The organism is Streptodolium elevatio, from assembly GCF_053592165.1.
The window spans coordinates 318,559-375,716 of sequence record NZ_JBSFVE010000004.1; the positions used below are offsets into that span (position 1 = coordinate 318,559).

The following is a 57,158-nucleotide window of genomic DNA, read 5'->3' on the forward strand; positions in this document are numbered from 1 at the left end:
TGGCGGACGGACTGGTCTTCGTCGGCAGCACGGACCGGCACCTGTACGTGATGGACGCGGCCACCGGCGGGGCGCCGCGTACCGCGCGCGGCAATTGAGTGCCGTCCCACAAAGCCCGGTAGGCAACTGACCGGTTATCTCCGCGAGTTCATGATCACAGCGCCATCGGCGCAGGTCGCTTCGGCCCCGGTGAACAACTGTTCACCGGGGCCGGAATGCGTCCGGTGATCGTTCGTGTCACGGTCGCATCACAAACCTACCTATCGCTAAGTAACAGTCGTACAGTCTGCGCACCGGAGTCCGGCAGGCCCGTGAACCCAAGGTCGGTGGTGACCCAGGTGCGCTTCCTGTTCCGACGTATCGGCTTCTACGCGGTGACCGCGTGGGCGGCGATCACGATGAACTTCCTCATTCCCCGGCTCATGCCGGGGAGTCCCGAGAACACCGTCCTCTCCCGTTTCCAGGGCTCGGTGTCCCAAGAGCAAATCGACGCCGTGAAAGCCCAGTTGGGGGTGAGCGACGCAAGTCTGCTGTCCCAGTACGGGACCTATTGGAAGGACCTGCTCTCTGGCGATCTCGGCGTCTCCGTCTCGTACTTCCCCGGCGACGTCAGCGAGGTGATCGGCCAGGGGGTGTGGTGGACCGTCATCCTCATCGGCGTCGCGACGCTGATCAGCTTCGTGCTGGGCACCTTCCTCGGCGTCCTCGCCGCCTGGAAGCGCGGCTCGCGGCTGGACGCGCTGCTGCCGCTCACAACGTTCCTGTCCGCTGTCCCGTACTTCTGGATCGCCCTGGTCGCACTCAGCGTCCTCGGCGTCGAGATGGGGATGTTCCCGATCACCGGCGGCTACCGGCCCGAGCTCCAGGTGGGCTGGAGCGCGGAGTTCATCTCCAGCGCGCTCAGCCACTCGGTGCTCCCGGCCTTCACGATCATCGTCAGCTCCGTCGCCGGATGGCTGCTCGGCATGCGCAACATGATGCTGACGACCATCTCGGAAGACTACGTCCTGGTCGCGGAGGCCAAGGGGCTGCGCACCCGGCGCGTGATGCTCGCGTACGCGGCCCGCAACGCCCTCCTGCCGAACATCTCCGGCTTCGCGATGTCGCTCGGCTTCATCGTGAGCGGGTCGATCGTCACCGAGACCGTCTTCTCGTACCCCGGCATCGGGTTCCTGCTCTTCAACGCGGTGCTCAACAACGACTACCCGCTGATGCAGGGGATCTTCCTGATCATCACCCTCATGGTGCTGTTCGCCAACCTCATCGTGGACCTCTGCTACGTGGTCCTCGATCCGCGCATCCGACAGGAGGCCTGACCCATGGCGGCAACGGCCACCCTCGCGACCGCGGAGACGCAGCCGGCCCCCGCACGGGCCCGCCGCGGCATCCCGCTGCTGCGCTCCGGCAAGGCGGTCGCCGGACTGGTCATCTTCGGGACGTTCGTGCTCCTGGCCGTCATCGGCCCGTGGATCGCCCCGCACGACCCGTCGAAGACAGGCGGCCCAATCCTGCAATCCCCGTCCGGGGAACACCTGTTGGGGACCACGCAGTCGGGGCAGGACATCCTGTCGCAAGTGCTGGAGGGCGCGCGTACGTCGATGCTCGTCGGCCTGGTCGCGGCAACCTTCGCGACCGCCCTGGCCATCCTCATCGGTGTCACCGCGGGCTATGTCGGCGGCTGGGTGGACGACACCCTGTCGATGCTGACCAACATCTTCCTGGTCATCCCGGCACTCCCGCTGACCATCGTGCTGACCGGATACCTGGAAGGCGGCGGGTGGTTCCCGATCGCCGTGGTCATCAGCGTCACCGGCTGGGCCTTCGGCGCCCGCCTGCAACGCGCCCAGACCCTTTCGCTGCGCAACCGCGACTACATCAAGGCCGCGAAGGCGATCGGCGAACGCCCGTGGCGCATCGTCACCGTCGAACTGGTGCCGAACCTCGGCGCGATCATCATCTCCGGCTTCCTCTTCACGTTCATCTTCGCCATCCTCACCGAGGCCAGCCTGTCGTTCCTGGGCCTCGGCGACCTCGGCGGCACGTGGAGCTGGGGCACGACGCTCTACTGGGCGCAGAACTCCAGCGCCTTCACCACCGGCGCGTGGTGGTGGTACATCCCGCCCGGGCTGTGCATCGCACTCGTGGGCGCCAGCCTCTCGCTCGTCAACTTCGGTGCGGACGAACTCATGAACCCGCGCCTGTCCCCGGTGGCCAAGCGCGCGCGCAAGCGCCGCCGCCACGCCGCCGGCCCCGTTCTCGGCGCCGCGACCGGTGCGGCGGCCGGGGCCGACGGGCCCGTCCCGCCGGCCCGGGGCGACGCGCCGGTGCCCGCCTCCGCAGGAAAGGAACCGACGCCGTGATCGCGACCGAGATCACCGCCGCATCCGCGGCACCGGCCGACCGCCCGGCTCTCGGGCCCGAACCCCTGCTGGAGATCCGGGGCCTCACCGTCGACTACGGCGAGGGTCCGGGGGCCGTGCACGCGGTCGACAACGTGGACATCACCCTGCACCGGTCGGAAACCCTCGGTCTGGCCGGGGAGTCCGGGTCGGGCAAGTCGACGCTCGCCCATGCGGTCACCAGGCTGTTGCGGCCGCCGGGGGCGATCACCGGCGGCCAGGTTCTCTACCACCGCCGAGCCAAGGAGGGCGCCGCGGCCGGTGGACACGTGTCGGCTCCGGTCGACGTACTCGCCATGAACCGCGCCGAACTCCGGGCGTTCCGCTGGGAGGAGATCGCGATCGTCTTCCAGAGCGCGATGAACGCGCTCAATCCGGTGCACAATGTGGTCGCCCAGATCAGCGACACTCTGCGCGCCCACCGGCCGGGCATCACGATAACCGAATGCCGGGAGCGGGCGGCGCAGTTGCTGACGACCGTGGGGGTGCCGGCGGCACGGATGCGGGCCTACCCGCACGAACTCTCGGGCGGCATGCGGCAGCGCGTGATGATCGCGATGGCGCTGGCCCTTGACCCCGACGTGCTGGTGCTCGACGAGCCGACCACCGCGCTGGACGTCGTGGTGCAGCGCGATGTCCTCGCGGAACTCGTGCGGCTGCGCGAGGAGTTCGGGTTCGCCGTGCTGTTCATCACGCACGACCTGTCGCTGCTGCTCGAAGTGGCCGACCGGGTCGCGATCATGTACGCGGGGCGCCTCGTCGAGTCGGCGCCCGCCTACGAGATCTACCACGACCCCCAACACCCCTACACCAAGGGGCTCGTGGGGTCCTTCCCGCCGCTGCGCGGGCCACGCCGCGAACTGACGGGTATCGGGGGCTCGCCCCCGGACCTGCGCTCGCTGCCGCCCGGTTGCGCGTTCTCGCCACGCTGCGGCCACGCGTTCGACCGCTGCACGCGGGACGTTCCGCTGCTGCGGGTTCCCCCGGACGATCCCGAGCGCCTGGTCGCGTGCCACCTGGACGATCCGAACGGGAGCGCCGATGACAACCCCTGAGCGGAACACCCCGCAACTGGACGGACAGCCGGGCACCGCATCCGGAACAGGCCCCTCCCCGAACGGGCCGGTCCTGGAGGCCCGCGACATCTCCCGCCACTACCCGGTCCGGCACACCGGGCGCGACGGGCTCATCGGCCCGCGCCGCGTGGTGCACGCGGTCGACGACGTGTCGATCGCGCTGCACCGGGGGCGGATCACCGCGGTGGTCGGCGAGTCGGGCTCGGGCAAGTCGTCGATCGCCCGGGTGCTGGCACGCCTCGAGGCGCCCACGAAGGGCGAGTTGCGGCTCGACGGCCGGCCGGTGGGCAAGCCGCGGGGCCGGGCGTTCCGGGACTACCTCGGCCAGGTCCAGATGATCTTCCAGGACCCGTTCGCGTCCCTGAACCCGATCCACACGGTCGAGCACCACATCGCCCGGCCGCTCCGACTGCACGGCCCGCGGCGCACCAAGGCGGAACTGCACGACGAGGTGCTGGCACTGCTGGAACGTGTCAGCTTGACCCCCGCGGAACAGTTCGCCCGCAAACGCCCGCACGAACTGTCCGGCGGGCAGCGGCAGCGCGTCTCGATCGCCCGCGCGCTCGCGGTACGCCCCGAGGTGATCCTCGCCGACGAACCGGTGTCGATGCTCGACGTGTCGATCCGCCTCGGCGTGCTCAACCTGCTGCAGGGGCTCGGCCACGACGACGGGCTCGCGCTGCTCTACATCACCCACGACATCGCGTCGGCCCGGTACTTCGCCGACAGCGTCCAGGTGATGTACGCCGGGCGCCTGGTCGAGGGCGGCCCCGCCGAGGCGGTCACCCAGGAGCCGGCGCACCCGTACACCCGCCTGCTCATCGACTCGGCACCCGATCCGGACCGCCGGGACTCGTTGGCCGGCGCACGGGGCGAACGCCTCGGCGAGGCACCCGACCTCGCCGATCCACCCACCGGATGCCGCTTCCACCCGCGCTGCCCGCTGGCGATGCCGGTGTGCGCGGAGAAGGAGCCGCCCAAGTTCCCCGCGAAAGCCACCGGTTCCGCGGCCGCGGCCGGGACGGGGTCCGCGCCCGGGGCGGGGGCCGCGGGGGGCGCAGGGGGGACGGGGGCCGTCGGCGGTACGGGGGCCGTCGGCGGCGAGGAGCACTGGGCCGCGTGCTGGCTGCACGCCCCGGAGCAGGAACGGCACGACCAGCAGGACCAGCACCCGATGACGACCGGACGGCGGTGAGTGCTCGTGCTCAGATTCGGCAGGCCAGGCAGGCTCGGCGGAGCAGGCAGGACAGGCGGTTTCGCGGGGTTCGGCGGCATACGCCGCTCCCGGGCCGTGGTCCGGACCCTCGTGGGCGTGACGGCGCTCGCCCTCGCGGCGACCACCGCCGCGTGCAGTGACGAGAGCAGTTCGTCGGGTTCGACGATCCTGAACGTGGCGGGCGCTCCCACGGGTCCGTTGCAGCGCAACTTCAACCCGTTCCTGACGACGGGTCCGATGAACCTCATCGGCGGCGTCTCGATGATCAACGAGCCGCTGTTCATCCCGAGCGCCGTCGAAGTCGGCAAGACGACGCCCTGGCTGGCCAAGTCGTGGAAGTACTCGGCCGACGGCAAGGAGCTGACGCTCGACCTGCAGAGCGGCGTCAAGTGGAGCGACGGGCGGCCGTTCAGCGCCGAGGACGTCGTCTTCACCTTCAACATGCTGCAGAAGAACCCGGCGATGAACGTGTACGGCCTCGCCCTCGGCCCGGCGCGCGCCGAAGGCCCCGACAAGGTCGTCCTCACCTTCCCGGTGCCCGGCTTCACCCAGGAGGCGTTCATCGGTGCGACGTACATCGTGCCGAAGCACATCTGGGAGGCGGTGCCCGACCCGGCCGCCTTCACCAACGAGAACCCGGTGGGCACCGGGCCGTTCATGCTCGACACGTGGTCGCCGCAGGGCTATCTGCTGAAGAAGAACCCGGGTTACTGGCAGGCCGGGAAACCCAAGATCGACGGTCTGCGGTACGTCGTCTACAACTCCAACGTGAGTGCGAACCTCGCCTTGGCGCAAGGCGAGTTGGACTGGGCGGCGAACTTCGTCAACAACATCGAGAAGGAATACGTCGCCAACGACCCGGCCAACAACAAGTACTGGTTCCCGCCGGTCGCGCCGACGTTCCTGGGGATGAACCTGACGAAGCCGCAATACCAGAACACCGACGTGCGCAGGGCGATCAGCCTCGCCCTCGACCGCGAGAAGCTCGTCGAGGTCGCCGAGCAGAACCAGCAGCCGGCCAACACGACTCCGACCGGCCTCGTATTCCCGCAGCACGAGAGGTTCGTCGCCGCAAAGTACAAAGGCGTGACGCTCAAGCAGGACATCCCCGCGGCCAAGGCGCTGATGGAGAAGGCCGGTTACCGCATCGGCGGCGACGGATACGCCGTCGGCCCGGACGGCAAGCGGTTCACGATGACCCTGCTCACCTCGTCGGGGTTCACCGACATCATCACGATGTACCAGGTGATGACGGACCAGCTGAAGCAGATCGGCATCGAGGTCAAGGTCGAGACCAAGGCGACCAGCGAGTTCATCGCGAACCAGTTCGTGGGGAACTTCGACGCCTCCACCGTCGGTCCGCTGACCGGGGCGTTCACGCCGTTCCACGCCTACGAGCGCACGCTCGCCGGCTACCTGACGCAGGACATCGGCAAGCCGGCGTTCGCGAACCAGGTCCGGTGGAAGGACGCCAGGACCGACCAGCTCCTGCAGCAGTACGCCGCGACGCAGGACCCGGCCGCCCAGCAGGCCGCCCTGGACGGCATCCAGGACATCATGGTCGAACAGGTCCCGGTTATCCCGCTGTTCAACTTCGTCGCGTGGGCCGAGTACAACACCCGCAAGGTAATCGGCTGGCCCGACGCCGGGAACCCGTACGCCACGGCCACGCCCATCGGCCCCGGCTCGGTCCTCGTGGCCACCTCGCTGGAGCCGAAGGCCAAGTAGGGACCTGCACGGCGGCGCGCAGGGGCCGCCGCCGCGCACCGGAACGGCCGGCCGGGACCTTGAAGGGTCCCGACCGGCCGTTCGCCGTCTGTGCGGGCCGCGAGCGGCGTGCCCGGGCTACCTCAGCGGGCGCCCAGCGGCACGTAGTCGCGGATCGGCGTACCGGTGTAGACCTGGCGCGGGCGGCCGATCTTCGACGCCGGGTCGGCGATCATCTCGCGCCAGTGCGCGATCCAGCCCGGCAGGCGGCCGAGCGCGAACAGCACCGTGAACATCGACGTCGGGAAGCCCATCGCGCGGTAGATGAGGCCGGTGTAGAAGTCGACGTTCGGGTACAGCTTGCGGGACACGAAGTAGTCGTCCGACAGCGCGACTTCCTCGAGACGCATGGCGATGTCGAGGAGTTCGTCGCGCTTGCCGAGGCGGCTGAGCACGTCGTCGGCCGCCTTCTTGATGATGCGGGCACGCGGGTCGTGGTTCTTGTAGACCCGGTGGCCGAAGCCCATCAGACGGACGCCGTCCTCACGGTCCTTGACCTTGCGGACGAACGCGTCGACGTCGCCGCCGTTGGCCTTGATGCCGTCGAGCATCTCCAGCACGGACTGGTTGGCGCCGCCGTGCAGCGGACCCCACAGCGCGCTGATGCCCGCGGAAACCGACGCGAACAGGTTGGCGTGGCTGGAGCCGACCATGCGCACCGTGGACGTCGAGCAGTTCTGCTCGTGGTCGGCGTGCAGGATGAGCAGCTTGTCCAGCGCCGCGACGACGACCGGGTCCGCCTTGTACTCCTCGGACGGCACCGCAAAGGCGAGGCGCAGGAAGTTCTGCACGTAGTCGAGGGAGTTGTCCGGGTACAGGAGCGCCTGGCCGACCGACTTCTTGTACGCGTACGCCGCGATGGTCGGCAGCTTGGCGAGCAGCCTTATGGTCGAGATGTGGACCTGGCGCTCGTCGAACGGGTCGTGGCTGTCCTGGTAGAACGTCGACAGCGCGCTGACCACCGACGAGAGCATCGCCATCGGGTGGGCGTCGCGCGGGAATCCGTCGTAGAAGCGCTTGACGTCCTCGTGCAGCAGCGTGTGCTTGGTGACCTCGTCGCGGAATTCGTCGAGCTCCGACGGGGTGGGCAGCTCGCCGTAGATCAGCAGGTACGAGGTCTCCAGGAAGCTGCCCTGCTCGGCCAACTGCTCGATCGGGTAGCCGCGGTACCGCAGGATGCCTTCTTCGCCGTCGATGAAGGTGATCGCGGATTTACACGCGGCGGTGTTGACGAATCCGCCGTCGTACGTCACCAGACCGGTTTCGGCACGCAGCTTTCCGATGTCGATGGCGTTGTCGCCGATGGTCCCTGGGACCACCGGGTAGGTGTGTTCGTTCCCCTGATAGCGCAGTACTACCGAGTCCTCGCTCATGGCTGGTCCCCTACTTCTCGGCTCAGGCTCCGACACCCGTCCGGATCGTGTCCGGTCGGCCCCGGCTTTCGTGACATGTGTGCACCAGTACGAATAGCAGGCGCACAATGCCGCGCCGCAACCGGCTCCCAACTCGCGGATCAAACCGTGAGCCACATCACGTGACGGATCGTCACATGAGAATCATGCCCGGGTGGGCACCCGCATATCCCCTCGGAGCCGGGTCTACCTGCGCGGACCGCACGGTGGCGGTCCGACTCCCGCCCACGGTACGGGGTCGCCACAGGCCGGACCACTTGGGCCGAACGGGTTCCGCGGTGCACACGCAGTGTGACCGCGCGTGCCATCTCACGCCGCACGCAGGGGCGTTGTGAGATCGGGGGCCGGGGCGGGAACCGGCCGGGAGCACGTCGGAGGCATGGCGGCGGGCCGGGCCCGGGTCGGTGTGGGACGGGTCACGCCCGTCCCACAGGTCCACCGGGATCACTTCCGCACCGGCTCCAGCACGCCGGAGGTCAGGCCTTCCAGGAGCCCCGCGCCCAGGCGCGCACCGAAGTCCCCCACGCGGCTCAGTGCGGTGTTGAAGCGGTGCAGGGCGCGGAAGGTGGCCCCGTAGCTCCGCTGGACGTCCAGGGGCAGCAGGGGCACCTCGAAACGGCGCACGTCCAGGCGCACGATGCTGGAGCCGTACGTCGCCTGCCGCGTGTTCGCCGGGGCGGCCAGGAATCCGGCCAGGAACCACGCGTCGAGGACACCGGGGTCCGGGCGCAGCAGGTGCAGGTTGGGGCCGAGCAGCGCGCCCGCGTCGGCTGCCTCGGCCACGCGTACCGCGGTGCCCTCGGCGGTGAACACGGCGGGGATCACGACGTCGCCCGGCTCGATCCGGGTGCGCCGGTCGGATCCTGCGTCGCCGGGCGGCCACGAGCCGCTCGGGGCGGTCCCGGCGGTGACGTCGGCGGCGGTCAGGACGCGGTCGGCCGGGGCTCCGCCAGCGCCCGTGGCGGCGAATTCGGACTCGCCGCGGCCGGTGCGCACCGGCCCGCGGAACAGCGCCACACCGCCGCCGCGCGTCAGGTCGGCGATGGCGACGCGGCGCCAGGCCGGGGCGCCGGATCCCGCGCGGCGGGTGTCCGGGAGGAACTGCGGGACGGATTCGAGCGCGTCGGCGAGCGCGCCGCGCATGTCGGCGACGACGTCGGCGCTTTCCGTGCCGGCCGGGAGCGGCAGGTTGTGGGCCGGGGTGAGGTCGACGGCGTCGTCGAGGAGGTCGATGACGGGCACGGCCTTGCGTACGCCCGGGATTTCGGCGAGTGCGGCCGACTCGGCCGCGAAGGACCGCCAGGCGTCGACGGCGAGTTCGGACAGTGCCGTCCAGTCCGGGTCGCGGCGGGAGTCCGGGGCGTGGCCGGCCGCCTCGTTCGCGGCCGCCGAACGGGCCGGGCCCGGCCGCGGCGCGGCGGCGGCGGCCTCGTGCGCGGCGGTGTCTACAAACAGCACGTGCGAGGAGGCCATGCCGGGTCCGGGGCGGACGAGCAGCCAGATCTGCAGGGCCACTCCGGCCGGCGGCGCCGCGCCCGCGGGCAGGCCGACAACCGCGCGCAGGGCTCCGCTGCGCAGGAGTTCCGCCCTGATGCGGCGGCCCGATCCGCGTGAGGCGACGGCCGGCGGCATCAGGACGGCGACCGTGCCGCCGACCCGGGCGTGTGCCAGCGCGTGCTGGACCCAGGCGAGTTCACCCTCGGTCTTGGGCGGCAGGCCGTACTCCCAGCGCGGATCGTAGGCCAGTGCGTCGTGACCCCAGTTGCGTTCGTTGAACGGCGGGTTGCACAGGACGGCGTCGAACCGCACCACCGGCCAGGCGTCGTGCCGAAGCGCGTCGCCGACGGCCACCGAGGGCGCGGCCAAGGCGTCCGGACCGCGAACCGCGGCCGGATCGCCGCGGGTTGCCAGGAAGGCCAGGCGTACGGCGGCGAGCTGGGCCAGGCCCGCGTCCGGGTCCTGGCCGGCGACGGCCTCGGCGCCGTGGCCCGCGCGCCGGGCCGCGAGCAGCAGGTCTCCGGCGCCGCACGAGGGGTCGAGCACGGTACGGGCCGGTCCGAGCGCGGTGGCGAGTGCGGTCATGAGGGCGGCGGGGCCCGGCGGCGTGGCGGCGGCGGGGCGCGCGCCGGAGTCGGTGTAGCGGGCGTACAGCTCCTCGAACACCCGGGCGGAGCCCACCTCTTCAGCGCGGCGCGCGGCGTCGCGGAGCACCGCGGCGCGCGGTCCGCCGCGGGCCGGATCGGACGGCTCTCCGGCGCCGGGCCGCAGCAGGTGCTCGCCGACCTGGGCGAGCACAGCCGCGTGGTCCTCGTCGCCGGCCGCTTCGACCAGAGCACGCCACAACATCTCGTCGGGCGCCACTTCGGCGATCTTGCCCTGCTCGCGCAACCACCCCTCGACCTCGGCAAGGGAGAAGGTGGGGCTCGTCTCGGTGCCGCCGACCGGCTGCGGGAAGTCCGGGAACCTGCGCCGCCAGTTGCTGACCGCGGCACGGCCGACTCCCGCGATCCGGGCGATCTCGGCGGCGGTGACCTGGGGGCCTGGCATTCGCGGCGCCCTTTCGCTGGAGGGTCGTGAACTACACAGCGCGAGCCTACCCTGACGTATCGCCGCCCGGGCAGTTTGCCTGTTGACACTATTCACAGACGTTGTACATAGTGGCTACGTCATCAAGGAGCCAGTATGAAGTCCGTGGCCACACCGGCGTCGCGGGCACCGTCGGAGGAGAAGATCCGCATGTCGCACACCAAGGCCCGCAAGCGCGTCGGCGTCATGGTCGCGGTCGGTGTGGCCGCCCTGCTGGCCACCGCCTGCGAGAGCAAGGACGAGAAGAACGCCGACAAAGCGCCTGCCGCGGCCACCGCCGGCGCGACCGACGGCGCCGCGAAGCCGAGCGGCTCCGCGAAGGACGGCGGCGCCACCTCGGAGAAGCCGACCGACAAGCCGGCGGTCGGCGACAAGGGCAAGTACACCGCCGACCTCAAGGCGTACCTCGCGACCACCAAGCTCGGCGGCCATGTCGTGGAGGTCCGGGCCGACAAGCAGACCGGCTCCGACTACAACATCACCGTGAACACCGACCTCCCGCCGACCCAGGGCGCGACCGACGACGCCGCCGTCAAGGCCATGGCCATGGGCGAGAAGCTGACCAACGAGGCCCACCAGTGGGTCCAGGAGCACAACGACCTGAAGGTCGGCTACATCGAGGTGCTCGACAAGGAGAAGGGCACCGCGGGCAACGAGAACCTGGACAACAAGCCCAAGGACAAGGCCGCCAACGACGCGTACGCGCAGAAGGTCGCCGCGGGCGTCAAGGGCACGACGTACGGCTCCGCGGTCACCGCGGTCTTCGTCTACGCGGGCCCGTACGGCGGCGACGGCAAGGTCGTCATCAACTCCACGCTCCCGGCCGCCTCCGACGACGTGGACGCGGACCTCGCACGGATGGACAAGGCGCAGAAGCTGGCCACCGAAGCCAAGCAGTGGATCCAGGACAACGCGGGCGTCAAGGTCGACTACATCGAGGTCCTGGACAGCGAAAAGGGCGTCGCCGGCAACGAGATGCTCTGACCCGGCACTTCACGACGCGAGTCGGGGGGCCGAGTCGGGGGGCGGGTGCGCTGGGGGCGAGCCCGGGGCTGAGCCGGGGGGGCTGAGCCGGGATGGGTGCACTGGGGGGCTGAGCCAGGGTGGGTGCGCCGAGGGGGGCGAGCCCGGGGCTGAGCTGGGGGGCGAGCCCGGGATGGGTGCGCTTGGGGGAAACCCCGGGGCTGAGCTGAGGGGGGCTGAGCCCGAGATGGGGGCGCTGGGGGGGCTGAGCCGGGGTGGGTAAGCCTGGGGGGAAATGTGCCGCAGGCCGGCGTGGCGCGGGGTCGGGCGGCGTCACGCGCCGCTGGACTGCGGCGGCCCGTCCGGCAGATGGTCGCCGGGCCGCCCCGCACGCAGCAACTGCCGCCAGCGGACCGGGTCGTGGTCGGCGGCGGCGGTGGCCTCCACGAACTCCTCGACGGCCTTGGCGAATCCGGCGGGATCGTCGTGGTGCGGGAAGTGCCCGGAGTCGGGGAAGACCCGGAGCAGGCTGCCGGGCATGGCGGCGTGCGCGATGCGGGCGTGGGCGACGGGGATGACCGGGTCGAGCGCGCCCCACAGAATCAGCGTGGGCAGTCCCGCCGCCAGGTAGCTCCGGTCGAGCATCGTGATGACCTGGCCGCGGGCGTCGACCCCGGCCCGCAGCGTACGCAGGAATGCCTGGCGGGCGGTGGTGTCGGCCAGCGACTGGTACCGCCCGAGGACATAGTCGAAGTCCGCCCCGAGGCCCAGCCTGGTCCAGCCCGACAGGCGCCCGTCGCCCCACCGTCCGATCCCGCGCAGCAGCGGCACCAGCGCGCGGACCAGTCCGCGGACCGGCCCCGCGGTGGCGAGCGGCAGCGTCACCTCGGCCCCCGGCCCCGCCGCGAGGCGCAGCAGCGGGTGCACGTCGCGGCCGATGCCCGCGGTGCCGACCAGCACGAGGCGTTCGCAGCGCTCGGGGAACTGGTACGCGAACTGCATCGCCACCCCGCCGCCGAGCGAATGCCCCACGACCGTCACCCGCTCGATGTCCAGCACGCCGAGCAGGTCCCGCATGCCGCACGCGTACGCCGCCACCGCGTAGTCCGCCCGCGGATGCGCCGAACTCCCGTGCCCCAGCAGGTCCGGGGCGATCACGGTGTGCCGCCGGGCGAGTTCCGCGACGACGGGCAGCCAGGTCTCGGAGCTGTCGCCGATGCCGTGCACGAGCAGCAGCGGCGGCCCTTCGCCGGCGATGCGGTAGGCCCGCCGGTAGCCGTGCACCTCGCGGTACCGGAGCGGGATTTCGGCGCTGTCTCGCAGCGACGCGTCGGTGAGGGGGCCGATCAGCGTCTCCCCCACGGCAGGAACGGCTTGGCTCATGCGCGGCACCCCGCTTTCGCGCCCCTGTCCGGCAGGCCGAAGTCGCGGCCCGCAACCGGTGGTTCCGAAGGGGCCTGTGGGTCCAGTACCCCCGACCATGGTCCGACCGGCCGGTTTCGTGGACGCTTCCGACGTGTAAGGGCCGGGTGACGTCCCGTCATATCAGAGGCTGCGCCCCGGGATCGGCCGTCGGGCCGCCACCACGCGCTGCCGCTGACGGCCGCTACCGGGGGAGTTCGGCCACCAAAGCAGCTCGACTACGAACGGAACTCGGCTACCAGGGAAGTTCGGCGAGCGCGGGCGCGGCGTCGTCGCGCAGCACGGTCCCCTCGATCAGCCCGTAGGGCCGGTCCGCCGCGTGGTAGACCTCACCGGGGTTGTCCTGCCCGTACGGCGAGAGGTCGACCAGGAAGTGGTGCTTGTTCGGCAGCGCGAACCGTGCCTCGACAAGGCCGTTCTGCTCCGCGAGCACCGCCTCGCCCATCGCGTACAGGGTCTGCTGGAGCGCGAGGCTGTGCGTGTCGGCGAACACCCGCAGGAGCGTGGCCCGGGCCCGCGCGAACGACGCGCCCCAGTCGGCGGCCACGCCCGCGTGCCGCCAGCGCGCCTGGACCGAGGTCGCCAGAATGCGGTCGTCGGTCGGCCGGAGCGTGGTGTACCGGTCGGTGAGGAACCCGTGGAACTCCGAGCCGGTCGACTTCAGCACGGTGACGTCCTCCAGGCCCGACACGACCTGCGTGCCGTCGGGGCCGCACACCACCCCCGCGTACCGCGTGCCCGCCCCGCGTGACCACGCGTGCGGATGCGGCCCGTTCGCGGCGGTGATGCGCTCCCATGGGTAGGCATGGACGCGTACGCGTGCCGTGTGCACCGGCGCGTACGCGGCAACCAGGTGCCGGGCCAGCCGGAGCGCGAACTCCTCGATCTCGCCGACCGGCCACTCCCGTGCGAAGGAGTAGACGATGCCGCGCATGGTGTCCGTCGGCAGGACGTTCGCGTTGTCGCCGACCAGATGCGTCGCGGCGAGATCTCCCGACAGTGCGATCGACACGTTGAGATCGGTGATCTCGTGGCGTACGGCGTCCTCGCGGACGACGCGGACGAGCCGCACCTCCGCCTTGCCGTACCGGTTCGGCCCCAGCACGATTCCCATGCGGCCCGCCTCCTCGCGTTTCTCCGGATCATCCCCCGCCGCGCACTCCGGCCATGCCGACCCGCCCGTGCGTCGCGGCGGAAGCCCCGGATCGGTGCAACGCCCGCCCACCGGAGCCGGGAGCGCCCGGTCCGGAGCATCCCGGACGCTCCGTCACATCCCGGGCGCCGACCCGCGTCACAGCCTGGGAACAGCTGGTGCCTCCTGTGCGGCACCCTCTGCCGCGGCTTCCGGCCGACGGTAGGCTGCCGCTCATTCACCGGACCCCACCTGCGCGTTCGCGGGCATTGCGCGACGCGTGGCGCGGCAGGCAGGGGCCATGGAAGGTCGGTCGGCGGAGTACGGAGGGCGGGCAATGGAAGCGCTGAAGCCGGGCGACCCGGGGGTGGTGGGCCGGTACCGCCTGTCCGCGCGACTCGCGCAGGGACGGCTCGGAGCCGTCTTCCTCGGCAAGGCCAAGGACGGCGGCACGGTCGCGGTTCGCCTGGTGCGGCCCGACCTTGCGTCGGACCCGAAGTTCGTGGCGCGGTTCCACCGGACCGTCGCCGCCGTGCGCGAGGTCGACGGCCTGCACCTGGCCCATGTGCTGGACGCGGACGCCGAGGCGAAGTGGCTGGTCACCGAGTACGCCCCCGGGCTGCCGTTGGACGCCGCACTCCGCGAACACGGGGCGCTGCCGGAGGAGTCCGTACGCTCGCTGGGCACCGCGCTCGCCCGGGCCCTCGTCGCGGTGCACGAGGCCAAGGTGGTGCACCAGGGCCTCGGGACGGGCACCGTGACGCTCACCCAGGACGGCCCGCAGATCACCGACCTCGGACTGCCCGCCCTCCTCGGGGCGGACGCCGTCGGCGTGTTCCCGGCGCCGGAGCAGGCGACCGGCGGGTCCGTGTCGGCCGCGACCGACGTGTTCGCGCTGGCCGGGCTGTTGTGCCAGGCGGCGGGCGTGCACCCGTACGGCAAGGGCACTTCGGCGGAGTTGGCGCAGAAGGTGCTGCGTACGAACCCCGACCTCACGGGACTGCCCGAGGACCTGGCCGAGGTGCTGGCCCGCTGCCTCGCACGCCGTCCGGACGCCCGGCCGGCGGCGGCCGAACTGGTCGAACTCCTCGACGGCGCGGACGCCTCCGGCATCGCCTGGCTGCCCGAGGCACTGCGTGACGCGGTGACCACCGCCGCGCACAAGCCGCCGCCCAAGGCGGCGTCGAAGGCCCCCGCCAAGGCACCGGCGAAGGCGAAGGCCAAGAGCGGCGCGGCAAGCCCCCCGACCAAGGCGGCCGAAGCGGACGAGGCGCACGAGGCACCCGCCGCGGGCGGAGCGGCGGCTTCCGCCGGCGTTCCCCAGCAGGCCGCGGCCCCGGCCGCGCCCACGGTCCAGGTCCGCAAGCGCGAGGCGGGCAAGCCCGACGCGGCGACCTCCCCCGAAGCCGTGGATGCCGCCGAAGCCGCGAAGACCACCGTCGAGGCACCGCGCCGCGCCGCCGTGGCACAGGCCGCGGCCGCCTCGGCCGCCTCGGCCGACGATGCGGACACAGCCGAGGGCTCCGAGGCGGCGACCGTCGAGGTGCCCAAGCCGGCGGGCGGTGCGGCGCCCACGGTCCTCGCGGCACGTCGGCCGTCCACCCCCGCACAGCCGACCGACGCGGACACCGACCCGGACGGCGACACAACCGTGGAGGTGGACCGGGGAGCCGCCGCCGCGGGAGTCGCCGCACGCGCGGCCGCGGAGTCCGCGGTCGAAACCGTGCTCGCCGGCCAACCGCTCGACCGGCCGCGCCTGGTCAAGCCCCGGACCTCGGAACCCGGTACACCGGACGCCAGGCCGGCGGCGGCCTCCGCGGCACCCCCCGCGGCGCCCGCCGTTCCCACGCAGCGCGCTGACGCGGGTCCCCGGTGGAGCCCGGCGGAGGCTCCCGCGAGCGCGGCGTCCGCGGCCGCCGCGCCGACCGAACTGGCGCCGCGCCCGCCGGTGGCCGCCGCGTTCCCGCAGGCGGCCCCGGTCCAGGCCGCGCAGGTTCCGGCAGCCCGGGCCCACGCGCAGGCCCCGGAAATCCAGGCTCCGGCAGCTCAGGCCCCGGCGACCGCACAGCCGAAACGCCAGGCGAGCAACGCCGTCTGGTACGCCGTCATCGTGCTCGTCGGCCTGACCTCCGTCGGGCTCGCGGTCTACCGGCTGCTCGACAGCGAGTGGCGCGACCTGCAGAACCCCCTCATGGGACTCGTTCTGCCCGGCGTCTCCCTGGTGTTCGGCCTCGCCGGAATCGTCGTGCTGGCGCTGGCGGTGGCCCAGCGGCGGAAGACGCAGCAATCGACCTGACCGGGACGACGAGCCGGCGCGGTGTGCCTACGGGCTACATGACGTGGTCCCGTCGGCCCGCCCGCCGGTCGACGGCCGTATCGGTCACGGCCGTATCGGTCACGGCCGTATCGGTCACGGCCGTATCGGTCACGGCAGTTCGCCGGTCGGTGCCCTCACGGGCCTCGAAGAGCGCGTCGCCGTACTCACCGATCCACTGGGCCATCGCCACCAGGGGCCCGTCCACCAGCGATTCCCCCAGCACCGTCAGGCGGTACTCGACGCGGGGCGGGGCCTCGGCGTACGCCTGACGCGCAATCAGACCGGTGCCCAGCAAGCGGGTCAACGACTCCGTGAGCACCTTGTCGCTGATGCCGCCGATGGCGGAGCGCAGTTCGCCGCGTCGCCTCGGCCCCGAGCGGAGCGCCGCCAGGACCACCGGATCCCACGTGTGGGCGAACAGCTCGGTGGCGGCACGCAGACGGCAGTCGGCGACAAAGCCGTGCGCCGCGGAGTCACTTGTCACGCCCCCATGGTCCCCCACGCGTTACGTACCGTTCGGTGCGGAACGAGTTGCCTACCGTGAGTGCGCCCGACAACACTCACGAGTTTGGAGCGACCATGCGCATCGGGATATTGGGGACCGGAACACTCGCCACGGCGCTGGGCGAGGGCTGGGCCGGCGCCGGGCACGAGGTGGTGATCGGCGGGCGATCGGCCGCCAAGGCGGAGAAGGCCGCCGACCGGCTGGGACGCACGGCGCGCGCCGCCGCACCGCGCGACGTCGTCGCGGGGGCGGACGCGGTGCTGCTCGCCGTCTCCTGGGACGGCGCCGAGGAGATGCTGCGGACCGCGGGCGCCGGCGACGGTTCGCTGCGCGGCACCGCGCTCGTGGACCCCACGAACGCGGTGCGCCACGGCGTCGGCGTGCTGCTCACCGAACCCGGGGAGGCCATGGCACACCGGATCGCGCGGGCGGCTCCCGGGGCGCACGTCGTCAAGGCGTTCCACCTCTTCCCCGCCGCGCAGTGGACGCGGGCACGTGGTGTCGGCGAACCCCCGGCGACGGTGCCGATGTGCGGCGACGACCCGGAGGCGCTGCGCGTGGTCGGCGAACTCGTACGCGCGGTCGGCGGCTCACCGGCGGTCCTCGGCCCACTGGACCGGGTCCGTCAACTCGAAGAGGTCGCGGGCTTCACCATCGGGCTGGCGTTTGCGGGCGTGGACCCCAACAGCGCGATCCCGCGCCTCGGGTAGCGCGCGGGGTCGGCGCGGATCGGCTCAGGTCGGCTCAGGTCGATGCGGGGTCAGCGCATCACCACCGCGCTCTGCATCTCGCTCTGCACGAACGTCGTCAGCGCGACGCCGTGCAGCCCGCCCAGTCCCCCGCACACGACGGGGACGAACTGGTCGGGCCGCTCGGCCAGCGCGACCCGGCCCTTGTCGTCCACGCGGTCCTTGGCGGCCAGGATTTCGGCGTTCGCGGGGCGGAAGGCGTCGATCGGCTGCCAGGCGTGCTCCCACACGTACGTCTGGAAGTCCTCCGCCTCCGGGAACGCCGCGCCGAGGCGGCGGGCCCACATCGGATTGAGCAGCAGCACGATCTGTCCGCTGCTGCCGGTCAGTTCGAGGAACCAGTTGTTGAGCGGGAAGGCCACGGTCTTGGCGACCGCGTACGCGAGGTCGCGGGGGTCGTCGTTGTTGACGTCGGCGAACGGGAAGACGCCCTTGCCGCCGTGCACGGTGACGACCTCGGCGTCCGGGGACAGTCCGCGGCGGGCGGCCAGCGAAGGCCACGGCGAACGCTCCTCCCACTCGCCGAAGCACAGTCCCGTGCGGGCGGGTTGGCCGAAGACCGTACGCGAGGTCACGCCCGCGCGCTGGCCGCCGATGTTCCGCAGGCACAGGGCCACGGCGCGGCCGATGGTCATGGATCCGCGCCCGGCCGCGCCGCCGAGGCAGCCGGCCCGGTAGTCGATGCGCAGTTCGTCGCGCTCGGGGCCGTTGACGATGAGCATCGGGCAGACGCTCGACGTCGTCGTGGTCAGTGCCACCGCGTTCCACTCGGGGACGAGCATGGCCTCCAGGGCGGCCAGCACGTAGGGGAAGGCATGCGGTTCGACACCGGCCAAGGCGGCGTTGACCGCCACCAGTTCGACCCGGGCCAGGCCGAAGCGCGGTGGGAGCGCGCCGAGCACGTGGTCCCCGGGATACGGCGTCGCGGCGAGCAGCGCCCGCACCCGGTCGTCGGTGGCGGCGAGGACGGGCGCCCCGTCGCCCCAACCCCCGTGCAGGGAGGCCTCGTAGAGGGCGTGCCCGCCGTCGTCGTCCACTTCCAGGACCTCGGCGGTCAGCTCGTACTTCCCGGTGCCGCGCCCCGAGCCCACCCCTTTGTCCCTGCCCTTGCCCTTGGCCTTGGACTTGACCTTCGACTTGTCCTTGGCCCTGTCCTTCGCTCTGCTCGCTCTGCCGGATTCTTTGTCCTTGCCCGCTTTGCGGTCGCCCTTCGCGTTCACCTTGTCGCTCCCAGGAGTTCCACGAACCTCGGGTAGTACTCGGCGGCGATGCCGCGCAGTTCGTCCGTAGGCCGGGCCTCCAGCGGGTACGGCAGGACGAGGATCTTGAGGCTGGGATGGCCCAGGTACGACGCCATGTTCCGGGCGTGGGTCTCGAACTCGCTGCACACCGCGGCCACGGCCGGCCTGCGCAGACGCTCCAGCGCCACGGCGTCGCTCACGCTGTTGGACGTACACGAGCCGCACGTGCCGAGCCCGGACACACCGCAGTCGACGCTCTCGGCCCAGGCCGCGACGTCCTTGCGGGTGCGCTCCCCCTCGTCGCCGACACGGCCTTTCGCCAGCAGCACGGACGGTTCGGCGCCGTCGTCCCGCAGGTAGCGCTGCCACTCGTCGACGATGGTGATCCAGGAGCGCCACGAACCCTCGTGGCGCAGGCCCACGGTCCGGCCGCGCAGCGGTCCGTCGACGGTGAACGACGGCGCGCCCACGTCGGACGGCGGTCGGGCGACCGGCAGGCGTACCCGTAGTTTCGGGCGCGGCGACGGGATGATCCCCATGGTTCCCCCTCCGGAGGATTCGGCAGAGAGGCGTCCGAGACGGGGACGCCTCAGGTGTGCCCGGCCGGGGCTGAGCTGCCCACTCAGGGTTCGGCCGTGTCCGGCTTGCGCCGGGGGTCGTGCAGGACGAGCTCGAACTCCTCTGCGAGGTCGCGGCGCAGGACGTCCGCCACCACCTCGGCGAGCCGGTCCGGCGGCAGGATGCACTCCGCGCAGCCCACGCCGTCCAGTTCCAGGCGCAGTTCGACGAGCGCGGTGCGGGGGTCGGCGCGGACCAGGACGAGGTCGGCGCCGTCCGCGCGCAAGGGCCGGCGAAGCTCCTCGACGGCGGCGGTCACGGTGCCCTGGTCCATCGCTCCTCCGGTGCTGCCGTATCGCCGTACCGCGCGCCGCTCCACACACCGGTTCGTTGGCGTTCCCGTGTCGCGGCGGCGGACTGATCTTGCCCACATGCCATACGTAGCACGGGAATTGACGGCCCGTCGACCTATCGGGACACAGTCCGCGAACTTCCGGTGAATCGGATCGCCGGGGATTCCGCACGGTATTCGGCACGGTACGCCGCGCGGTCGGCCCGCCGCCAGGCCGCTACGCCTCCACCCCGAACTCCGCGAGGACTTCGGCCGTGTGTTCGCCGACGGCGGGCCCCGGTGCGCCGATTCGGCCCGGGGTCGCGGAGAGGCGCGGTGCCGGCGCGGGCATCAGGACGTCCCCCGCCTCCGGGGTCGCGACCGTACGCAGGTTCTCCCGCGCCGCGACGTGCGGGTCGGCGAGCAGTGCCGCCAGGTCGTTGACGGGGGCGACGGGGATGCGCGCGGCGACGAGCGCCGCCACGACGTCGGCCCGGTCGCGGCCGACAACCCACGCGGCCAGCAGCGCGTCGAGTTCGTCGGCCGCCGCGAGCCGGGCCCCGGAGGTGCCGAATCGTTCGTGGTCCTCGGCGCTGTCGCGGCCGATCACCCCGAGGACGCGGGCGACCTGGCGGTCGGTGGTCCCGGAGACGACGACCCAGTGGCCGTCCCGGGTGCGGTAGACGTTCCGCGGCACTCCGCCCGCCACGCGGCTTCCGGTACGCGCGGGGGCCGCGGCGCCGGGGTCCCACCCCGCGATGGTGGGGCCGAGCAGGCCGAGCACCGGCTCGTACATGCTGACGTCGACATGCTGTCCGCCGCCGCCCAGCACCTCCCGGTTGCGGCACGCCAGCAGGACCCCGATGACCCCGGAGAGCGCGGTGAGGCTGTCGCCGAGCGGCAGCGAGGGCAGCGTCGGCGGTCCGTCGGCCGCACCTGTGAGGTGGGTGAGCCCCGCGAACCCCTCCGCGAGCGAGCCGTTGCCGAAGCGGTCCGCGTACGGGCCGTCCGTGCCGTAGCAACTGACGCTCACCACCACGAGATCCGGGTTCTGCGCGTGCAGCGAAGCACGGTCGGCCCCCCAACGCCGCAGCACCGGTTCCGGGTGGTTCGCGACGACGACGTCGACACCCGCGGCCAGTCCGCGCAGGGCCCGGGCACCCTCCGGGGTGTCCAGGTCGAGGACGACCGACCGTTTGTTGCGGTTGACGTACGGCCACAGCATCGACCGCCCGTCGCGCTGCGCGCCGATGCGCCGCAGCGGATCCCCGCCCGGCGGCTCCCACTTGACGACGTCCGCGCCGAAGTCGCCGAGGACCGCCGCGATTTGCGGTGCCGCCAGCAGTGTGGACAGGTCCAGGACCCGCAGTCCAGCGAGTGCCCCCGGGTTCGTTGCCGGCACGCCGCGTCCCTCCGCTCCCTCGCGCCCCGCACTCCGCCGACCGGGTCAGCGCAGGCGGCCGACGCCTCCGTAGTGCAGGATCAGCCGCAGTTCCTCGTCGGTGGGGCCGTCGCCGTCCGGGCGCCACAGCGGCAGGCGGACGATCCCCGGCTCCACCAGGTCGAAGCCCTCGAAGAACGCGGCGATCTCGGCGTGCGTGCGGCCGGTGACGCCCGCGGAGGCGTTCTTGTAGACCTCGACGGCCGCGTCGCCGAGGTCGTCGTCCACGAAGTCGCCGGTGCCGTGCGTCATCAGCATGTACGAGCCCGGCACCATCGCCTCGCGCAGCACCGCGATGATGCGCTCGGGGTCGTCCTCCGGCCCGATGAAGTGCATGATCGCCAGCAGGTTGAGGCACACCGGGCTGTCGAAGTCGATGACGTCGCGCACCTCGGGCGACGCCAGGATTTTCTCCGGCTCGCGCAGGTCGCCCTGGCTGAACGAGGTGCGCCCCCGCCCGTCGGACGACATCAGCGCGCGGGCGTGGGCCAGCACGATGGGGTCGTTGTCGACATACGCGACGCGCGCCTCGGGCAGCACCGCCTGCGCGACCTCGTGGGTGTTTCCCGAGGTCGGGATGCCGGTCCCGATGTCGAGGAACTGCCGTACGCCCGCCCGCGCGACGTGCCGCACCGCCCGGCCCAGGAAGGCCCGGTTGGCGAGCGAGGTCTCGACGATGCCGGGCATGATGCCGATGATGCGGTCGCCCGCGGCGCGGTCGGCGGCGAAGTTCGTCTTGCCGCCGAGGAAGTAGTCGTACATCCGGGCGGTGTGCGGCGTGGACGTGTCGATGCCGGGCGGGGCGTACGTCTCGATCTCGTCGCCGCGCGGCAGACGCCACGCGGCGGCGTCGTCGCGGTCCTCTGGCGTCATCGCGCGTCTCCCGGTCCCGTGCGGTGTGGTGTGCTGCGGTGTGGTGAGCGGCAGTCAGTTCTTGACGGCGACAGCCCCGAACACCGTGGTGTCCTCGAGCTCTTGCGGAGTCTGCTCCGGCGCGTCCGGCCCCGGGCGCCACTGCGACACACGGACCAGGCCCGGTTCGACCGGGGTGAACCCGTCGAGCAGCCCGGCGATCTCCTCGTGGGTGCGGGGCACGACGGGCGCGCTCGCGCGGTCGTAGACCGCCTCCGCGATGCGCTTCAACTCTTCGGTCTTGTACGTGACATGACTGAGGATCAGCACACTGCCGGGGACGAGCGCAGCGCTCAGCCGGGCGACGATGCCCGCCGGGTCCTCGTTGTCCCGTACGAAGTGCAGCACCATCGCGAGCACGAGCGCCACCGGCTGCCCGAAGTCGATGACGTCGCGCACCTCGGGCGAGCCCACGATCTTCTCCGGGTCGCGGAGGTCGGCCTGCACGAACGTGGTGCGGCCGCGCGGGTCACCGGTGATCAGCGCACGGGCGTGAGCCAGCACGATGGGGTCGTTGTCGACGTACGCGACGCGCGCCTCGGGATACACCGACTGGGCGATCTCGTGGATGTTCCCCTCGGCGGGGATCCCGGTGCCGATGTCGAGGAACTGGCCGATGCCGTGCTCGGTGGCGGCGCAACGCACCGCGCGGGCCAGGAAGTCGCGGTTGGCGCGGACCACGTGCCGGGCCTCGGGCGCCACGTCGAGGATGAGTTCGGCGGCCTGACGGTCGGCGGCGAAGTTGTTCTTGCCGCCGAGGAAGTAGTCGTACATACGCGCGGGATGGGCGGTGGAAGTGTCGATGCCCTGGGGAACGTGGGTCTCGACTTCATCCCCTCGTGGCAGGCGCCACGGCTCCGATTCCCGCTGCGTCACGGCTTATCACTCCCGCCCGTACGTCCTGAGCCGCACGTCCCCGAGAGCTTACCGGGTGCCCTGCGGCGATAGTGATCCAACCCTGCGGCGCAACCGGTGCTTCAGGCTGGACTGCCCTGGTCTGTCCGGTAATTCCGCTGCGTTGGAGTGCGGGAAACCCCTCGAATCGGCGCCACGGGTGGATCGTGTGACGCCGCGTGCGGACCATGGGATCCGTCGGGGGGCGCGAACGCGGTGTCGGGGGGGCGGGGTCTTATGCGAACGACCGGGATGCGGCGAGCAGTTCTCGCCTTGTTGGTTCCGCTGGTCGTGGCGGTGGCCGCGTGCTCCCCGGGGGACCGCCGGGTGGCTCCGGTGGTGCTGTCGTCGCCGTCGCTGGTACCGGCCGCGTGGCCCGCGACGGACGCCGACTACCCGGCGGCGTCAGGGGCCGCCGCGTGCGACCCGCGCGAAAGCCTGACCCCGCTCTCGACACTCCCGAAACCCGGGAACATGCCGCCGGGTTCGACGATGGAGCGAATCCGGAGGGACCAGCGGCTGAGGGTCGGGGTCGACCAGAACACGATGTTCTTCGCGTCGATCGACAGGCTGTCCAAGGAGAACGTCGGCTTCGACATCGACATGGCCGAGGCGGTCGGCCTGGCCATCTTCGGCGAGCCGGGCCACGTGGACTACCAGGTGATCACGCAGGCGCAGCGCATCCCCATGCTCCAGCAGGGCAAGGTCGACCTGGTGGTGGACACCATGACGATCACCTGCGACCGCAAGACGCAGGTCTCGTTCAGCGGCAACTACTACGACGACGGACAGCGGATCCTGGTGCCGCGCGACTCGCCCGCGCAGAACATCGCGGGACTGGCCGGGCAGCGGGTGTGCACGGCGCGCGTGACGACGTCGATCGTGACGCTGCGGAACTCGGGCGTGCTGCCGTACGCGGTCGACAACTGGACCGACTGCCTTGTCGCCCTTCAGCGCGGCGAGGTGGACGCGATCTCCACGACGGGTGCCCTGCTGGCCGGCCTCAAGGCGCAGGACGTCGACACCGAGATCCGGGGCCCGCGCTTCACCGACGAGCCACACGGGATGGCCGTACCGCTGGGACAGGACGACTTCGTACGCTTCCTGAACCGGTTGTTGGCCGACATGATCGAGGACGGCCGCTGGCAGGCGATGTACGACCGCTGGCTCGCGGTCCCCCTCGCCGATCCCGCGAACCCCGACCCGGAGCCGCCGGTGACCCGCTACCGGGATTGATCCGTCCCGGCCCTGTCTTGCCGCGTGCGCCGCAGGGCAGCACCTGAGAATGAGCCCCATGGACGATCTCGCGACGCGCACCGCCGCCGGGCCGACGGCGTCGGAGCGCGAAAAGGCACGCGGAGTGCGCCGCATGAAGGCGATCGCGGTCGGTTTCCTGGTCTTCGCCACCATTGTCTTCGCGGCCACGCGCTGGCTGGAGTCGCGCGGCGCCGGGCCCTGGGCGGGGTACGTGCAGGCCGCCGCGGAGGCCGGCATGGTCGGCGCGATGGCCGACTGGTTCGCGGTCACGGCGCTGTTCCGCCGCCCGCTCGGCCTGCCGATCCCGCACACCGCGATCATCCCGACGCGCAAGGACGCGCTGGGCGACAGCCTCGGCGAGTTCGTCGGCGACAACTTCCTGTCCGACACGGTCGTGCGCGGCCGGCTCGCCCAGATGGACGTCTCGCGCCGCTTCGGCGCGTGGCTGGCCGACGAGGGCCACGCCGAACGGGTGACCGAGGAACTGGCCGCGCTGGCCCGCGCGGCGCTCACCATCCTGCGCGACGAGGACGTGCAGACCGTCTTCGGCCAGGCCATCACCCGCCGGGTCTCGGCGCGGCAGGTCGCGCAGCCCGTCGGGGCGCTGCTCGGCCGCGTGGTGGCGGACGGCGGGCACCACGGGCTGGTCGACCTGGTCACCGACAAGGCGTACGCCTGGCTGGTCGACAACCGCGAGGCGGTCCTGCGGGTCGTCGCGGAGGAGTCGCCCGGCTGGTCGCCGCGCTTCCTGGACCGCACGGTGGCCAACAAAGTGCACCGCGAACTGGTGCGCTTCGCGGGGGCGGTACGCGACGACCGCGACCACCCGGCGCGGGCCGCGGTCGACGCGTTCCTCGCCGACACGGCCGAGGACATGCAGCACGATCCGCGCATGATCGCGCAGATCGAGGGCCTGCGGGACCGTACGCTCGCGCACCCGCAGATCCAGGACCTGATCGCGTCGGTGTGGAGTGCGGCGCGCGCGATGCTGGTGGAGGCGACCGAGGACCCGGACAGCGAGCTGCGGGCGCGCAGCGCCAAGGCGGTCCGGGCGTTCGGGACGAAGCTGGCGGAGGACCCGCGCATGCGGGCGAAGGTCGACACGTGGCTGGCGGACGGGGCGGCGTACGTGGTGACGAACTACCAGGCGGAGATCACCGCGCTGATCAGCGACACCGTGCACGCGTGGGACCCGGCCGAGACGTCCGCCAAGATCGAGCTGCACGTCGGCCGGGACCTTCAGTTCATCCGCATCAACGGCACCGTCGTAGGCGCGCTGGTAGGGCTGGTGATCCACACTCTCGCCGAACTGGCGGGATGAACGCGGGCATCGCGTCGGGGGACCTGCTGTTCCTCCCCGACGCGGCGTCCCGGGCTGCGACACGCCGACGCGCGCGTCCCTGGCGAGTCCTATCCGTTCGACAGTTCCTCGGCACGGGCCTTTGCGGCGCGTAGGTCGACCTTGCCGGCCGCGGTGCGCTCGATGGCGTCGACGACGTGGATCTCCTTGGGCGCCTTGTAGCCGGCGATGAGGGTGCGCACGTGCGCGCTGAGGTCGTCGTACGCCGGCGCGGTGCCCTCGCGCGGCACGATCAGCGCCGTGACGCGCTGGCCGAACCGCGGGTCCGGGACGCCGACCACGACCGCGTCGAAAACGTCCGGGTGCGACTTGAGGGCGGACTCGACCTCGTCGGGGAAGACCTTCTCGCCGCCGGTGTTGATGGTGGCGCTGCCGCGGCCGAGCAAGGTGAGCGTGCCGTCGGCCTCGATGAGCGCGAAGTCGCCGGGGAGCACCCACCGGCGGCCCTCGCCGTCGACGAGGAACGTGGCGCGGGTCTTCTCGTCGTCGCCGTGGTAGCCGAGCGGGATGTGGCCGCTGACGGCGAGGCGTCCGACCGTGCCGGAGCCGGGCTCGACGGGCTTGAGGTCGTCGTCCAGGACGGTGGTCGTCTTGGAGGACGCGAATCGGGTCGCGCCGCCGGGGGCGCCGGCCTGCCGGGCCGCGGCGCCGGTCTCCGAGGCGCCGAAGCTGTCGATCACGAACAGTCCGGCGACCTTCTCCAGTTGGTTGCGGACCGGGGCGCTCATCGGGGCGCCGCCGTTGCTGACCGCCATGAGGGAGGAGAGGTCGTACTTGCCCTTGTGCTCCTCGTACCAGTCGGCCAGCGGCCTGGCCATGCCGTCGCCGACGACGGAGAGCGAGAGCACCTTCTCCTTCTCGACCAGTGCCATCACGGCGTCGGGCTCGAAGCGGCGGCCGGTCCACAGCAGGTACGTGTTGCCCATGTAGAAGGTGTTCCACATCGACCACTGCCCGCCGCCGTGCATCATCGGCGCGAGGCCCATCATCACGTGGCCGGTGGAGGCGAGTGCCTCGGCGGCGAGTTCCTCGTGTGTGGTGATCTTGGGCTTGCCGACCCGGCCGGCCTGGAGGGCCGCGAAGAAGATGTCCTCGCTGCGCCACAGTACGCACTTGGGCATGCCGGTGGTGCCGCCGGTGTAGAGGCCGTACAGGTCGTCGCCGCTGCGCTCGCCGAAGCCGCGCTCGGGCGACGCGGCGGCGAGGGCGTCCTCGTAGCCGACCGCGCCGGGGACGGTGTGCTCGGTGCCGGTGCCGTCCTCCAGGAGGACCACGTGCCTGAGCGCCGGGAACTTGGGGACGAGGCGGGCGACGGTGTCGGCGAAGGCGCGCTCGACGACGAGGGCGGCCATGCCGGAGTTGCCGTACAGGTAGTCGAGCTCGGCCTCGACGTACCGGTAGTTGATGTTGATCGGCACCGCCCGCGCCTTGTGCACGCCGACCATGGTCTCGATCCACTCGGCCCGGTTCCACGCGTGCACCCCGACGAAGTCCCCGGGCCGCACGCCGGCGCCGATCAGGTGGTGGGCGACGCGGTTCGCCCGCTCGTCCAGCTGCCGGTAGGTCAGGCGGACGTCGCCGGCGACGAGCGCGGCCCGGCCGGGCACGGCGTCGACCACGGCCTCGAACAGGTCGGCGAGGTTGAACGTCGGGCTGGTGCTCATGGGACTCCCCACGCGAGGACTGAGGACTGGCGCGAACTGACACGTGACTGCAACAGGTTTCAGAAACATACCCTTGACAAGGTCAAAAACATAGCCTGAGGCTGGAGGCCGGCACGGCCGACGAAGGTCCGGGCACACAGGGGAACACAGGAGTTTCGGGATGCGCGTTCACGACAAGATCTTCATCGGCGGCGAGTGGGTGGAGCCCACGGGCACCGACACGTTCGACGTGCACAACGCCTCGACGGAAGAGGTGATCGGCCGCGTTCCGGCCGGCACCGAGGAAGACGTGAACCGCGCGGTGGCCGCGGCTCGCAAGGCCTTCCAGGGCCCCTGGGCCGCCGCGACGCCGGACGAGCGCGGCGACGTCCTCGCCGCCCTGTCGGCCGGCATCATGGGCCGCCTCCAGGAGTTCGCCGAGGTCATCGCGCAGGAGACCGGCTGCCCGATCGACAACTCGGTCGGCGTCCAGGTCTTCAGCTCCACGATGGTGCTGGACTACTACGCCAAGCTGGTCCGCGAGTACCCGTTCGAGGAGCAGCGCCAGGGCGCGATCTTCAAGACGCTGGTACGCCGCGAGCCGGTCGGCGTCGTGGCGGCGATCGTGCCGTGGAACGTCCCGCTGTTCGTCACCGTCCTCAAGCTCGCCCCGGCGCTCGCCGCGGGCTGCACGGTGGTCCTGAAGCCGTCCCCGGAGACCGCGCTCGACGCATACATGCTGGCCGAGGTCGCCCTCGAGGCGGGCGTGCCGGCCGGCGTGCTCAACATCGTCGTCGCCGACCGCGAGGTCAGCGAGAAGCTGGTCGTGCACCCGGACATCGACAAGGTGTCGTTCACCGGCTCCACCGCGGCGGGCCGCCGCATCGGCGCGCTGTGCGGCGAGCGCCTGCGCCCGCTGACCCTGGAGCTCGGCGGCAAGTCGGCGTGCATCCTCATGGAGGACGCCGACCTCGACGTGGCCGTCCCCGGCCTGCTGCCCGGCTCGTTCAACAACAACGGCCAGGCGTGCGTCGCGCAGACGCGCGTGCTCGCACCGCGCTCGCGCTACGACGAGGTCGTCGCCAAGCTGGCCGAGCACGTGGGCGCCATGACGGTCGGCGACGCGCTGGAGAAGGGCCTCGCGATCGGCCCGCTGGTCTCCGAGCGGCAGCGCGACCGGGTGCTGGGCTACATCGAGAAGGGCAAGGCCGAGGGCGCCCGCGTGGTGGTCGGCGGCGGCCGTCCGGAGGGCCTCGACAAGGGCTGGTTCGTGCAGCCGACGGTGTTCGCGGACGTCACGAACGACATGACCATCGCGCAGGAGGAGATCTTCGGCCCGGTGCTCGCGGTCATCGCGTACGACGACATCGACGACGCGGTCGCCATCGCCAACGACTCTCCCTACGGCCTGTCCGGCGGCGTGTGGGGCACCGACGTCGAGGCGGCCACCGAGGTCTCGCGGCGCATGGAGACCGGCACGGTCAGCGTCAACTCGTGGGTGGCGATGGACTTCGGGGCGCCGTTCGGCGGCTACAAGCAGTCCGGCCTCGGCCGCGAGCTGGGCCCGGAGGGCCTGGACGCGCTGGTCGAACTGAAGACGGTCGTCCTGCCGTAACCCGTGCGGGGCGCCCCCGCTACCGAACGGCCCGGAGCCTGGTGGTACTCCGGGCCGTTCGTCGTTTCGGCGGTGACGGGGCTGCCGGGGCACGCCGCTGCCATCATGGCTCGGGTGGACAACGACGACAGCCTTCACGACAGCTTCACCCACCCCCCGACCACCCGAACAGGCCCGCGACGCAGCCGTCTTGCCCTCGCCTCCCTCGCCCTCGCGGCGACGCTGGCGGCGGTCTCCGCCTGCGGCTCGGACGACGAAGGCACCCCCGACAAGGCGTTCCCGACGGGCGGCGGCAAACCGACCGGCCCGACGGTGACGGTGGTGCTCAGCGCCCCCGTCGGCGCGTCCGGCGCCGACCTGGAGCGGGCCCGCGAAATCCTGGACCGGCGCCTGGAGTTGACGGGTGTACCCGGAACCGTGGAACTGCGCGACGGCCGCCTCGTGGTGACCGGCGCGGCCGCCGACCGGGAGGTCCTGACCGGCATCGAACGCCGTGGACGCCTGGAGTTCCGCCCCGTGTACGCCGCCGAACCGGTCGGTGCGGCCGCACCGGCCCCCGCCCCGCCGGGCGCGACCGGGAGCGGCGAGCTACCAGGCGTCTCGGCGGAGTTGCGTGCCACGTACGCCGCTCTCGACTGCTCCCAGCCGACCGCGCCGCCGACCACCCTGCCGTCTGCCGACGCCCCCGCCGCCGCATGCGCGCGGGACACGACCGACGGAACGGTCGAACGCTTCCTGCTCGGCCCGACGGCACTCGACGGCGGCACGGTGCAGAAGGCCACTGCCGAGGAGCCGGACGAGATGCCCGGCCAGTGGCAGATCACCATCTCGTTCAACAGCGCCGGCGCCGACAAGTTCGGCAAGCTGACCACCGACCTGAGCAGCGGCTCCCAACCCACCGACCGCCTCGCGGTGACCCTCGACGGCGTCGTCCTGATCGCCCCCACCGTGGCCCAGCCGCTGAGCGGCGGCACCGCGGTCATCACCGGGAAGTTCACCCGCGCCGACGCCAGGCGCATCGCGGCGTCGCTGCAGACGGGCGCGCTGCCGGTGCCGCTGACCGTGGAGTCGACCACGTAGCAATACGCGAGGGCACGTGACGCGGGTGCGGGCCCGGACGCGGGCACGAATACGGGCGCGGGCGCGGCAGCCAAGACCGCGACCCGTGCCCGTTGCCTTGCCTTGCCCTGTCCTGCCCGGCTCGCAGCCGGGGCCGCGCCCAAAGTTCATATTCCGGTCATATCGCGACGCGCGCGTATCTTCGGACACAGACGCGTGCACATCCCTGATCTATATGAGACGATCATGTCTCATATGAACAACGTCAGTCCTGAACCCGATCCCCGGCGGTGGGCGGTGCTCGCGATCCTCGCGGGCAGCCTGCTGCTGATTGCCATGGACACGACGATCCTCAACGTCGCGTTCCCGTCCCTCGTCGAGGACCTGCAACCGGGGTCGGTGCAGCAGCTGTGGATCATCGACGCGTACGCACTCGCGCTGTCCGGGCTGCTGGTCACCGCGGGCGCGCTCGGCGACCGCTGGGGACGCAAGAAGCTGCTGCTGATCGGCTTCGGGATCTTCGCGGCAGCTTCCCTCGGCGCGGCGTTCGCGACGGAGGCGTGGCACGTCATCGCGGCCCGGGCGATGCTCGGCGTCGGCGGGGCGGCCATCATGCCGTCGACGCTGTCGATCTTGCGGACGGTGTTCCACGACCCGAAGGAGCGGGCCCTCGCGTACGCCATCTGGGCCGCGGTCTTCGGCGGCGGCATGGCGGTCGGCCCGGTGGTCGGCGGCCTGCTGGTGGAACAGCACGGCTGGGAGTCGGCGTTCCTGCTCAACATCCCCGTCGCGCTCGCGGTCATCGGCTTCGGGGCGTGGCTCGTACCGGAGTCGCGCAAGCCGCGTGCCGGACGCTGGGACTGGTGGGGCGTCGCGCAGTCGATCATCGGCATGCTGGCGCTCGCGGGCGGCATCAAGCAGCTCGGCAAGGGCGGCGTGAGCGATCCGGTCGCCTGGACCCTGCTCGCGATTGCGGCAGTCGCCCTGACCGTCTTCATCCGCCGCCAACTGCGCATCGCGCATCCGCTGTTGCAGGTACGGCTGTTCGGCAGCCGATCCTTCAGCATCGCAGCGTCGGCCATCTTCCTCAGCATGATCGCCATGGGCGCGGTGCTGTTCCTCGTGACGCAGTGGTTTCAGTACGCGGAGGGCTTCTCGCCGTTGGAGGCGGGCGTACGGCTGCTTCCGGCACCCGTGGCGCTCATCCTGACGTCGATCGTCACGCCCGTGCTGATGCACCGTTTCGCGATCCGGCACGTGCTGGGCGTGGGGCTGATGATGATGGCCGTGGCGCTGGCGCTGCCCTGGCTGGTGAACCACTCGGGGTCGATCAGCTACCTGGAGATCGCCGTCGCGCTCGCCCTGCTCGGCGCCGGAGCCGGCATCGCGACGACCGTCGCCTCGGTGACCCTCATGGCGGCGACTCCGTCCCGGGACGTCGGCGGAGCGGCGGCCATCGAGGAGACCTGCTACGAACTCGGCGCCGCCATGGGCGTGGCCATCCTCGGCAGTCTCGCGGCCGCCCTGTACCGCACCCACCTGCCCGACCTGGGCGACGACCCGGTCGCCGACTCGGTGCAGGACTCGATCGGCGAAGCGGCCCACGTGGCGGCGGGGATCGGCGGCGCGGAAGGTGCGGCGCTGCTGGAGGAGGCCGCCTCGGCGTTCACGTCGGGCATGACCCCGACCTTCCTGATCGCCGCCGCACTCCCCTTCGCCGCCGCGGTGTTGGCCTGGACGCGCATCCCGAAGGACCTGCGGCCGACCGAGAACGCCGAGCACTGAGGTGGCGGTTGCCGCGGCCTCGGCATCAGGTCCCGTCGACGATGCGCAAGTCGCATCTACGCGTGCCGTCTTCGACGTGCGCGACGATGTCACCTGCCTCGACCGCTGCGGCGAACCCGTCGAACGGCCATGACGTGCCCTCGCCGATCGACACCAAACCGTCCGCATACACGGAGAGTTCCACGAGCTTCTAGCGACCTTTGGTGCGGTGGAGGACGAGGGGGGTCTGCCCCTCCACCCGGTTGCCGTCGGCCAGTCGGTGAGTGGCTTCACGCGCCGAGTTCAGGACGGGCCGCGTGCGCATGATCAGACCGGTTGGCCGGACAGCAGCCCGGACGCAGTCGCGGTCAGGTAGGCAGGAACCGGAAGATCGATGTTCGACCGTCCCAGGGGACCTGCACGCGGCCGTCGCCCAAGGCGTCGAAACAGTTTCCCCCGACGCGCAGGACCGCCTCGTTGCCTGCGGAGTTGCGGAAGAACACGGCCTGGCCGGGCCGGCCGAGCAGGCACACAGGGCCATTCCAACTGGTGCTCAGCGGAAGGCTGTTCACCGTACGCGCGAAGTTCTCACTCGCCGCGGCCGAGAGCGTCCGGCCGGTCGGCTCCGCCCCCGGCCCCGGCAACGGGAATTCGCACACCAGGACCTTGCCGGGACGCTCAGGCAGCATCGCGCCATTCGTCACACCCGGGTTGGATGCCTCCGGTTGGCGTGTCGGACACGCTGTCAGGGCTGTGCCCTGCGGCTCCTCCTCCGGTGCCGGTCCGCGGGTGCCCGGTGCCGGGACGTTCGGTACACCCCTGCTCGGCGCACTCCTGCTCGGTACCCCCAAGTCCGGTGTTGCCGTGTCCGCCTGGTCGCCGCCTCCGCGCCATTCGAACGGGTCGCCCACACCGACGCCGACAGCCGCCCCCAGGGCCAACACCACTGCCCCGGCCGCGACCTGCACCCGGGCCCGCTGCCGTTTGCGCGCCGAACCGGCCACCTGCTCGTACAGGTTGAGAGGCGCGGCAACCTCCGCGACGGCGTGCCGCATGCAGGTACGCAGATCGCCGTCGTCCATGTCGTGTTCCCGCTCGTCGTGTTCCCGGATCATGGGTCCGCCCTCTCCGCCTGCGTCATCGCGTCCTGTCGATCCCGCCGGGCGGCGCGTTCCCGCAACGTGCCCAGCGCCCTGTGCAGTTGGCTCTTGACCGTCCCCACGCTGCACCCCAACGCCTCGGCGCACTCGTCCAGCGTCAGGTCGTCGTAGAAGCGCAGCACGACCACGGCCCGCTGCCTCGGCGGCAGGCGGCGCAGATCGGCGAGCAGCGCCTCGGCGTCGTCCCACCGGGTGAACGCGTCGCCGCCGTCCGGGAGGGCGAGGATCGCGGCGTCCGCCGCCACGTCGGTCGGGTATTCGCCGTGCCACTTGCGTCTTCGCCAGTTCAGGAACGTGCTGGTCATGATCCGGCGCACGTACGCGTCGACGTTCTCGCCCCTGCTGACCCGCGCCCAGCGCGGCCACACACGTACCAACGCGGCCTGCACCAAGTCCTCGGCCAGGTGCCGGTCCCCGGTCAGAAGAACGCCGATACGCACCAAGTGGTCCCTTCGTGCCGCGACGTACTCCCGGAACCCGGGCGGATCCTGCATGAGGTCGGTCCTTCCTCCGTCGACGTGCCGCCACCCCCTGAACAACCCAGGGCCCCGAAAGCGTTGCCACGGGACGGTCGTGGTCCGTGAATCGCGTATCAGTCACGGAATTCCGAAACCGCCCATCCGGTCGGTCGGATTCCGCTACGGTCGCGGCCTGACCTTGGGGGTGGGGAATATGCGCGTAACAGTCGCGCCCGAAAACAGTCGGCGCCACGGAAGAGCGTTCCGGGGGTGGGACGCATGACGTACCCGTCGCAGCAGCCGTGGGGAGCACCACCGCCACCGCCGCCGATGCGGCAGCCGTGGCACACGAAGACCGGGTGGATCGTCGTTCTCCTGATCGTGTTCGCGCCGGTGGGGATATTCCTGCTCTACCGCGCGGGCATATGGCGCGGGACCGCGCGGCACGTCGTCGCCGCGGTGGCGGGCATCTGGTTCCTGATCATCGCTATTGGAAGCGCCGCCGGCGACCCGAAGGACAAGGAGGCTGACAAGCCGACCGAGCCAGCCGCGGTCATCAGCACCACACCGGCGACGCCCGGCAGTTCCGCGCCGCCGTCCACGGAAGCGGCCCCCGTTCCGGCGACCACCGCACCGGAGCCGACGACGGCCGCACCGGAGCCGCCGCCCACGAGCGCACAGCCCGTCACGGTGGCACCGCCGGCACCCGTGGAAACAAAGCCCGCACCGCCGCCCGCGACAAAGCCGGCCCCCGCTCCGACGACACGTGAGCCGACGCCCGAGCCTGAGCCGACTCCGGAGGAAGAGTCCGTCTATTACAAGAACTGCAAGGCGGCGAAGGACGCAGGCGCTGCACCGGTCCGCATCGGACAACCTGGCTACGGCCGCCACTTGGACAGCGACGGAGACGGCGTCGGCTGCGAAAGCTAGTCAGGGCGGTTCACGAATGCGAGTTCGGGCCGGTGCCATCTGTGGCGCCGGCCCGGCTCAACCGTTCGACACGCCGAGCGACGAGGTCAACGCCGACCAGGAGCTCAACGGCAACGCGAGATGACCGCAACCAGTCAACTTGGAGTCGCGGACCAGCATCGCCGAAGCCTCCACGGCAACCTCGACACACTCTCCGCCGTTGCCACCGCTGTGGCTGCTCTTGCGCCACGCGACAACTTGGGTGCCAGCTTGTCCGCTGTTGCTCATAGTTCTCGCCGCACTTTCTCGATCAACGCCAAGGATTGGACGGGGTCGAGCGCCTGCGCCCGGATGCTGCCGTATCGTGCGGCCAGGATACGAACTTGCTCCTGGTCAGTCACCAGTCTGCTGACGTCTTGCACCTCCACATAGGCAACTGGCTGCCTCCCCTTGGGGGTCAGCAGGATGAACGGGCCCTCCATTCCGGCATGGCCCTCGCAAGTCAGCGGCAGCACTTGCAAATGGACGTTCCGCATGGCGCCGATGCGAAGCAGACTCGCGAGCTGATGCTGCTGGACAAGCGCACCGCCGATGCAGCGCCGCAATACCGCTTCCTCGATGACCACGCTGACCGTCGGAAGGGGCCACGCGGTCAGGATCTCCTGCCTCGACAGCCGCGCGGCCACTCGTTCGTCGATCTCGCCTTCACCCAGCAGCGGCTGACGAGCAGTGAAGATGGCACGGGCGTACGACTCGGTCTGCAACAGCCCTGGGATCGTCAGCGTTGCGTAGAAGTGCAGTTCGACGGCGGCCTTCTCCAAGCGCGCATAGTCCAGGAACCAGGCTGGGTGCCGCACTCGGGACCGCGACTTCGCGCGTTCGACATCCTCGACCGCGACCGACAGCAGTCCCCTGCCGTCCACCAGGCGGTCGACCGCTTCCAGGAACTCCGGTTGCGGGGTGCGCCGACCGCGTTCCACCGAGAACACCGTCTCCTCGCTGTACCCGAGCTGATCGCCCAGCTCGCGTCGCGACAGCCCCGCGCGTTCGCGCAGCACCTGGACTTGGCGACCGAGTGCCCGGAACAGGTCCGCGCCGCCGGCCTCGTCGAGTGGTTCGTTTTCCGCCATGGGCACCGTGCCTTCTTCGGTCGCGCAGCGCACCCCCACCGGCACTCATCGTAGTCAACACCACGTCCACGCACGGGGGTTCTCCGTACGCGTCGTACAGTTCAGCGCGTACGTCCCGTACATCCGCGCGGCGTACGGTGGCCGGGAGTGGCCGTCTGCCAACCGGAACGTCCACGCTCCTCGCCATGGACACCAGCACACACCGCGACGAACAGCGCCGCACACTGTGTCAGTTCGCCTGCGAGGCCGAGGCCGGTCCGCTCGGCGTACGCCGACTCTGCACCGCCGCCGGGGCCCAACTCGCCGCGTGGGGTTGGCCCGCGCGGTCCGACGTCGCGCAGGCCGTCGCGTTGGTCGTAGCCGAGTTGGGCGCGAACGCGGCGACACACGGGGCCCGAGGCGGCGCGGTGATCGTGCTGCGCATGGGGGCGCTCCCGGACCTCGCCGCGCCTGAAGCAGTGCGGGTGGAGGTGACCGACGCGCGCGGGGACGTCGCGCCGCGCACCGGCTGTCCTTCGGCCGAGGCGGTGTGCGGGCGCGGGTTGCTCTTGGTGTCGGCGCTCGCACGCCGGTGGGGTTGGTACCGGAACGGAGTCGAGGCGAAGACGGTGTGGGCCGAGATCGCCGTCGGATGACGACCGTCAGAGCAAGCGCGCGGCTCGTTCGGCCATCATCACGCAGCCGAGGTAGGTGTTTCCGGCCGGGAGCTTCGGCATTGCGGAGGCGTCCACCACGCGCAGGCCGTCGACGCCGCGCACGCGGCAGCGGGCGTCGAGGACCGCGAGTGGATCGCCGTCCGGGCCCATGGCGCACGTGCTGCCCAGGTGGCCGTAGCTGATGAGGCCGGAGGCGACGAGGGTGGCGGCCGCGTCCGGTGCGCGGAGGTCGGCGACCGGGTGCACACGTTCGGCGGCGAGCGAGGTGAAGGGCTCGGACTCCTCGAGTTCGGCGATGCGGCCCAACAGCCAGTCGAATCGGGCGAGATCGTGGTCGGTGAGCGTCGGCATGACGACGTCGGGTTCGCTGTCGGGATCCGTGGACGCGATGGACACCCTGCCTCGGCCCGTGACGTCGAGCAGGAACGGCACGACGGAGAAGTGCGTGCCCTGCTCTCCCGGTTCGCCGACGGGGAGGTTGAGGACGTGGAAGTCGATCGTCGTCGCCTCGGGTGTCCGACCGACCCAGACGGGCTGAACCGGACCGCCGCGCAACGGTGTTCCGCCGGGGTGGCGGTAGAGCAGGGCTATGCCCAGGTGGTCCTGGAGGTTCGCGCCCACGCCGGGAAGGTCGACGGACACCGGCACGCCCAGGGCGTCGAGGACGGACTTGGGCCCGATGCCGGAGCGCTGGAGGAGCGCGGGGGATCCGGTGGCGCCGCAGCACAGGATGATCTCGGGTGCGGTGTAGGCGCGGTCGTCGGAGGTGACGACGGAGGTCGCCCGGCCGTCGACGACGGTGACGCTGGCGGCGGTGGCCGCGGTGACGATCCGCAGGTTGGGGCGTGCGCGCACCCCGTCAGGGAGGTACGCGCGGCTGACCGTCAGGCGCTCGGCCCCGTCGGGCGAGGTCGTGAGCGGGAAGATGCCGATGCCCGGCAGGCGGCGCGGGTCGTTGACGTCGTCGGCCCACGGCACGCCGAGCGTGCGCACCGCGGCCTGGAACGCCCGGTGCGACTCGGACTGTTCGTCGAGCGGGGACCGGCGTACGACCAACGGTCCGCTGCCGCCGTGCAGTTCCGTGTCGCCGAAGTCGAGGTCCCGTTCCATGCCCCGGAACGTGGCCAGGACGTCGGGCCAGCCCCAGCCGTCGAGGCCTCGCGCGGCCCACGCGTCGTAGTCGGACGGCTGGCCGCGCAGGGTGGCGAGGTAGTTGACCGCCGACGTCCCGCCGAGGACTCGGCCCCGCACCATCTGCACGGTGCGGTCGGCGCCGGCGGACATCGCGTAGGGCCGCGCGAACGGCGTGCCCGCCCACACGTCCCCGGCCGAGGCGGGCCGCAGCACGCTCGCGTCGTACTCGGCGTCGTCCGGCCCCTGTTCGAGCAAAACGACGCGCCGCTCCGGGTTCTCCGACAGCCGCGCCGCGAGGACCGCGCCGCTGGTGCCGCCGCCGACGACGATCACATCCGCGTCCATCGCCACTCCCCTGCCTACGCGGGCCGTGGCCCAACTGCTTGACCGCGTCACCTTATGCGGCAAAGGGAGGCGAGTCGAGGGTGATCCGTCGTGGCGTCAGGCGGTCGCCGCGCCGGCCGGGCCCTCGTCCTCCGCGGTCCGTTCCGCGTACGCCAGCAGCAGGTCGGTTCTCCGGAGCTTCGCGAGGGACCCGTCGTGGTCGTGGGTGACGACTCGTACGGCGAGGACCGGCCGGACTAGGCCGCCGAGTTGGATCACTCCGTCTGCGCGTGGCTGCACGGCTGATTGCGGCCAGGTGGGGGCCGGTTGTGGCTGACGGCCGAAGTCGCCAAGAACGTCCGAGGGCCTGTGCCCCCGCCGATACGGCGGGGGCACAGGCCCTCGAAGGTTCACCGGCTCACCCGGACCACCAGCTCACCGGTCCGACGCGATCCGATGCGATCCGATGCGGTCCGATGCGGTCCGAGGGTCAGACGTACTCGCCCGCCGGCGTGGCCGCGAAGCCCGCGCCGATGCGCAGCGCGTGCTCGTTGGCGCCGCCGAGGGAGAACTCGATCTGCTTGGCGTGCACGAAGTAGCGGTGTACGAAGTACTCCTCCGCGATGCCCATGCCGCCGTGCACGTGCACGACCGCGTGCGCGACGCGGTGGCCGCCCTCCGCCGCCCAGAACTTGGCCGTGGAGATGGCCTCGGTGGCGTCCAGTCCCTCGCCGACCTGCCAGGCTGCCTGCCACGTCGTCAGGCGGATCGCCTCGACGTCGATGTAGCAGTCCGCGAGGCGGTGTCCGACGGCCTGGAACGAGCCGACCGGGCGCTTGAACTGCTCGCGCGTGCTGGTGTATTCGGCCGCCGAGCGCATCGCCTTCTCGGTGACGCCGAGTTGCAGCGCGCACAGGCCCAGCGTCGCGCGGTCGCGCAGCCAGACGGCCACCGCCGTGTCGACCGCGCCGCCGAGCAGTGCCGAGTCGGCCACCGCCGCGCCGTCGAGGGTGAGTTCGCCCGCGATCTCCTTGGCGGTGGTCAGCTGCGGGGTCAGCGTGACGCCTTCACCGTCGGGCGAGACCAGGAAGACGCCCACGCCGTCGTCCGTCGCGGCCGGGACCAGGATGACGTCGGCGAGAGTCCCGGCCGGGACCGCGGTCTTGACGCCGTCCAGCTTCCAACCGCCGTCCACACGCGTGGCCTTGACCGCCGGCGCGGCGGCGTCGCGGCCCAGGCGTTCGGCGAGCGCGGCGGTCAGGATCTTCTCGCCGGACACCGCGCCCGGCAGCCAGGCGGTCTTCTGCTCGTCGGTGCCGTGCGCGGCGATCGCGGCGGCGGCGACGGAGGAGGCGTACACCGGAACGGGGGCGAGCGTGCGGCCGACCTCTTCGAGGACCAGCACCTGCTCCAGGACGCCGAGGCCCGAGCCGCCGTACTCCTCGGGCAGCGAGATGCCGAGGATGTTCGCCTTGCCCAGCTCGGCCCACAGTTCGCGGTCGAAGCGCGGCGCGCCCTCGCCGGTGACCTTCGCCTCCAGCGCGGTCAGCGACTCGTGCGTCACGCGCTCGGTGAGGATCTGCCGGACCAGACCCACCAGGTCCTGCTGCTCTTCGGTGTATGCGAAGTCCATTTCGCATCTCCCTTTTCTGACAGTGACAGTGGTTGACGGTGGGTCGGGTTCAGCGCGGCGGACGGGGCATCCGCAGGCCGAACATCGCGATCATGTCGCGCTGGATCTCGTTCGTGCCGCCGCCGAAGGTGAGGATCAGCGCCGAGCGGTACATCTTCTCGATCCGGCCGCGCAGCACCACGCCCGGGGCTTCGGCGGTGAGGTACGCGTCCTCGCCGAAGCACTCCATGAGCAGCCGGTACGCCTCGGTCGCGAACTCCGTGCCGAAGATCTTGGTGGCCGACGCGTCGGCCGGTCCGACCTTCGCGCCGTGGTCGACCGCCCAGGCGATCTTCCAGTTGATCAGCTTGAGGTACTCGACCTTGGCGTGCACGCGGCCGAGGTTGAGCTGCACCTGCTCCTGGTCGATGACCCGGGTGCCGTCCGGCAGCAGGGTCTGCTCGGCCCAGCGGCGCGTCTCGTGCAGCGCGAGCTGTACGGCCGCCGCCGAACACAGCGCCACGCGCTCGCGGTTGAGCTGCCCGGTCATCAGCGCCCAGCCGCCGTTGACCTCGCCGACGACCGCCGAGGCCGGCACCCGCATGTCCTCGAAGGTCAGTTGGCTGACGGTCTGGCCGCCGAGCGTCCTGACCTCGCTCCACGACATGCCCGGCGTGTTCGTGGGCACCAGGAAGATGGTGAGGCCCTTGTGCGCCTTGACGTCCGGGTCGGTGCGCGCGGCCAGCCACAGGTAGTCGGCGACGTGGATCAGCGAGATCCACATCTTCTGCCCGTTGACCACGAAGTCGTCGCCGTCGCGTACCGCCCGCGTACGCAGGTTCGCGAGGTCGGTGCCCGCCTCCGGCTCGGAGTAGCCGATGGAGAAGTGCATGTCGCCGGACAGGATCTTGGGGAGGAAGAAGTCCCGCTGCTCCTGCGTGCCGTACTCCATCAGCGTCGGGCCGACCGTGTTGATGGTCAGGAACGGCACCGCCGCGCCGGCGAGGGTGGCCTCGTCGGTGAAGATCAGCTGCTCCATCATGGAGCGGTCCTGGCCGCCGTACTCCTTGGGCCAGCCGATGCCGAGCCAGCCGTCGCGTCCCATGCGGTTCGCGACCTGCCAGTACGCGCCGTCGCGGCCCTGGAGCGTGGTCTCGCCGGATGCCTGCGACTCGCGGACCTCCGGCGTCATGATCCCGGCGAAGTACTCGCGGAGCTCCCGGCGCAGCTCATCCTGCTCCGGTGTATAGGCGATGTGCACGGTTACCTCCCGGGACCGCGGTCCCTTGTGGATGCGTTCGTCGTACGAAGCGGACGGGTACGGACGGCGGTTCCGCCGGGTTCCGCGAAGTCGCCCCGTACCGGGCGGACTTGCGGACCCCGACGGCGCCTAGGGGGCCACGGACGTGAAGTCCGCGAACCCGGAGGGATCGTGGCGGCCGAGGCAGCCGTGCTCGAACAGGCCCCAGCCCTCCGCGCCGTCGCAGGTGGCGCGGGCGACGTGGTCGATGATGCTGAACTTGGCGCGTCCGGCGGCGGCTTCGTCGTTCGCGGTGTCGACGACGACGCCCTCGCTCCAGTCCCGACCGCGCCACTGGCCGTGCGTCCAGGTGGGGTCCATGCCGTAGCCGGGGCCGCAGTTGAGGACCACGTGGCCGAGCGGCTCGACCTCGACGACGACCGGCTTGCCGGTCAGGTCCTTCATGCGCAGGGTGGCGCGCACCGGGTTGCGGGTGCCGGAGGCGTACTCGATGTCGAACTCGGGCCAGCCGAGTTGCTCGGGGCGGCGCCCGGTCGCGGCTGGCCAGACGCGGGTGGCCTGGTTGAGGGTGCGGGTGCCGTCCGGCTCCTCCTGCACGATCACGATGATCGCGAAGTCCTCGAAGCGCAGCGGCACGTACGTCCACCACATGCCGCCGTCGGGGTCGCGCTCGGCGGCGGCGCGCCCGGGCGGCTCGGCCTCGCCGCTCGGCCGGATGCCCCACGAGCGGTCGCGGGTGCCCAGCCAGGTGTCGGGCGTGACCGCGTAGTCGGTGCCCTCGACGTTGAGCGTGCCCTCCCAGGTGCCCACCTGCGCGAACCGCTGCGCGTCCAGGATCACCCGGCCGTCGCGCAGCAGGACGTGCGGCTCCTCGTCGACGGCCGGGAAGCTGCCGCGCCACGTGAGGTCCATCGCGATGCCCTGGTCGGACGCGTCGCACACCACGCGCAGTTCGTTCAGCGGCTCCTTGACCTCGATGCGGTACGCGCCGACGGCCGGGTTGAGCCGGTCGTCGTTCGCCGCGTCGAAGGCGTCGGACAGCCGGACGGTGGTGTGCCGCCCGCGCCGGCCGACGGTGACGAACGCGTCCTTGACCCCGAGGTTGGGGTAGACGCCGTACCCGGTCACGACGAACACGTCACCCGTGCGGTCGTGCGCGTTGAAGTAGTAGCGGTCGTAGAAGTTGCGGTCGCTGCTGGCGACGCGCGCCATGGACAGCGGCGTCTGGTGGACCGGGAACTCGTCGAGCGGAGCGGGCAAGGCAACGTCCTTTCGGGTGCGGGCCGGTCGCCGGGGGTGCCCCGGCGGCCGGCCCGTGGGTCAGCCGCGCGGCAGTCCGAGGATGCGCTCGGCCACCACGTTGAGCTGGATCTCGCGGGTTCCGCCGCCCAGCAGGACCGCGGGGACCGACAGGTACGCCGTGACCAGCTCGCCCGCGAGCCCGTCCAGGCACTCGTCGGCGAGTCCGGCCTCGGCCACGCGTTCGAGTCGGGCGGTGACCACGGCCCGCTGGTGCTCGGTGACGGCCAGCTTGAGCACGCTGGACGCGGCGCCGGGGTTGAGGCCGGACAGCTGCTGGAGGGTGGAGCGCAGGGTGAGGGCGCGCAGCGCCCAGTTCTCCGCGGCGAACCCGCCGAGCCGGACCGCGGTCGCCTGCGAGGCACCCGCAGCACCGGAGGCCCCGATGTCCTGGAGCAGCTTGCCGAACGCCGCCATGCCGGGGCCGCCCGCGATCATGACGCGCTCGTTGGCGAGCGTGGTGCGGGTGATGACCCAGCCCTGGTTGACCTCGCCGACGACGGACTCGTCCGGGACGAAGACGTCCTCGAGGAAGACCTCGTTGAACTCGGACTGCCCGTTGGACTGCTTGAGCGGGCGTACGTCGATGCCCGGCGTCGCCATGTCGACGATGAAGTACGTGATGCCCTTGTGCTTGGGCACGTCCTGGTCGGTGCGGGCCAGGCAGATGCCGAAGTGCGCCTCGTGGGCCTTGGAGTTCCAGACCTTCTGGCCGTTGAGCTTCCAGCCGCCCTCGACCTTCTCGGCGCGGGTGGCGAGCGACGCGAGGTCGGAGCCGGCGCCGGGCTCGCTGAAGAGCTGGCACCAGACGATGTCGCCGCGGAGCGTCGCGGGAACGTAGCGGTCCTTCTGCGCGTCGGTGCCGTGCGCCATGAGCGTCGGGAGGGCGAACTCGCCGATGACCGTGGACGGCTGGGTCAGGCCCGCGGCGGCGAACTCCTGCTGGATGACGATCTGCTGGGCCGGGTTCGCGGCCATGCCGTAGGGCTTGGGGTAGTGCGGGGACACGTACCCGCACTCGTCGGCGAGGAACTGACGCCGCGCCGGCTCGTCGAGCTCCTTGGCCCGGACCAGGTTGGCGGCCACCTCGGCACGGAAGTCGTCGAGCCCGCCGCCCACTTCGAGGTCGAAGCGGCGCTCCGGGCCGCCGTCGAGCGTGGCCAGCGCGCGGCGGCCCAGCAGTTCGGCCCAGTCGCCGGTGGGGCCGAGCAACTGCGCGAGGAACACGCCGCGCCGCCAGTAGAAGTGGATGTCGTGCTCCCACGTGAAGCCGATGCCGCCCAGCATCGTGATGCAGTCGAGGGCGATCTCTCGGGCTACCGGCAGGCACACGATCGCGGCCTCGGCGGCGGCCAGTTCGAGCTGGTCCTCGGCGTCCGCGCCGGTCTCGTCGGCGGCCCGGGCGGCGTCCCACGCGGCGGCCGTGGCGACCTGGAGACGGGTGAAGAGGTTGGCGGCCTTGTGCTTGACGGCCTGGAAGGAGCCGACCGCGCGGCCGAACTGCTCGCGGACCTTGACGTACTCGACGGCGGTCTCGAAGCACCAGCGGGCGACGCCGACGGCCTCGGCGGAGGCGAGGACGGCCGCGAGGCGGCGTACCCGCTCCGTGGTGACGCCGGGCAGCACCTGCGACGAGGTGACCTCCAGGGCACGCGCCGTCACGCTGCCCACGCCGCGGGCGAGGTCGACACCGGTGAGCTGCGCGACCTCGATCGCGTCGCGTCCGCCGGGGGCCACGACGAACCAGATCTCCTCGCCCTCGCCGGTACGCGCGCCCAGCAGCAGGTACCGCGCGTTGACGGCACCGGGCACCGGGCCGACCGTGCCGTCGACCTGCCAGCCGACCGGCGTCGCCCGTGCGGTCAGGGTGGGCGCGACGGCCACCGCTCCGGTCGCCCCCTCGGCGAACTTGGGCAGCAGGGCCTTTGCGGGCTCGGGGCCGGCGTACCGCGCCAGCAGCGCGCTGGTGAGCACGGTGGGCAGCAGTGGCCCGGGCAGCAGCCCGCGGCCGGTCTCCTCCAGCGCCACCGCGAGGTCGAGGATCCCGGCGCCGGCGCCGTCGTACTCCTCGGGAAGGTGGATGGCCGGCACCCCGGAACCCACGAGTCCGTCCCAGAAACCGGGCACGGCTCCGGCGGAGAGCGCCTCGATGTCGCGGCGGGTCGACTCGACCGACGCGTGGCGCTTCGCGAATCCGGCGACCGACTCGGCGAAGGTCCGGTGCTCGGGCGTGTATCCGATGGGCACGTTGAATCCCCTATCTCTGCGGGCTCCGGCCCTGAGGGGGCCAGGCCCGCCGATCCTGATGATCCGACAATATCCTTGTCAAGGTCAAAGGAAAAGACAGGTGACCTTCGCTTATCCCCCAGGCCGAGGCGTCTCGAATGCGCGAGGCAATCCACCGGGGCAATCCACCGAGGCCATCCGCCGAGGGCCCGGCAGATGGCCTCGTGCGCCTCAGGCGCCGGCGGGGCGGGTGCTGGGGAGGCCGAGCTTGCGGTGGTCCCAGGAGACGATCTTGTCGGGGATCACCTTGATGACGATGCGCTTGTTGAGCATCATCTCCACGGCCGGACGCATGGCCTCGGTGTACGGCGTGGTGTAGCGGCTGAAGACGTCGACGCCCAACTCCCAGATGCGCTCGGGCTCCTCGACGATCTCGGCCTTGCCGACGATCGAGACGCCGCGCAGTTCCTCGTAGTAGTCGCCGGCCTCGACCAGGAGCGTGATGTTCGGGTTGCGGCGCAGGTTGAGGACCTTCTGCGCCTTGGCCTTGCTCTCCAGGGCGATCTCGCCCTCCAGGAAGCCGTACCACATGCCGATCGAGTGGATGCTGCCGTCGGGATTCAGCGTGGACATCGTCATCGAGTGCCGCTCGGCGAGGAACGCCGTCACCTCCTCGGGGGTCATCTTGACCTTGTCGCGCTGCTTGACGCCGTGGCCCATGTGCTCGCCCATGCCGACCCTCCGGGGAAATGTGGTTGCTTCAGTCAAACAATGCCACAGAGTGCACCGGCGGACGCGTACGCGACAACCCCCGCCGCCACACCGCCCCCTTGCTCCTTGACGGTCCGTCAGATAGTCCTGGACGCATGACTCGCACCGATGACTCCGAAGTCCCCGACTACCCCGGGCGCCTGCGCCTCGACGGCAAGGGCGTCGTCGTCCTCGGCGCGGGCCAGGGCATCGGACGGCAGGCCTCGCACGCCCTCGCGCAGAGCGGCGCCAAGGTCCTCGCCGTCGACCTGGACGCGGACCTCGCGGCCGACATCGCCAAGGAGGTCGACGGCTTCGCGTGGTCCGGGGACGCCACGTCGCGCGAGGACGTCGCGGCGCTGTGGCAGCAGGCGGAGACGCAGTTGGGCCGCGTGCACGCCGTCGTCGACATCATCGGCATGAGCCGCTACAAGGACCTGCTCTCGACGACCGACGAGGACTGGGCCTGGCACCACGACATCGTGCTGCGGCACGCGTTGCTCGCCGTACAGTTCGGCGGCGCGCACATGGCCCGGAACGGGGGCGGCACCATCACGTTCGTCGCCTCGGTGTCGGGGCTGACGGGTGCGCCGATGCACGCCGCGTACGGTGCCGCGAAGGCGGGGCTGATGTCGCTCGTACGCTCGGCCGCGGTCGAACTGGGCCCGTCCGGCGTACGCGTCAACGCGGTGGCGCCCGGCGTGGTGTGGACGCCGCGCGTTTCGGCGTACCTCGGCGAGGCGGGCCGCGCCGCCAACGCCGCGAACGCCCCCGTGCGCGACGTGGCCCGGCCCGCGGACATCGCCGGCCCGCTGCTGTTCCTGACGAGCGACCTGTCGCGGTACGTCTCCGGCCAGGTGCTGAGCGTCGACGGCGGCGTGGGCGTCAAGTTCCCGTACCCGCTGCCGGACATGGACGTCGCGCCGCACTGACCGCCCGCGAAGGTCTTCGGCCCGGATCTTCGACACCTGCCGCAAGGCGCCGCTGCGGTACGCCGCATCACGCCGCATATGGCGCGGCCCCGTCCGCTTCGGGGGATAGCAGACGGGGCCTTGCCGTGCCGCCGCCGTGGGAGCTGAGAAGGCTCGACGGGGCACGCTTTCGGGTGGGGACGAGGAGAAGGGGACGAGGAGAAGGGGACGACGGGAACGGGAAGAAGCGGGGCCGGACGAGACCGGGACCGGGGTGCCCGGGTCAGGTCCGCGGGGCTCCCGCGGCCGCGTCCCGCCGGCTCTCCGCCGCCTCCGAACCGCCGCCGGCCGAACCGGTGGCAGCTGAACCGTCGGCAGCCGCGCCGCCCGGGACCGCCGCGGCCGAGCCGCCCTGCGCCGGGCCGTCGGCCGCCTGCGCGGCGACCTGCTTGGCGGTCTGCAACGGCTGCTCCTTGATCAGCAGCACGGCAAGCAGGGCCACCAGCCCGAAGGGTGCGGCGACCATGAAGATGTCGCCGATGGCGTGGCCGTACGCGCTCTCCACCACAGTGCGTACGCCCGGCGGCAGGTGGCGGACATCCGGGATGCCGCCGCCCGCACCGCCTCCACCCGCTCCGCCGTCCGCGAGGTAGCCGGCCACGCGGTGCGACATGACGGCACCCAGGATGGACACGCCGACCGCGCCACCGAGGCTGCGGAAGAACGCGACGATCGAGCTCGCGGCGCCCAGTTGGTGCAGCGGCACGGCGTTCTGCACGGCGAGCACCAGGTTCTGCTGGAGCGCGCCCACGCCGACGCCGACGAGGAACATGAACGCGCCGAGCAGCACCAGGTTGGTGTCGTACCGTGCGGTGCCCATGAGGACCAGCCCCGCGGTGAGGGCGACGCCGCCGCCCACGAGGTAGCGCTTCCAGCGGCCGGTCGCGGTGATGAGGCGGCCGACGACCGTGGAGGTGAGGGCGAGGCCGAGGATCATCGGCATGGTCATGAGGCCGGAGACCGTCGGGGACTTGCCGCGGGCGATCTGGAAGTACTGGCTGAGGAACACCGAGGCGCCCATCATCGCGAGGCCGACGGCAAGGCTGCCGATGACCGCGAGGACGACGGTGCGGTCGCGGAACAGCCACAGCGGGATGACCGGTTCGGCGGCGCGCTGTTCGACGGCGAGGGCGAGGCCGAGCAGGACCAGGGCGCCGCCGATCATGGCGCCGGTCTGCCACGAGAGCCAGTCGTACTGCTCGCCGGCAAGGGTGACCCAGATGAGCAGGAGGGCGACGCCGCCGCTGATGAGCGTGGCGCCGAGGTAGTCGATGCGCACGCCTTCGCGGCGGACCACCGGCAGGTGCAGCGTCTTCTGCAGGATCACCAGCGCCACGACGGCGAAGGGCACGCCCACGTAGAAGCAGCCGCGCCAGCCGAGCGCCGAGTCGACGATGACGCCGCCGATCAGGGGGCCGCCGACGGTGGCCAGGGCGAAGGTCGCGCCGAGGTAGCCGGTGTACCGGCCACGCTCCCGCGGCGAGATCATCGCGGCCATGATGACCTGGGCGAGCGCGGTCAGGCCGCCGACGCCGACACCCTGGATGACGCGGAAGCCGATCAGCATGCCCGAGCTCTGCGCGAGCCCGGCGAGCATCGAGCCGACGACGTAGATGGTGAGCGCGAGCTGGACCAGCAGCTTCTTGCTGAACAGGTCGGACAGCTTGCCCCAGATGGGCGTCGTGCAGGTCATCGCGAGCAGCGTCGCGGTGACGACCCAGGTGTACGCGGACTGCCCGCCGCCCAGGTCACCGATGATCCGCGGCAGTGCGGTGCTGACGATCGTCGACGACAGGATGGCCACGAACATGCCGAGCAGGAGCCCCGACAGGGCCTCCATGATGCGGCGGTGCGTCATCGGCTCCCCGGAGGTGCCTCCGGGTCCGGCGACGGCAGGTGTCGCGGCTGATGCGGCGGAGCTCGCCATGCGTACTACTTCCCTTCGAGCCCGCCTCCGGCGGATCGCGCCGGGGCCGGGCACCCCTTACCGAGTCTTCTTCGCATGCCTTGGGGGCAACGCGGCAGAGTCGTTGCCCGGTACAACTGTAGGGCACATTAGTTGCGGAATGCAACTTTAACAACTCTTGGCATTCGGGCGACGCCGCGCGTCCGCCCGCCGCGCCTGCGGGGCATACGGCCGGAATCGGACTTAGCCTGAAAACATGTCAGGAACCAGCAAAAGCGGAGGAAACAGCAACTTCCTCGCGCAGATCGACAACCGAACCTGGCTGACGATCGCGATCGTCATCCTCAGCGTGTGGTTCGTGCTGGCCAACACCGCGTCCGCGTCGATCCGGTTCTGGATCCCCACGGTCGAGGCGCCGATGTGGATCGTGCTGATCGGGACCTTCGCGGTCGGCGCGTTCACCGGCTGGATGGTCAAAACGCGCCGCGGCTGACCCCGCGGCCGACCCCCCGCGGCCCGCCGCCCGCTATTGTTCGGGGCGTGTCCACGCAGGCCCGAACCCCCCGTTTGCCGCGCCCGGTACGACGGGCGCCGTCCGCGCGCGCCCTCGCGGCAGGTGTCGCCGCCGCCGCGCTTCTGAGTGCCTGCGGGGTGGAGGGGAAGGCCAAGGCCCAGCCGGTCCCGGCCGAGGTGTGCTCGGGCCTGCTGAGCACCGACGAGGTCACCGCGCTGCTGCCGAAGGGCAAGCCCACCGTCCGCGACGAGCAGCGGCCCATCTTCAAGTACCCGTTGCAGCGCTGCGAGGTCACGGTCGACGGCGTCAGCTTCGTCGGCTCCGCCTACCTGCCCAACATGGCCGGCTCCGAACTCGTGCAGCTCGCCGGGTCGACCGGATCGGTCGCGTCGCCGTTCGTCGGCGACAACTTCAACGGCATGGCCGGGCCGGACGACGTGTGGATCACCACCGAGTGCACGCTCGGGATCACGGACGACGCCGGACGCGCGGTCAAGGCGCCCGTGGTCGTCCGCGGCCGCATCGTCGGCGACCCGGCGGCCGACCGCCGCGAACAACTCGGCGCGGTGACCCAGAAGTTGGCCGCGGGCGTCTACGACGCCTCCCGCTGCGGCCAGACGGCCCCCGCCAACCCCGCGCCGATCGCCCCCGCGCCGCCGCGCGTACCGCTCACCGACGCGCCCATCTGCGAGGTCCTGCCGCCGAGCGCGCTCGGCGCCGCGGCGGCCGGCGACCAGCGGGGCCGGTGGACCGCCGCGCGTACGCCCGGCCGTGAGGGCTACGTGCAGACCTGCGACCTCTACCTCGACGGCGTACGCGCCCTCTCCTTCACCGTGGCGCACGGCTACATCGCACCCTCCGCGGAGATCCCCGGCGAGCGCCCGCGCCTTTCCCAGCGCCTGCCGGTGCCGCCGGACTCGACGCCCGCACCCCCCAAGGACACGAAGGTCACCACGGCCACGCCGCCCGGCACGGTCGTCGGCGCGGTCGACGGCACCGGCCGCAAGAAGGACGCGGCGACGGGCCAGGAGACGGGCTGCCGCGTGGCGTACCGCATGTCGCGGCACGACGGGCCCGGGCTGCCCGCCGACGCCGCGAAGGTGCCCGTCGAGGCGGCGTTCCGCGCGTTCGTCGCCGGGGCGTCGGTGCTCGACTACACCTGCCCGGTGACGCCCGACGCGGAGTGGACGTTCGCCTGACCGTGAGGTCGCGCCACCCGGTCCGAAGGCGAATTCCCCCGTACGGAGCAGGTCCCAACCTGACCCCAACCGCTCGTAAGGGTGACGTTCCCGGCCAAGGCACGTCACCCAACGTGACTAGACGGTAACGTCCGGGCGCGATACCCGCGACCCCTACCCCGCCACAGCGAGGAGCGAAACCGTGTCACGTTTGCTGGACGTCAGCCCCGAGGTCCGCGCCGAGATCGGCGACGACGAGGCCATCCGTCTCGTGTCCGGGGAGACCGGACCGCAGACCTACGCGTGCGCTTCCTGCCGGGGCGGCGGCGACACCACCGTCGAGGAGACCAGCGCGCTGCTCTACCTCGCCCAGGAGACCGCGGTCCTGGCGTTCGCCCACGCGCGCTGCATCCCGTCGCAGGTCATCCCGGTCTCGGACGCCGCCGTCGAACCGCTCATCGCGGCCCAACAGGGCGACCCGACCAACGTCCCGACGCCGACCGTGGTGCCGGGCGGACCGGTGCCCATCTCGATCACCGGCAGCATGATGGTCTGCGACGGCATCACGTACGCGGCCCTGGTCGTCGAGCCGGGTGCCGCGGTCGCGCGCCCGGGCACCCAGGGCGCGCGCGACGAGTTCCTCTCGCTGCTGACCGAGCGCGGCTTCAGCTCGGTCGCCGCCCCCGACATGACCCTGCCGCCGCTGCTGAGCGGCTGGTCGGTGGTCCTGGACGGCGGGTTCCTCACGTCGGTGCTGTTCCCGGGCACGGGCGGCCGTACCGAGGCGTGGTGGCAGGCGCAGGTCCCGGCCGAGGTTCCGGAGGCCTGGCTCAGCGCCGCCCGCTCCAACGGCGTCGTGCTGCTGTACGCGGCGCCCGTCGGCACCATCGGCATCCACACCGGCAACGACGAACTCGGCGCCGCGCTGCGCGAGGCGGGCCGCCGCGGCCTCCTGGTGGCCGGCTCGGTGCCGCTGACCGGCCGCTGATCTACCGATCCAGCGCTGATCGGACGCTGATCGCGCGTCGCGATTTCGGGGCCGTACGCCGGGGTGGGCACCGGCGTACGGCCCCGCTCGCGGTCACCAGAGTGTGACAGCGGTCGCACTGCCGGTCGCCGCCTGCTGCTAGCGTCCGTGCGATGAACGGCGATCACCCTCCCGCGTCCGCAGGCCTCTCCGACCCCGGTTCGGCGTCCCGTTGGGTCGACGCGGAGGAGTTGGTGGCGTACGACCGCCGGCACATCTGGCACCCGTACGCGAGCGCGCTGGGCGACGCCCCGCTCTTCCCCGTCGTGTCCGCCGAGGGCGTGCGCCTGCGGCTGGCCGACGGCCGCGAACTGGTCGACGGCATGGCCTCGTGGTGGTCCGCGATCCACGGCTACAACCACCCCGCTCTGAACGCCGCCGCCCGCCGCCAGTTGGACGCGATGGCACATGTCATGTTCGGCGGGCTCACCCACCCGCCCGCCGTCGAACTGGCCCGCCGCCTCGTCGAGCTGACGCCCGAGCCTCTGCAACGGGTCTTCCTCGCCGACTCCGGCTCGGTGTCCGTCGAGGTCGCGCTCAAGATGGCGTTGCAGTACCAGCGTGCCCGCGGCCAGAACGGCCGCACACGGATGGTGACCGTGCGCGGCGGCTACCACGGCGACACCTTCGGCGCGATGGCCGTGTGCGACCCCGAGGGCGGCATGCACAGCCTGTGGTCGGGCGCGTTGCCGGAGCACTTGTTCGCCCCGATCCCGCCCGCCGGGTTCGCCCGGCCGCTCGTCGACGCGGACACCGCCGAACTCGCGGACCTGCTCGCGAAGCACGGGGACGAGGTCGCGGCGGTGGTACTGGAGCCGATCGTGCAGGGCGCGGGCGGCATGCGGTTCCACTCCCCGGCGTACCTCGCGCGTGTACGCGAACTGTGCGACGAGCACGACGTGCTGCTGATCGCCGACGAGATCGCCACCGGATTCGGCCGCACGGGCGCGATGTTCGCCTGCGACCACGCCGGGATCTCCCCCGACATCATGTGCGTCGGCAAGGCGATGACGGGCGGCTATCTCACCATGGCGGCCGCCCTGTGCACCGACGAGGTGGCCGAGACGATCAGCCGGGCCCACGGCGCGTTCATGCACGGCCCGACGTACATGGCCAACCCCCTCGCGGCCGCGGTCGCCGTCGCCAGCATCGACCTTCTCACTTCCGGACCGTGGCGCGACCGGGTCGCCGCGCTGGAGGCCGGTCTGCGCACCGGCCTCGAACCGGCCCGCGCGCTCCCGCAGGTGGCCGACGTCCGCGTCCTGGGCGGCATCGGCGTCATCGAACTGCGGACCCCCGTCGACATGGCCCGCGTGCAGCCGGCTTTCGTCGAACGCGGTGTCTGGGTACGCCCGTTCGGCAAGCTCGTCTACGTCATGCCGCCGTACGTGATGACCGCCGACGACCTGGCCCTGGTCACCGCGGCCATGGTCGACGTCGTGGAGAACGTGCACACCGGCTGAGCGCCGACGCCCGCCGACGGCCCGGATCCGACGCGCCCCAGGCAAACCTGACGGTTTCTCAGGTTTGTGGGGTGGTTTGCCCGCATCGCAACGGGCTCTGGGTCGTTGGAGTTTACGTGTTCACCTTCGACGACTCCCCGCTCTCCGGTGCCGCCGGCCAGAACGAGTTCGCGCCTCCGGGTTCGCCCACACCGATCTTCGACCGGCTGTTCGAGGAGTGGCAGCGGATGTTCCGGGCGGTGCCCGGGGACCGCTACGGCGAGGGGTTCGGCGCGGCCGGCGGGATGCACACCGGGATGTCGTCGGGGATCCAGGGCATGCAGTCGGGGATGCAATCGGGGATGCAGTCCACGGTGCACTCCGGCGTTCACTCCGGGATGCAGGCCGCGATTCAGGTGTACTCGTCGGGGGGCTACTCGACGCCGTCGCCCATGTCGGTTCCGGCCTTCCGGGCGGAGCAGGGGCACGGTGCCGGGCAGAACCAGAGCTACTCGCAGTCGTACGGCAGTTCGGGCGGCTACGGCCTCTCGCAGAACCTGCAGTACGGCGGGTCGGGCGGCCAGCCGGGTTCTCCGACGGGCGGTTCCCCGATGGGCAACTCGTCGATGGGCAACTCGTCGATGAACACGCCGCCGCCGATGCACGCCCAGGGCGCGTACGAGTCGTACGGGCAGCCGAGCCGCCCCTCCCCCATGCCGAACCGGCAGCCGTCCGGGCTCGCGCTGATGCCCGTCGCCGGGTATCAGACGCAGCACATGCCGCTGTAGCGGCAAGCGTGACAGCACGAGGCCCGGAACCCGAGCTGGGGTTCCGGGCCTCGTCACGTGCTCGGCGGCGCCCGGTCACCGGCGTACGGTCGCCGGCGCGGGGCCACGCCTACTTGCCCGGCTTGCGCGAGCGCTTCTCGCGGACCTTCATGCGGATCTCGATCGGGGTGCCCGGGAAGCCGAACTCCTCGCGCAGGCGCCGCTCCACGAACCGGCGGTAGCCGGCCTCCAGGAAGCCCGAGGTGAACAGCACGAACCGGGGCGGCTTGGTGCCGGCCTGGGTGCCGAACAGGATGCGGGGCTGCTTGCCGCCGCGTACCGGGTGCGGGTGGGCCGCGACGATCTGGCCGAGGAAGGCGTTGAGGCGCCCGGTCGGGATGCGCTTCTCCCAGCTGTCCAGGGCGGTTTCGATCGCCGGGACCAGCTTCTCCATGTGCCGGCCGGTCTTCGCCGAGACGTTGACGCGCGGCGCCCACTGGACCTGGACGAGGTCCTTCTCGATCTCGCGTTCGAGGTAGTAGCGGCGCTCCTCGTCCAGGAGGTCCCACTTGTTGTACGCGATGACGATCGCGCGGCCCGACTCGATCGCAAGCGAGATGATGCGGGTGTCCTGCTCGGCCAGGCGCTCGCTCGCGTCGACCAGGATGACCGCGACCTCGGCCTTCTCCAGCGCGGCCGTGGTGCGCAGCGACGCGTAGAAATCCGCGCCCTGGGTGAGGTGCACGCGCCGCCGGATGCCGGCGGTGTCGACGAACTTCCAGGTCTTGCCGCCCAGTTCGATCAGCTCGTCGACCGGGTCGCGGGTCGTCCCGGCGAGCGGGTCGACGACGACGCGCGTCTCCCCGGCGAGCTTGTTGAGCATCGACGACTTGCCGACGTTGGGGCGGCCGAGCAGCGCGACGCGGCGCGGACCGCCGGGGCCGGTGCCGAAGCGCTGCGCGGGCGCCTCGGGCAGGGCCTCCAGGACGGCGTCCAGGAGGTCGCCGCTGCCGCGGCCGTGCACCGCGGAGACGGGGTACGGCATGCCGAGGCCGAGCGACCACAGCGCCGCGGCGTCGGCCTCCAGCGCCAGGTTGTCGACCTTGTTGGCGGCCAGGACGACCGGCTTGCCGGCCCGGCGCAACAGCTTGACGACGGCCTCGTCGGTGTCGGTCGCGCCGACCGTGGCGTCCACGACGAAGAGGATGGCGTCGGCGTTGTCGATGGCGTATTCGGCCTGGAGCGCGACCGACAGGTCGATGCCCGCGACGTCCTTCTCCCAGCCGCCGGTGTCGACGACGGTGAAGCGGCGGCCGTTCCAGTCGGCGTCGTACTTGACGCGGTCGCGGGTGACCCCGGGGGTGTCCTCGACCACCGCCTGGCGGCGGCCGATGATGCGGTTGACGAGCGTGGACTTGCCGACGTTGGGGCGGCCCACGACGGCGAGGACGGGCATCGCGGCGTGTGCCTCGGCCTCCTCCTCGCCGCCGCCGAGGAGGTCTCCCCCGGCGTCGACCCACTCGTCGGGGTCGAAATCGGCCTCCCACGCCTCGGGGTCGATGCCCCCGGAGAACTCGTCGGCGGATGCGCCGGATCCGGCGTCGTGCTGCATGGGTGGCGTCCTCGTGATCGGTGGTGTTCTCAGGCGCGCGCGTCGGCGGCGGGAAGGTCGGCGGCGGGTGCCGCGGACCGTCCGGTCAGACGCTCGGCCTCGTGCAAGTGTGCGGTCAGTCGCTCGACGATGCGGCGCGACGCGTCGGTGACGGCACTGCGGGTCCGCGTGCCGGTGTCGGCGGCGGGGAGGAAGGGCTTGCCGTACACGACGTCGATCTTCGCGCGGAAGGCCGGCAGTGCCCCGATGGACGCGCCGCGTTCGCCCGTCCCCAGGCACGCGACGGGCACGATCGGCGCGCCCGAGCGCATCGCGAGGTACGCGAGCCCGTTGTGGACCTCGGAGAAGTCGCCGGAGCCGCGCGTACCCTCCGGGAACACGCCCAGGCAGTTCCCGGCGCGGAGCACGGTGAGCGAGTCCATGATCATGCCGCGGTCGGCGCTGCCCCGGTTGACCGGGATGTGGCCGATGCCGCGCAGGACGGGGTCGAGCACGCCGGTGAACATCTCCTGCTTGACCCAGAAGTGCACCGGGCGCGGGCAGAAGGCGTACAGCAGCGGTCCGTCGGCGAAGTTGGTGTGGTTGCCGGCCAGGATCACCGGCCCGCCGAGCGGGACGTTGTGGGTGCCGAGCGAGCGTACGCGCCAGAACGAGCGCAGCAGCGGGATGCCGATGCGGTGCGCGGCGGCGGACAGCGGCGGCTTGGTGATGTCGGTGGGTACGGGCCAGCGGGTCCGGCTGCCCCCGTTGCCGCGCTGCCCGGGCAGATCGCTCACCGCAGGGCTTCTCCGGCGGGCTCGGGCGCACCCGCGGCCACCGCGGAACCCCCGTCGACGGCCCGCGCGACGAGCCCGAGCAGGTGCTCCACGACCTGGTCGCGGTCCATCTCGGTGGTGTCGACCAGGACGCCGTCGGCCGCCAGTGTGAGCGGTGCCGTGGCCCGGCCCGAGTCGAGCGCGTCGCGGCGCGCGAGATCCGCCTGTGTGGCGTTGACGTCGGTCGCGGGGTCGTCGCTCTCGGCGTTGCGCCGCGCGGCCCGCGCCGCCTCGGACGCGGTCAGGTACACCTTCAGCGCCGCGTCGGGGGCCACCACCGTGCCGATGTCGCGGCCCTCGACCACGATGCCGCCGGAGCCGATCACGGCCCGCTGCATCGCGACCAGGCGCGTCCGCACCTCCGGGACCGCGCTGACGGCGCTCACCGAGCCGGTGACCTCGGGCCCCCGGATCGGCCCGGCGACGTCGATGCCGTCCACCGTGATGGTCGGCCCGGACGGGTCCGTCCCCGACACCAGCTCGGGCTTGTCCGCCGCGGCGGCCACCGCGACCGCGTCCGTCACCTCGACGCCGTTGTGCAGCATCCACCAGGTCATCGCCCGGTACATCGCGCCCGTGTCGAGGTAGCGCAGCCCGAGCCGCCGGGCGACCTCGCGCGACACGCTGGACTTGCCGGAGCCGGACGGACCGTCGACCGCGACCACGATCGTCGCGAGCGGCGTGCGTGTATCCACGGTCGATGACCCTTCGATTCCTGGGGATGTCACCCCCGAGGGTACCGGGAACCGCCGCACCCGATCATCCCCGAATCCCACCCCACCCCGTCGCCGGCCCCGCCACGCGCCGCGGCCGCGGCGACCGGGGCCTCGCGATGTCTCCGCGGCCGGCTGTCAAGTCGTCCATGAACCCGTCCTCCGTGCTGCTCGGCCAGCCACCTTCCGCGGTGATCGACGCGATACTGCCCGGGCGGATCTGCCGCTCCCGGACCTCCTCCTGGCCGGACATGAGCATCCCGACCCTGCGGTCCTGGCACAGGCGGTCGGGCACGACTCGGTCGGCGTACGCCGCGCCGCGGCCGGAAATCCCACGGTCTCGCCGGAGCTGCTCGTGCGGATGACGAACCGCACCGCCGAGTCGGCCAAGACGACGGGCCCGGCGGAACGGGAACTGGCGGGTGTGGTCCTGGAACACCGGCGGGCCACACGCTCGGTGCTGCCGGCGGTCACCCGTTTCGTGGATCGCGCGGGGTCCCCGATGACGTGTTCGACCCCCCCGCGCGATCGCGTTCGCGGTCTCCGGACTGCGCGACATGGCCGTCGCCGCGTCCCCGACGGTGCGCAGTTCCTCGACGACGGCGGCGCTCCGCGCCCACCCGGTCGGCGTCGTCGCCACCGCATGGCCGGTACATCCGTTTGCGGCCCCGGCACCGAGCGGGAATCCGGTGATCATCCGGGCTGTTGCAGCGACGCGTCAGCAGCAGCCGTCGAAGGGCTCTCAGTGCGTGCCGTACAGATCGATCGCTTCGGTGCACCCGACGTGCTCCGCGTAGTCGACGCTCCCCAACCCGAACCGGGGCCCGGGGAAGTGCTGATCCGGAGCATCGCGACCGGCATCAACCCCGTCGACGACAAGACGCGCGCGGGGGCGATCGGCGAGGGGACACCGCCTTTGCCGATGACACTCGGCTGGGACTTGGCCGGCATCGTGGTGGACGGCGGCGACAGCGGGCTGCGTGTGGGGGAACGGGTCGTCGCGATGTCGCACCAGCTCGACTCCGGCCGGGGCACCTGGGCCGACCTGGTCGCTTTGCCGGCGCGGGCTGTCGCCGCCGCGCCGCAGTCGGTCAGTCTCGTCGAAGCAGCCACCTTGCCGCTCCCGGGACTCACTGCCTTGCAGACCCTGAACTGGCTGGCACTGTCCGCCGGGGAACGGCTGCTCATAGCGGGCGCCGCGGGAGCGGTCGGCGGGTTGGCCCTGCAGATCGCCCGGGCTCGGGGTGTCCGGGTGGACGCCCTCGTCTCTCGGAACGCGCATGCCGGTTTCGCCCGTGACCACGGTGCCGACCTCGTCACCACCCACCCCGGCGCCCTCGAACAACGCGGCTACGACGCGGTCTTCGACACGGTCGGCGCCTTCGTGACCGAGGCCGTGGCCGACGGCGGCCGGTACGCGTCGATCGCCACCCAGGCCGGGCCCGTCCCCGACCAGTCCTCCCGGGGTGTGCGCACGATCGTCAACCAGGTGCGCGAGGACGGCGCGGGACTCGCCGAGCTGGCCGATCTTGTCGACCGCGGTTCCTTGCGGCCGCGCGTGCACGCCGCGTTCGGACTGCACGAGATCCGGGCGGCACATGCACGTTTCCTGCAGGGCGGCTTGGCGGGGAAGGTCGCGATGACCTTCTGACCCTGTACGCCTTGTCCCGCGCGG

At 71.7% G+C, this 57,158-nt stretch carries 50 protein-coding genes and 1 pseudogene (1 of these 51 running past the window's edge); 23 read left to right on the forward strand and 28 right to left on the reverse strand.

Annotated elements, in window-relative coordinates; all coding sequences use genetic code 11:
• The 6 genes from ACWD12_RS11170 to ACWD12_RS11195 form a co-directional block, all read left to right on the forward strand.
• Positions 1-98, forward strand: the 3' end of a protein-coding gene (locus tag ACWD12_RS11170) for a protein kinase domain-containing protein (RefSeq protein WP_450099293.1). It extends 2,569 nt beyond the left edge of the window; only the last 98 of its 2,667 coding nucleotides appear in the window; the start codon falls outside the window, past its left edge; the stop codon is at positions 96-98.
• Between the two features lie 240 nt (positions 99-338).
• A complete protein-coding gene (locus tag ACWD12_RS11175) occupies positions 339-1,316 on the forward strand; it encodes an ABC transporter permease (protein ID WP_450099382.1) in 978 nt (325 codons plus the stop codon).
• Positions 1,317-1,319: 3 nt separating this feature from the next.
• Positions 1,320-2,360 (forward strand): ABC transporter permease, encoded by a 1,041-nt coding sequence (locus ACWD12_RS11180; protein ID WP_450099294.1) that lies wholly within the window; start codon positions 1,320-1,322, stop codon positions 2,358-2,360.
• Positions 2,360-3,454, forward strand: coding sequence for an ABC transporter ATP-binding protein (locus ACWD12_RS11185; protein WP_450099383.1), 1,095 nt, complete (start codon positions 2,360-2,362; stop codon positions 3,452-3,454). Before ACWD12_RS11180 ends, ACWD12_RS11185 begins: the two co-directional genes overlap by 1 nt.
• A complete protein-coding gene (locus tag ACWD12_RS11190) occupies positions 3,441-4,670 on the forward strand; it encodes an ABC transporter ATP-binding protein (protein WP_450099295.1) in 1,230 nt (409 codons plus the stop codon). The genes ACWD12_RS11185 and ACWD12_RS11190 overlap by 14 nt, the downstream gene beginning before the upstream one ends.
• A 117-nt stretch (positions 4,671-4,787) precedes the next feature.
• Positions 4,788-6,419, forward strand: coding sequence for an ABC transporter substrate-binding protein (locus ACWD12_RS11195; protein ID WP_450099296.1), 1,632 nt, complete (start codon positions 4,788-4,790; stop codon positions 6,417-6,419).
• 122 nt (positions 6,420-6,541) lie between these two features.
• On the opposite strand, the gene ACWD12_RS11200 is transcribed toward ACWD12_RS11195, so the two are convergent.
• Entirely contained in the window at positions 6,542-7,831 is a 1,290-nt protein-coding gene (locus tag ACWD12_RS11200) for a citrate synthase (protein WP_358347792.1), read from the reverse strand.
• Between the two features lie 483 nt (positions 7,832-8,314).
• Positions 8,315-10,417 carry an N-6 DNA methylase gene (locus ACWD12_RS11205; RefSeq protein ID WP_450099297.1) on the reverse strand — a complete coding sequence of 701 codons (2,103 nt, stop codon included), beginning with the start codon at positions 10,415-10,417 and terminating at the stop codon, positions 8,315-8,317.
• Between the two features lie 135 nt (positions 10,418-10,552).
• Here ACWD12_RS11205 and ACWD12_RS11210 point away from each other — a divergent pair, with 135 nt between their 5' ends.
• Complete coding sequence (locus ACWD12_RS11210; RefSeq protein ID WP_450099298.1) at positions 10,553-11,440, forward strand: hypothetical protein; 888 nt, start codon at positions 10,553-10,555, stop codon at positions 11,438-11,440.
• 312 nt (positions 11,441-11,752) lie between these two features.
• Here the strand turns inward: ACWD12_RS11210 and ACWD12_RS11215 are convergent, their stop codons facing one another.
• A complete protein-coding gene (locus tag ACWD12_RS11215) occupies positions 11,753-12,802 on the reverse strand; it encodes an alpha/beta fold hydrolase (protein ID WP_358347801.1) in 1,050 nt (349 codons plus the stop codon).
• A gap of 274 nt (positions 12,803-13,076) precedes the next feature.
• Positions 13,077-13,955 (reverse strand): factor-independent urate hydroxylase, encoded by an 879-nt coding sequence (pucL, locus tag ACWD12_RS11220; RefSeq protein ID WP_358347804.1) that lies wholly within the window; start codon positions 13,953-13,955, stop codon positions 13,077-13,079.
• Between the two features lie 355 nt (positions 13,956-14,310).
• Here pucL and ACWD12_RS11225 point away from each other — a divergent pair, with 355 nt between their 5' ends.
• The gene (locus ACWD12_RS11225; protein ID WP_450099299.1) at positions 14,311-16,269 is read left to right on the forward strand and encodes a protein kinase domain-containing protein; all 1,959 of its coding nucleotides are present in this window, start codon (positions 14,311-14,313) and stop codon (positions 16,267-16,269) included.
• Between the two features lie 127 nt (positions 16,270-16,396).
• On the opposite strand, the pseudogene ACWD12_RS11230 reads toward ACWD12_RS11225, so the two are convergent.
• Positions 16,397-16,792: pseudogene (locus tag ACWD12_RS11230) on the reverse strand (winged helix-turn-helix transcriptional regulator); the annotation flags it as partial.
• Between the two features lie 77 nt (positions 16,793-16,869).
• On the opposite strand from ACWD12_RS11230, the gene ACWD12_RS11235 reads away from it, so the two are divergent.
• A complete protein-coding gene (locus ACWD12_RS11235; protein ID WP_450099300.1) occupies positions 16,870-17,505 on the forward strand; it encodes an NADPH-dependent F420 reductase in 636 nt (211 codons plus the stop codon).
• A gap of 50 nt (positions 17,506-17,555) precedes the next feature.
• On the opposite strand, the gene ACWD12_RS11240 is transcribed toward ACWD12_RS11235, so the two are convergent.
• From ACWD12_RS11240 to ACWD12_RS11265, 6 genes are all read right to left on the reverse strand, one after another.
• Entirely contained in the window at positions 17,556-18,764 is a 1,209-nt protein-coding gene (locus ACWD12_RS11240; RefSeq protein ID WP_450099301.1) for a hypothetical protein, read from the reverse strand.
• Entirely contained in the window at positions 18,761-19,324 is a 564-nt protein-coding gene (locus ACWD12_RS11245) for a UGSC family (seleno)protein (protein WP_450099302.1), read from the reverse strand. Before ACWD12_RS11245 ends, ACWD12_RS11240 begins: the two co-directional genes overlap by 4 nt.
• A gap of 83 nt (positions 19,325-19,407) precedes the next feature.
• On the reverse strand, positions 19,408-19,677 hold the full coding sequence (locus ACWD12_RS11250) for a hypothetical protein (protein ID WP_358347819.1): 270 nt from the start codon (positions 19,675-19,677) through the stop codon (positions 19,408-19,410).
• 235 nt (positions 19,678-19,912) lie between these two features.
• The gene (locus ACWD12_RS11255; RefSeq protein ID WP_450099303.1) at positions 19,913-21,076 is read right to left on the reverse strand and encodes a CaiB/BaiF CoA transferase family protein; all 1,164 of its coding nucleotides are present in this window, start codon (positions 21,074-21,076) and stop codon (positions 19,913-19,915) included.
• A gap of 45 nt (positions 21,077-21,121) precedes the next feature.
• The gene (locus tag ACWD12_RS11260; RefSeq protein WP_450099304.1) at positions 21,122-21,988 is read right to left on the reverse strand and encodes an SAM-dependent methyltransferase; all 867 of its coding nucleotides are present in this window, start codon (positions 21,986-21,988) and stop codon (positions 21,122-21,124) included.
• A 54-nt stretch (positions 21,989-22,042) separates the two neighbouring features.
• Entirely contained in the window at positions 22,043-22,903 is an 861-nt protein-coding gene (locus tag ACWD12_RS11265) for an SAM-dependent methyltransferase (RefSeq protein WP_358347827.1), read from the reverse strand.
• Positions 22,904-23,194: 291 nt separating this feature from the next.
• Between ACWD12_RS11265 and ACWD12_RS11270 the strand changes: the two genes are divergently transcribed.
• Together ACWD12_RS11270 and ACWD12_RS11275 are read left to right on the forward strand one after the other, a co-directional pair.
• Complete coding sequence (locus ACWD12_RS11270; protein ID WP_358347829.1) at positions 23,195-24,157, forward strand: glutamate ABC transporter substrate-binding protein; 963 nt, start codon at positions 23,195-23,197, stop codon at positions 24,155-24,157.
• 58 nt (positions 24,158-24,215) lie between these two features.
• The gene (locus ACWD12_RS11275) at positions 24,216-25,499 is read left to right on the forward strand and encodes a DUF445 domain-containing protein (protein WP_450099305.1); all 1,284 of its coding nucleotides are present in this window, start codon (positions 24,216-24,218) and stop codon (positions 25,497-25,499) included.
• A gap of 89 nt (positions 25,500-25,588) precedes the next feature.
• Here the strand turns inward: ACWD12_RS11275 and ACWD12_RS11280 are convergent, their stop codons facing one another.
• Complete coding sequence (locus ACWD12_RS11280; protein ID WP_450099306.1) at positions 25,589-27,202, reverse strand: acyl-CoA synthetase; 1,614 nt, start codon at positions 27,200-27,202, stop codon at positions 25,589-25,591.
• A gap of 160 nt (positions 27,203-27,362) precedes the next feature.
• On the opposite strand from ACWD12_RS11280, the gene ACWD12_RS11285 reads away from it, so the two are divergent.
• The 3 genes from ACWD12_RS11285 to ACWD12_RS11295 all read left to right on the forward strand — a co-directional run bounded on the left by ACWD12_RS11285 (position 27,363) and on the right by ACWD12_RS11295 (position 31,640).
• A complete protein-coding gene (locus tag ACWD12_RS11285; RefSeq protein WP_450099307.1) occupies positions 27,363-28,796 on the forward strand; it encodes an aldehyde dehydrogenase in 1,434 nt (477 codons plus the stop codon).
• A 114-nt stretch (positions 28,797-28,910) separates the two neighbouring features.
• Positions 28,911-29,876 (forward strand): SecDF P1 head subdomain-containing protein, encoded by a 966-nt coding sequence (locus ACWD12_RS11290; protein ID WP_450099308.1) that lies wholly within the window; start codon positions 28,911-28,913, stop codon positions 29,874-29,876.
• A gap of 234 nt (positions 29,877-30,110) precedes the next feature.
• Positions 30,111-31,640, forward strand: coding sequence for an MFS transporter (locus ACWD12_RS11295; protein ID WP_450099309.1), 1,530 nt, complete (start codon positions 30,111-30,113; stop codon positions 31,638-31,640).
• A gap of 25 nt (positions 31,641-31,665) precedes the next feature.
• Here the strand turns inward: ACWD12_RS11295 and ACWD12_RS11300 are convergent, their stop codons facing one another.
• The 3 genes from ACWD12_RS11300 to ACWD12_RS11310 all read right to left on the reverse strand — a co-directional run bounded on the left by ACWD12_RS11300 (position 31,666) and on the right by ACWD12_RS11310 (position 33,273).
• Positions 31,666-31,824: a hypothetical protein gene (locus ACWD12_RS11300; RefSeq protein WP_450099310.1), complete on the reverse strand. Its 159-nt coding sequence runs from the start codon at positions 31,822-31,824 to the stop codon at positions 31,666-31,668.
• A 163-nt stretch (positions 31,825-31,987) separates the two neighbouring features.
• Positions 31,988-32,734, reverse strand: coding sequence for a hypothetical protein (locus ACWD12_RS11305; RefSeq protein WP_450099311.1), 747 nt, complete (start codon positions 32,732-32,734; stop codon positions 31,988-31,990).
• Positions 32,731-33,273, reverse strand: coding sequence for a SigE family RNA polymerase sigma factor (locus tag ACWD12_RS11310; protein WP_358347847.1), 543 nt, complete (start codon positions 33,271-33,273; stop codon positions 32,731-32,733). The genes ACWD12_RS11305 and ACWD12_RS11310 overlap by 4 nt, the downstream gene beginning before the upstream one ends.
• Positions 33,274-33,516: 243 nt before the next feature.
• On the opposite strand from ACWD12_RS11310, the gene ACWD12_RS11315 reads away from it, so the two are divergent.
• Positions 33,517-34,167 (forward strand): excalibur calcium-binding domain-containing protein, encoded by a 651-nt coding sequence (locus tag ACWD12_RS11315; RefSeq protein WP_450099312.1) that lies wholly within the window; start codon positions 33,517-33,519, stop codon positions 34,165-34,167.
• A 57-nt stretch (positions 34,168-34,224) separates the two neighbouring features.
• Here the strand turns inward: ACWD12_RS11315 and ACWD12_RS11320 are convergent, their stop codons facing one another.
• On the reverse strand, positions 34,225-34,434 hold the full coding sequence (locus tag ACWD12_RS11320) for a DUF397 domain-containing protein (protein ID WP_450099313.1): 210 nt from the start codon (positions 34,432-34,434) through the stop codon (positions 34,225-34,227).
• On the reverse strand, positions 34,431-35,276 hold the full coding sequence (locus ACWD12_RS11325) for a helix-turn-helix domain-containing protein (RefSeq protein ID WP_450099314.1): 846 nt from the start codon (positions 35,274-35,276) through the stop codon (positions 34,431-34,433). Before ACWD12_RS11325 ends, ACWD12_RS11320 begins: the two co-directional genes overlap by 4 nt.
• Before the next feature lie 185 nt (positions 35,277-35,461).
• Here ACWD12_RS11325 and ACWD12_RS11330 point away from each other — a divergent pair, with 185 nt between their 5' ends.
• Positions 35,462-35,911 (forward strand): ATP-binding protein, encoded by a 450-nt coding sequence (locus ACWD12_RS11330; RefSeq protein WP_450099315.1) that lies wholly within the window; start codon positions 35,462-35,464, stop codon positions 35,909-35,911.
• A gap of 6 nt (positions 35,912-35,917) precedes the next feature.
• On the opposite strand, the gene ACWD12_RS11335 is transcribed toward ACWD12_RS11330, so the two are convergent.
• The 7 genes from ACWD12_RS11335 to ACWD12_RS11365 form a co-directional block, all read right to left on the reverse strand.
• Positions 35,918-37,411 (reverse strand): GMC family oxidoreductase, encoded by a 1,494-nt coding sequence (locus ACWD12_RS11335; RefSeq protein ID WP_450099316.1) that lies wholly within the window; start codon positions 37,409-37,411, stop codon positions 35,918-35,920.
• Positions 37,412-37,507: 96 nt separating this feature from the next.
• A complete protein-coding gene (locus ACWD12_RS11340; RefSeq protein WP_450099317.1) occupies positions 37,508-37,690 on the reverse strand; it encodes a hypothetical protein in 183 nt (60 codons plus the stop codon).
• Between the two features lie 190 nt (positions 37,691-37,880).
• Complete coding sequence (locus ACWD12_RS11345; RefSeq protein ID WP_450099318.1) at positions 37,881-39,023, reverse strand: acyl-CoA dehydrogenase family protein; 1,143 nt, start codon at positions 39,021-39,023, stop codon at positions 37,881-37,883.
• Between the two features lie 49 nt (positions 39,024-39,072).
• Entirely contained in the window at positions 39,073-40,263 is a 1,191-nt protein-coding gene (locus ACWD12_RS11350; RefSeq protein WP_450099319.1) for an acyl-CoA dehydrogenase family protein, read from the reverse strand.
• A gap of 129 nt (positions 40,264-40,392) precedes the next feature.
• Positions 40,393-41,523: a hypothetical protein gene (locus tag ACWD12_RS11355; RefSeq protein ID WP_358347891.1), complete on the reverse strand. Its 1,131-nt coding sequence runs from the start codon at positions 41,521-41,523 to the stop codon at positions 40,393-40,395.
• A gap of 60 nt (positions 41,524-41,583) precedes the next feature.
• Positions 41,584-43,809: an acyl-CoA dehydrogenase gene (locus ACWD12_RS11360; RefSeq protein WP_450099320.1), complete on the reverse strand. Its 2,226-nt coding sequence runs from the start codon at positions 43,807-43,809 to the stop codon at positions 41,584-41,586.
• Positions 43,810-44,019: 210 nt separating this feature from the next.
• Positions 44,020-44,520 carry a pyridoxamine 5'-phosphate oxidase family protein gene (locus ACWD12_RS11365; RefSeq protein WP_358347897.1) on the reverse strand — a complete coding sequence of 167 codons (501 nt, stop codon included), beginning with the start codon at positions 44,518-44,520 and terminating at the stop codon, positions 44,020-44,022.
• A gap of 134 nt (positions 44,521-44,654) precedes the next feature.
• Between ACWD12_RS11365 and ACWD12_RS11370 the strand changes: the two genes are divergently transcribed.
• Positions 44,655-45,470, forward strand: a complete 816-nt coding sequence (locus tag ACWD12_RS11370) for an SDR family NAD(P)-dependent oxidoreductase (RefSeq protein ID WP_358347900.1) — start codon at positions 44,655-44,657, stop codon at positions 45,468-45,470.
• A 262-nt stretch (positions 45,471-45,732) separates the two neighbouring features.
• Here the strand turns inward: ACWD12_RS11370 and ACWD12_RS11375 are convergent, their stop codons facing one another.
• The gene (locus ACWD12_RS11375) at positions 45,733-47,436 is read right to left on the reverse strand and encodes an MDR family MFS transporter (RefSeq protein ID WP_450099321.1); all 1,704 of its coding nucleotides are present in this window, start codon (positions 47,434-47,436) and stop codon (positions 45,733-45,735) included.
• A gap of 235 nt (positions 47,437-47,671) precedes the next feature.
• Between ACWD12_RS11375 and ACWD12_RS11380 the strand changes: the two genes are divergently transcribed.
• From ACWD12_RS11380 to ACWD12_RS11400, 5 genes are all read left to right on the forward strand, one after another.
• On the forward strand, positions 47,672-47,908 hold the full coding sequence (locus tag ACWD12_RS11380; protein ID WP_358347906.1) for a LapA family protein: 237 nt from the start codon (positions 47,672-47,674) through the stop codon (positions 47,906-47,908).
• Between the two features lie 47 nt (positions 47,909-47,955).
• Positions 47,956-49,128 carry a hypothetical protein gene (locus tag ACWD12_RS11385; RefSeq protein ID WP_450099322.1) on the forward strand — a complete coding sequence of 391 codons (1,173 nt, stop codon included), beginning with the start codon at positions 47,956-47,958 and terminating at the stop codon, positions 49,126-49,128.
• A gap of 181 nt (positions 49,129-49,309) precedes the next feature.
• Positions 49,310-50,095, forward strand: coding sequence for a hypothetical protein (locus ACWD12_RS11390; protein ID WP_450099323.1), 786 nt, complete (start codon positions 49,310-49,312; stop codon positions 50,093-50,095).
• Between the two features lie 152 nt (positions 50,096-50,247).
• A complete protein-coding gene (gene bioA / locus ACWD12_RS11395; protein WP_450099324.1) occupies positions 50,248-51,597 on the forward strand; it encodes an adenosylmethionine--8-amino-7-oxononanoate transaminase in 1,350 nt (449 codons plus the stop codon).
• A gap of 116 nt (positions 51,598-51,713) precedes the next feature.
• Positions 51,714-52,364: a hypothetical protein gene (locus ACWD12_RS11400; RefSeq protein ID WP_450099325.1), complete on the forward strand. Its 651-nt coding sequence runs from the start codon at positions 51,714-51,716 to the stop codon at positions 52,362-52,364.
• 109 nt (positions 52,365-52,473) lie between these two features.
• Here the strand turns inward: ACWD12_RS11400 and der are convergent, their stop codons facing one another.
• From der to cmk, 3 genes are read right to left on the reverse strand one after another with little or no spacing between them, the layout of a single operon-like run.
• A complete protein-coding gene (der, locus tag ACWD12_RS11405) occupies positions 52,474-53,955 on the reverse strand; it encodes a ribosome biogenesis GTPase Der (protein ID WP_358347918.1) in 1,482 nt (493 codons plus the stop codon).
• A 29-nt stretch (positions 53,956-53,984) separates the two neighbouring features.
• Positions 53,985-54,722, reverse strand: coding sequence for a 1-acyl-sn-glycerol-3-phosphate acyltransferase (locus ACWD12_RS11410; RefSeq protein WP_435838962.1), 738 nt, complete (start codon positions 54,720-54,722; stop codon positions 53,985-53,987).
• Positions 54,723-54,727: 5 nt separating this feature from the next.
• Positions 54,728-55,465, reverse strand: a complete 738-nt coding sequence (cmk, locus tag ACWD12_RS11415; RefSeq protein WP_450099326.1) for a (d)CMP kinase — start codon at positions 55,463-55,465, stop codon at positions 54,728-54,730.
• A gap of 802 nt (positions 55,466-56,267) precedes the next feature.
• Here cmk and ACWD12_RS11420 point away from each other — a divergent pair.
• A complete protein-coding gene (locus ACWD12_RS11420; protein WP_450099327.1) occupies positions 56,268-57,134 on the forward strand; it encodes an NADP-dependent oxidoreductase in 867 nt (288 codons plus the stop codon).
• The last annotated feature ends 24 nt before the right edge of the window (positions 57,135-57,158 follow it).

Excerpts from the sequence above, each read along its gene's own strand:
- ACWD12_RS11180 (WP_450099294.1), top strand. The coding sequence starts at position 1,320 with ATGGCGGCAACGGCCACCCTCGCGACCGCGGAGACGCAGCCGGCCCCC.
- ACWD12_RS11190 (WP_450099295.1), top strand. The coding sequence starts at position 3,441 with ATGACAACCCCTGAGCGGAACACCCCGCAACTGGACGGACAGCCGGGC.
- ACWD12_RS11200 (WP_358347792.1), bottom strand. The coding sequence starts at position 7,831 with ATGAGCGAGGACTCGGTAGTACTGCGCTATCAGGGGAACGAACACACC.
- ACWD12_RS11205 (WP_450099297.1), bottom strand. The coding sequence starts at position 10,417 with ATGCCAGGCCCCCAGGTCACCGCCGCCGAGATCGCCCGGATCGCGGGA.
- ACWD12_RS11210 (WP_450099298.1), top strand. The coding sequence starts at position 10,553 with ATGAAGTCCGTGGCCACACCGGCGTCGCGGGCACCGTCGGAGGAGAAG.
- ACWD12_RS11215 (WP_358347801.1), bottom strand. The coding sequence starts at position 12,802 with ATGAGCCAAGCCGTTCCTGCCGTGGGGGAGACGCTGATCGGCCCCCTC.
- pucL (WP_358347804.1), bottom strand. The coding sequence starts at position 13,955 with ATGGGAATCGTGCTGGGGCCGAACCGGTACGGCAAGGCGGAGGTGCGG.
- ACWD12_RS11225 (WP_450099299.1), top strand. The coding sequence starts at position 14,311 with ATGGAAGCGCTGAAGCCGGGCGACCCGGGGGTGGTGGGCCGGTACCGC.
- ACWD12_RS11235 (WP_450099300.1), top strand. The coding sequence starts at position 16,870 with ATGCGCATCGGGATATTGGGGACCGGAACACTCGCCACGGCGCTGGGC.
- ACWD12_RS11245 (WP_450099302.1), bottom strand. The coding sequence starts at position 19,324 with ATGGGGATCATCCCGTCGCCGCGCCCGAAACTACGGGTACGCCTGCCG.
- ACWD12_RS11250 (WP_358347819.1), bottom strand. The coding sequence starts at position 19,677 with ATGGACCAGGGCACCGTGACCGCCGCCGTCGAGGAGCTTCGCCGGCCC.
- ACWD12_RS11260 (WP_450099304.1), bottom strand. The coding sequence starts at position 21,988 with ATGACGCCAGAGGACCGCGACGACGCCGCCGCGTGGCGTCTGCCGCGC.
- ACWD12_RS11275 (WP_450099305.1), top strand. The coding sequence starts at position 24,216 with ATGGACGATCTCGCGACGCGCACCGCCGCCGGGCCGACGGCGTCGGAG.
- ACWD12_RS11280 (WP_450099306.1), bottom strand. The coding sequence starts at position 27,202 with ATGAGCACCAGCCCGACGTTCAACCTCGCCGACCTGTTCGAGGCCGTG.
- ACWD12_RS11285 (WP_450099307.1), top strand. The coding sequence starts at position 27,363 with ATGCGCGTTCACGACAAGATCTTCATCGGCGGCGAGTGGGTGGAGCCC.
- ACWD12_RS11295 (WP_450099309.1), top strand. The coding sequence starts at position 30,111 with ATGAACAACGTCAGTCCTGAACCCGATCCCCGGCGGTGGGCGGTGCTC.
- ACWD12_RS11305 (WP_450099311.1), bottom strand. The coding sequence starts at position 32,734 with ATGATCCGGGAACACGACGAGCGGGAACACGACATGGACGACGGCGAT.
- ACWD12_RS11310 (WP_358347847.1), bottom strand. The coding sequence starts at position 33,273 with ATGCAGGATCCGCCCGGGTTCCGGGAGTACGTCGCGGCACGAAGGGAC.
- ACWD12_RS11315 (WP_450099312.1), top strand. The coding sequence starts at position 33,517 with ATGACGTACCCGTCGCAGCAGCCGTGGGGAGCACCACCGCCACCGCCG.
- ACWD12_RS11320 (WP_450099313.1), bottom strand. The coding sequence starts at position 34,434 with ATGAGCAACAGCGGACAAGCTGGCACCCAAGTTGTCGCGTGGCGCAAG.
- ACWD12_RS11325 (WP_450099314.1), bottom strand. The coding sequence starts at position 35,276 with ATGGCGGAAAACGAACCACTCGACGAGGCCGGCGGCGCGGACCTGTTC.
- ACWD12_RS11330 (WP_450099315.1), top strand. The coding sequence starts at position 35,462 with ATGGACACCAGCACACACCGCGACGAACAGCGCCGCACACTGTGTCAG.
- ACWD12_RS11335 (WP_450099316.1), bottom strand. The coding sequence starts at position 37,411 with ATGGACGCGGATGTGATCGTCGTCGGCGGCGGCACCAGCGGCGCGGTC.
- ACWD12_RS11345 (WP_450099318.1), bottom strand. The coding sequence starts at position 39,023 with ATGGACTTCGCATACACCGAAGAGCAGCAGGACCTGGTGGGTCTGGTC.
- ACWD12_RS11365 (WP_358347897.1), bottom strand. The coding sequence starts at position 44,520 with ATGGGCGAGCACATGGGCCACGGCGTCAAGCAGCGCGACAAGGTCAAG.
- ACWD12_RS11370 (WP_358347900.1), top strand. The coding sequence starts at position 44,655 with ATGACTCGCACCGATGACTCCGAAGTCCCCGACTACCCCGGGCGCCTG.
- ACWD12_RS11375 (WP_450099321.1), bottom strand. The coding sequence starts at position 47,436 with ATGGCGAGCTCCGCCGCATCAGCCGCGACACCTGCCGTCGCCGGACCC.
- ACWD12_RS11380 (WP_358347906.1), top strand. The coding sequence starts at position 47,672 with ATGTCAGGAACCAGCAAAAGCGGAGGAAACAGCAACTTCCTCGCGCAG.
- bioA (WP_450099324.1), top strand. The coding sequence starts at position 50,248 with ATGAACGGCGATCACCCTCCCGCGTCCGCAGGCCTCTCCGACCCCGGT.
- der (WP_358347918.1), bottom strand. The coding sequence starts at position 53,955 with ATGCAGCACGACGCCGGATCCGGCGCATCCGCCGACGAGTTCTCCGGG.